Source organism: Brevibacillus laterosporus, from assembly GCF_030489605.1.
Classification (GTDB): domain Bacteria; phylum Bacillota; class Bacilli; order Brevibacillales; family Brevibacillaceae; genus Brevibacillus_B; species Brevibacillus_B laterosporus_E.
Window position 1 is genome coordinate 57672 of the sequence record NZ_JAUKFY010000006.1, and the last position, 57671, is coordinate 115342.

A 57671-nucleotide genomic window follows, 5' to 3' on the forward strand; every position below is an offset into this window, starting at 1 on the left:
GTAGAGAATTGCGCTTCATGCAATCTGCTATAAACTCCTTTTGCTGCTAGCAATTCCTGATGATTTCCTTGCTCTGTAATTCCGTCTTTTGTCACAACCACGATACGATCAGCATTTTTGATCGTTGCTAAACGGTGTGCAATGACAAGTGTCGTTCTTCCTTCAGACAGCTTTTCCAGTGATTTCTGGATCGCTAGCTCTGTCTCTGTATCCAAGGCAGATGTTGCTTCATCCAAAATAAGGATAGGCGGGTTCTTTAAGAACATACGCGCAATGGCTAAACGTTGCTTCTGCCCGCCTGACAGCATGACACCTCTCTCGCCGATAATCGTTTCCAAACCATCCTTTTGGGAGAGAATGAATTCTTCCAATTTAGCATGACGCGCAGCAGCCCATATTTCCTCATCGCTAGCTTGTAGATTTCCATACTTGATATTCTCTCGCAGTGTTCCTGAGAACAAGAAGACATCCTGCTGGACAATCCCAATCTGTTTGCGTAAGGATTCCAGCTTCAAATCACGAATATCCATTCCATCAATTGTAATTTTGCCTGCGGTAACATCATAAAAACGCGGCAATAAACTGCACAGCGTTGTTTTTCCAGCACCGGACGGCCCGACAAAGGCTACTGTTTCACCTGCGCGAATGGTTAAATCGATACCGTTTAGGATATTTTCTTTATTTTGATAACCAAAAGTAACATCGTGATATTCTATGTTTCCTTTTAAATGATCTACAGCAATCGCATTGGCAGAGTCGGCTATATCTGGAGCAGTATCTAAAAGCTCCACATAGCGCTTAAAGCCAGCAATCCCCTTTGGATAGAGTTCGATAACTGCATTGATTTTTTCAATAGGCTTGAACAATATGTTTGTGAGCAATACAAAACCTACAAATTCACCTGCTGTCAAATGCCCCTTAATAACAAACCAAGTTCCGCAAATCAAGACAAATAGCGTCACAAGCCGCATAAGCAGGTAACTGATAGACATATTCATAGCCATGATCTTGTAAGAGAGTAGCTTAGTCAAACGAAAACGACCGTTATTAACAGCAAATTGAGCTTTCTCATACTCTTCATTGCCAAATGCTTGTACCACACGAATGCCGCCAATGTTATTCTCTACTCTCGCATTAAAATCTGCAATATCGGAAAACATTCTTCTAAAAGCAGCAGTCATTTTCTTGTTAAAGAAAACGGTTAGCCAAATTAAAAAAGGAATAACGAGGAATGTAAGCAAGGCTAATTGCCAATTAATATACAACATGACACCAAATGCACCGCAGAGAGTCATGACAGCGATGAACAAATCCTCTGGCCCATGGTGAGCTATCTCTCCAATTTCCATCAAATCATTTGACATACGAGACATTAAATGTCCTGTCTTGTTATTGTCAAAAAAACGGAATGACAGCTTCTGGATATGGTCAAACAGCTTTTTGCGCATATCCGTTTCAATATTAATCCCAAGCATATGTCCCCAGTATGTGACAACAAAATTAAGGGCTGTGTTTAAAACATAAATTCCCAACAAAGCAAAGCAAGCCGCAATAATCAGGGACCAATCTTGCCCGGGAAGCAGTTTATCGACAAATTGATTAACTGCCAAAGGAAATACTAATTCTAACAAACCTGCAATAATGGCACATGTAAAATCCAAAATAAATAACCCTTTATAAGGGCGATAATAAGAAAAAAACCGACGTAACACGAATCTATCACTCTTTTCTCTCTTGTCTACTAATCAAAACATTACGCTAAGTATAAACGATCAAAAACTGAAAGTGAATATCTTTCTCAATTAGAAGTGCAGGTTAAAAAATTTTGCTTTTTTTTGTAAACTTGATTCCTTTTATTACTCTGCTAACACGTTTACGTTACTTCTAACAAAATGTTAGAAAGAAATGGTTGCATTTTCCACAATTTCAGCTTAAATTGTATCCTAGGAAACAAAAAATAACCAGAATGGAGTTGAATCTAATGAAAACATCTGCAAAGGCTCAAATTGATGTAGTTATTGTTGGCGGTGGCCCCGTAGGACTGATGTGTGCGTGCGAATTAGCACAATCTAATATTCATGTAATCGTATTGGAAAGACGTAAAGAGAGAGTTCGTCACTCTCGAGCATTGACCCTGCACCCTAGAACCCTAGAGATCTTTGCAATGCGAGGGATTCTTGATCGATTTATTACTCGCGGATATCCGCTTTCAACTGCTCATTATGCCGGGCTTGAAACACGTCTTGATTTTTCCCGATTGGATACTCCCTTTCCCTACACCTTATTTCTTCCACAAGCCATCACAGAGGAAATTCTCGAACAACGTGCAATAGAGCTTGGAGTAGAAATAAGACGTCAGCATCAACTGACTAATCTGCAACAAACAGCTTCTCAGGTTCATTTATTTATAGAAAACGAAACTGAATCTTATGAATTAACCGCTAATTACGCAATCGGTGCAGACGGCGCACGAAGCCTTGTACGTACATGCTCCGAAATTGAATTCACTGGGAGCCCCTCCACTTTCACCGCGATGCTAGGTGATATTATTCTTACAGAGCCTCCAGCAGAGCGTTTCTTGCAATTTTATAATGAACATGGCTCTTTATTAATGATGTTGATTGCGGACGGCGTGTACCGATTTGCAATGATCGATCCTCTCCGCTACCATATTTCACCTGACGTTCCTGTGACGCTAGAAGAATTGCAGGCATCTATTGAGCGAATTACGAACCGAACAATGCCCATTCAGCATGCAGAATGGCTATCACGGGTAGGTAGTACACACCGTCAGGCCGCCAGTTATCGAAACAAACGAATTTTCTTAGTTGGAGATGCTGCTCATATTCATTTTCCTGCGGGAGGACAAGGACTCAATGTAGGATTGCAGGATGCTGTGAATTTATGTTGGAAGCTAGCAGCCGTCATTCAAGAAAAAGCACCCTTACATTTACTAGATACGTATCATGTAGAACGTCATCAGACTGGGGCAGTTTTTCTAAAAGAAACGCTAGCTCAAGTACATTTACTGAAAGATTTTACTGAAAGCGGACTGGCATTACGAGAGCTAATGTCGCAACTGTTAACCATACCTGATGTTAATCGTAGGTTTGCCGAGCAAATAAGCGGTATTCATGTTGTTTATCCGCCTCTTCCAACTCTCTCAGCAAGCTCATTAGCGGGTCATCGTTGTCCCAATGTAGATGGCTCTCTTCTATCGGGCCAAAGGGAACAATTATTCACAATTATGCAGCAAGGTGATTGGGTTCTTTTGATTTGTGGTATTGATAAGAATGAATCTCTTTTTACACACTTGCAATCAATAATGAAACGATTCCAGTTGGAATGCTTATCTGTTGACCAATTCCCACCGTTTTTACAAAGTCAAGTAGCTGTCCTGATTCGCCCTGATGGTTTTATTGCTTGGAACACTTCTGATGAATCTTCACTCATACCCAATATTGAAAAGACTCTGACTGCCATCATGCTGCCTTAATTTCTGAGTCTGTGACTACCCTTTTTTCATCTGTTGTCCTTTGTTTATGCAAAAAAATTATCGTTTCTCCTCTTGAAACGCATGAATCTTCGTTATAGAGCCTTGTATAAAATAGGAATGGCAGCATTTCAGTGCTTAGGGTATCCCCCTCTAGAAATGCTGCCATTCAACTAACCAGGCTAGTTTTTAGTCCCTATATTCTCTTTCCTTTATTTATTTTCAGTATCAAGTTGTGATGATTCGTATCGTGGAAACACAAGATTTATTAAAATATGTTTTGAATTTCGCACTCTTTTTTTCTAGTAATTCCATTTCTCCCCTTCTGCTACCTGCTCGTAGTGCTAAGGAATTGCTGTTATCGTGTTACGAACTAATCGAGTAGCAGTCACCATATTTTCTAAGGAAGCGATCGTTTCCGTACGTCCTCTTGTTTTTAACCCGCAATCGGGATTAATCCAAAATTGTCTGGGTTCTAGGACCTGCAAAGCATTCTCAATCATTTTTACCATTTCTTCTACTGTTGGAACACGGGGACTGTGAATATCATAGACACCTAGACCAATTCCTTTCAGATAGGAATGATTATGGAAGGCATGGATTAGCTCACCATGGCTGCGCGATGTTTCTATTGAAATAACATCTGCATCCAGTTCACTGATAGAATCGATAAAATCATGAAACTCGCAGTAGCACATATGGGTATGAATTTGGGTTGTGTCTTTTACAGTAGAAGTCGTTAAGCGGAAGGCTTTTACAGCCCATTTTAGATATGCTTCCCATTCCGTTTTCTTTAATGGCAACCCTTCACGCAGTGCTGGTTCATCCACCTGAATCATCGTGATCCCACTAGCTTCTAACGCTTCTACCTCTTTTTGCAAGGCAAGTGCAATCTGATAGGTTACCTGCTGTCTGGAAATATCGTCACGCACAAAAGACCAATTTAAAATAGTGACGGGTCCTGTAATCATTCCCTTGACCGGTTTAGCTGTAAGAGATTGTGCATAAATGCTCTCCTTGACTGTCATCGGCTCAACAAACTCTACATCTCCATAAATAACTGGTGGTTTTACACAACGTGAACCATAAGATTGCACCCATCCGTTTTTTGTAAAAGCGAATCCATCTAGTTTTTCACCAAAAAATTCCACCATATCCGTCCGTTCAAATTCGCCATGAACCAACACATCAAGCCCGACCTTTTCTTGTATGTCAATCCATTCGCGGATTTCTGCTTGCAAAAATTGCTCATATTGCTCTGCCGACCATTCCCCCTTCCGCCATTTATTTCTCGCCTGACGAACTTCTGTTGTTTGTGGAAAGCTACCAATCGTTGTAGTGGGGAGAATAGGTAATTGTAATCGGTCTTGTTGTTGTTTTCGCCGTTGTTCATATTCAGATGCACGGCCGATCTGATCTAATTGCAAGCTGGCTACAGCCTCATGTACATGCGGGCGATTGCGAGCTACAGAGTTCGCTACCCGTTCTAGGACAGTTTGATTCTCGGCAAAAATCTCTTTAACGCTCTCCTCTCCATTCTCCAACCAATCTGTAACATGCTTGATTTCGATTAGCTTTTCATCTGCAAACGCCAATGAATCTTTCACTAGTGGATCAAGCTGTGTCTCTTGACTGAGGCTGATTGGAACATGAAGCAGACTACTAGACGGCTGAATCCAGATACGAGATGCATCGACATGCTCTTTGATTGTAGAGAGGAGATTTGTCTTATGAGTCAGATTTGCCCGCCAAATATTCCTTCCATCAATGATGCCCGCCCCAAGCACTTTGTCCTGAGGGAAACCACTTGTGCTGATCTGCTCAAGGTTACGCCCTGCATCATGGACAAAATCTAATCCAATTCCTGCGACAGGAAGCTTACTTACTTCATTGTAAAATGTAACGGAACCAAAATAGGTTTGCAGCATGATTTGTAGTTGTGGAACTGCCTCATGAAGCTGTTCATAGATGTAGGAGATGGTCTTCATTTCGTCTTCGGGTAAAGATGTTACTAGAATCGGCTCATCCATCTGAACCCATTCCACCCCTTCCTGCGCTAATTCTGTTAGAACCTGCACATAAAGCGGGACGAGCTGCAGGATAATAGCCGGTATCTGTAGCTGATCGAATCCTTTGGATAGCTTAATAAAGGTATAAGGTCCTACTATGACCGGTTTTCCTTTAATCCCTAGCTCCTCTTTCGCCTCTTTATAAGCAAGAAGCGGTTTATTTTCTGTAAGGACAGGTTTGATGTCCTGAAACTCCGGTACAATGTAGTGATAATTGGTATTAAACCATTTGGTCATTTCGCAAGCAACTGCATGCTGATTCCCTCGTGCCATAGCAAAATAGGTGGACAAGGGTACTACCCCGCCAGCATATTCATAGCGTTTTGGAATATAACCAAACATCACGGCCATATCCAGCATGTGATCATACATGGTGAAATCATTGACCGGGATCAGATCAATACCCATCTCCTTTTGTTTTTGCAAATGCTGGAGTCTGCTTTGTTGCATTTGGGCAAGAAATTCCTTCTCTTCAATTGTCCCGGCCCAAAATGCTTCTAATCCCTTTTTCCATTCGCGATTTTCTCCAATGCGTGGATATCCTAAATTGCTGCTTATTCCTCTGTTCATGCTTGTTCGCCCTCCTAAACAGGTTATATTTTCGGTACAAAACACAACTCAAACAAAAAAGCATCTCTTCCCGTTCAAAAGATGGTTAGAGATGCTTGAACAAGCAGTGAATATACATGTACAACTGCCACAGCTATCTAACACCTCCCTATCTCCCGTAGGTCACACAGTGTTGTTGAAATAGGCAGGTCTCCTGACTTAAGAATTCACATCAGCACATACCTTCCCAATCCTTGATGGATCAGTGGCGTTTTTGTACTGACTCCTCTTTTACAGTGGCGGGACCGTGACGGATTTACACCGTGCTTCCCTTTTCATCCTTGACACTCATCGTTCAAAGAACCTATTTCCACATATTCAATTCACCAATGTCACGAAGACATATATACCTAAACCCTTTAACAAGGTATGCTTGCTATCATAATATAAATTCACATAAAATTCCATATTTTTATTCAATTCAGTTTCCTGTTGCCGTTGAAAAGACTTCTGCCACTTCCATGCGAACTGGATTTTGCCCGCTCTTCTCACCACCGCTCGCCCGTCAAATCGGACTTCAAAAGGCGGATTTATTCTCTTTTTTACCTATGTTTTCTGTTCTACTCCCCTTGTCCAACTGATAAGCATATAAGGACATCTACAGGAAAGGAGGCAATCATATGAGTCGAAATCGAAAGGCATATTATCCTTTCATCGGTCCATGTGATCCTTGTCCGCCACAACGGGTTGTAACCTATGAGACACCACCACAGCTCTACTTGGGATTTCAACCCCCGAATTTACCCCAATTTGATCCATACAAAGCTCTTTGCTTAGGAACCCTTTGGCCTGCTCTGTATGCGCCTTATGAAAATCCGTACAAGGGAGGCAAATAAAAGTGAGCGATCATGGTACTTTTACGGATGAACGCCAGCAGCAATATTATGAGCTGCTTCACCAAATTCAGGCAATTGACTTTGTGTTAGTGGAACTAAACCTGTATCTTGATACCCATCCTACTGACATGACTGCTATACGGCAATTCAACGATACGGCACAGCAAAGTATGGCACTAAAGCGCCAATTCGAATCTTCATTCGGACCTCTGATGAATTTTGGCAATAGCTTTTCGCAGTACCCTTGGTCGTGGAACGATGTGCCTTGGCCTTGGCAGGTCTAGAAAGGGGGAATTTTGAATGTGGATTTATGAGAAAAAGTTACAGTATCCCGTTCGCGTAAGCAAATGCGATCCGAAAATGGCAAAGTACTTGATGGAACAATATGGTGGAGCTGATGGGGAATTAGCGGCCGCTCTACGCTATATGAACCAGCGCTATACGGTTCCTGATAAGGTCATTGGTCTTTTAAACGATATTTCCACAGAAGAATTTGCCCATCTCGAAATGATTGCAACAATGGTATATAAGCTAACGAAGGACGCTACTCCTGAACAGCTGGAGGAAGCGGGTCTTGGCGCACATTACGCAAATCATGATAAGGCTTTGTTTTTTCATGATGCTGCCGGTGTTCCTTTCACGGCTACGTATTTTCAAGCAAAGGGTGATCCGATTGCAGACTTGTATGAGGATATTGCTGCTGAAGAAAAGGCTCGGGCTACTTATCAATGGTTGATTAATATGACTGATGATGTCGATTTAATCGATAGCCTTTCTTTCCTTCGTGAACGTGAAGTTGTACATTCTCAACGGTTCCGTGAAGCAGTGGAAATTCTAAAAGCAGATCGGGAACAGAAGAAAATTTTCTAACTACGTAACTAACTAAACTCTACAAGTGAATAGAAAAGGCTAATTGACCAAATTTCTAGTCAGAGATTTGGTCAAATGTTTTTTCTACGCTCTATTTTCCTCTACGCTCATGTCCAGTCTCATGTCAATAAGCTTTTCAAATAGGAATTGCAGAAATATGATTAATTCATACTTTACAGATCGGAATTATAAGAATATAATGAGTCTACATTTTCCAATTTATAAGGAGGATCATCATGAGTAGAGCTTTTATACATTCATTCTTCACATTTCTGTTAGGAGCTTCCTTATTATCCGGTTGCAGCAGTGAGGGAGCAGCCCCATCCATCTCTGATACTTCAGCCGATGGTCAGGCAGATACTCAGGCCCAAACACTACGGGTACAGAATGCAGGAGATGCTGTTATCGCTGCTACAGACAAATCCAGATCGCCTCAATCGGCTAAAAATCGAAAAGACACGGTTGTAGTAGCTTTAACTGAACCAGGCGGAGTTTTCAATCCATATTTTTATCACAATGGTTATGATGGGAACGTTACCTCCGTGATGTTTTCTCCACTTGTTGATATTGATAAGAATGGCAAACCAGTTCCTAAATTGGCAGAAAAGTGGGACATTTCCGATGATCAGCTTACATACACCTTCCATTTACGTAAAAATTTAAAATTTAGCAATGGAGAACCCTTGACTGCTGATGATGTCGCCTTCACTCTCACCGTTTTGCATGATAAAACGTATGACGGAGAAACAGAAATCGCCGAAGCACACATTAAGGGCGGCAAAGCTTATAAAGAAGGAAAAGCAAAAACCATTGAGGGAATTACAGTAATCGACCCACAAACCATCAAGATAACCACTGAGAAAGTAAACGCCCGCTCTCTTCTCCTGCTTGGTGGTCAGGTTTTGTCCAAAGCTTATTATGGAAAAGGTTATGAACCAGGTAAGCTTGACTATCTGCGTACCTTGCATACGAAACCAGTCGGAGCTGGCCCGTACAAATTTGAAAAGTTTATCCCCGGTCAAGAAGTGAGGTTTGTAGCCAATGAGTATTATTACGAGGGAAAACCGGCGATTACCCATTTTATTTATAAAACAACCGATGGAGATACTACGCAGTTCTTCCAAACAGGTGAGACTGATTATAGCTCCTTTCCTGCAAATGCTGATAATCTGGAGCTTTTAAAGAGCCTTGGTTTTGCAAACATCAACATTTATACTTCGACTGCCTACAGCTATCTTTCCTTTAACCATAGCAAGCCTTATTTAAAAGACAAGCGGGTTAGACAGGCGCTAATCTATGGACTTGATCGTCAACAAATTGTGGATGCCGCCTATCAAGGTTATGCACAAGTAGCTAATGTACCCGTATCTCCAGTATCCTGGGCGTATACAGAAGATGTGAACCACTACGCTTATGATGTAAATAAAGCTAAACAGCTACTGGATGAAGCGGGTTGGAAAGAAGGATCGGATGGCATCCGTGAAAAGGACGGAAAAAAACTAGTTCTTCACTACCTGACAACGAAAAGTAAAGTAAGCGACATTCTTATTCCTATCGCTAAGGAAAACTACAAATTAATTGGTGTTCAGCTTGAGGCGGAATTAATGGATTACCCAGCGCTTGTTGCGCGAACTGACAAAGGTGATCACGACCTTGCTTCCTTTTCTACTGCCATGCTAGGTGATCCATCAGATGGTGTTGTTCAGTTTTCTTCTACAGGTGGCGGTAGTTTTACCAATACACATGGTTATTCCAATCCGAAGGTGGATGAACTGCTTGCAAAAAGTGTAGGGACGCTTGATATTGAAAAACGTAAGGAAGCTTACAAGGAGCTTTATCAAGCGTTAAGCGATGATCCCCCTTTCATTTTACTGAATTATCGAAAGATTTTATCAGGTCATAATGCGCGAGTGGAAGGATTTGAACCAAACGGTTATACCGGGATAAGCTCAAGCCTACCTAACCTGAAAATTGTGGAATAAAACACCCATCGAACATGCTCAGTTCTTATGAACTTGATGGGACTGAGCATATTCCTTCATCATTCATCCGTTATATCCAATGAAAGGTTACCCTTCCATCTATGTTTTAGCAGGAGGCGCTTTTGTCAATGAAAACCTACATGTTCAAAAGACTGATGATTATGATCCCGACCTTAATCGGCTCTTCTCTTTTAATCTTTTTTCTCTTTGCGCTGACTCCCGGTGACTATGTTGATACCAACCCTAAGCTAAGTCCAGAGAGAAAAATAGAACTAAAAGCCCTATACGGTTTAGATAAGCCGATTATAGAGCGTTATTTTGTTTGGGCAGGAAATGTATTGCGAGGAGATTTGGGATATTCCCTTCAATATCAGCAGCCTGTAACAACCATCTTAGGTCAATATATCTGGAGTTCCTTCTTAATTGCTATCACCTCCACCACCTTGACCTGGATCATTGCCATCTCAATTGGTGTCTTTTCTGCAAGCCGACAATATTCATGGTTTGATTCACTTGTAACATTCGGTGTTTTTGCGGCCATGGCCTTGCCGGCATTTTTCGTAGGCTTGCTAGCGATTAAAATTTTCGCGGTTGACCTAAAAATACTGCCCCCTGGAGGAATCCTGACGACCGGGAGCAATGCTACAGGTATAGACTATGTTATTGAAGTTATGAAGCACATGATTTTGCCTGTTACAGTGTTAACCATGTTGAGCGTCGGTTCCCTCACTCGCTATTTCCGCACCAATATTTTGGAAGTGATTCGTCAGGACTTTATTCGAACAGCTCGCGCTAAAGGACTGAAGGAAAAAGTAATTACCTATAAGCACGCTCTGCGCAATGCTTTGCTGCCAGCGATTACCCTGCTTGGGTTTGAACTGCCTGCTCTGTTTGGGGGAGCAATTATTACGGAGAAAATATTTAACTGGCCCGGGGTAGGTCAGGTGTATATGCAAGCGTTATCACTCAGGGATTATCCCCTACTTATGGGCTTTACCATGTTTATTGCATTACTTACCGTTGTCAGTAATTTGCTGGCTGATTTGTTATACGGTGTTGTCGACCCACGGGTGAGATTGAAATAGGAGGGGCACACATGAACGCGATTGGTAAAAATAACTTAGAGACTGGCATTAAAACAGCCTCTTATCATCCGAAATCCTCACTATGGGGACAATCCTTTACGAAATTACAAAAGAACAAAATAGCGGTTATCGGCCTCTGTTTTCTTGTTGCCATCTTTCTCTTTTGTTTTCTAGGGCCACTGCTTTCCCCTTATACATTAGGAAAAATTAATGCTGCAATGATCAACAAACCGCCGAGTATGTCCCATTGGCTGGGAACCGATGGTCTGGGTCGTGATATTTTAACTCGTCTGATGCAAGCCGGTCGAATCTCTTTGACCGTGGGGCTGGCTTCCATGGTTCTTTCCGTCTTTCTTGGAACCTTGCTTGGTGTTCTAGCTGGATATTTTCGCGGATGGGCAGACGCAAGTATTATGCGTGCTTCAGATATCCTGATGACCATCCCTGAATTACCGATGCTGTTTATTCTGGCGGCTGTATTATCAGAGTGGAAGGTTCCTTCGAGTTACCGTCTGTATATTGTCATGATTATGCTTAGCTTCGTAGGCTGGGCAGGTTTGGCCCGTCTGGTTCGTAGCCAGATTTTGAGTCTGCGCGAGCAAGAATATATTCAAGCAGCTAAGGTTCTGGGTCTTCGCAATAGTCGAATTTTATTTCGCCATCTGCTTCCCAATATTTTTCCTTTGCTGATTGTTGTAGCAACCTTACGCGTCGGGGGAGCAATCCTGAGCGAATCAACGCTTAGTTATTTTGGACTCGGCGTAGTCCCCCCTACCGCAACCTGGGGTAACATGATTGATTCCGCTAACACCCTCATTGATTTTCAAAAAAGACCATGGCTCTGGATTCCGCCTGGCTTAGCCATTTTTGCAACAGTCATCTCCATTAATCTCTTAGGGGATGGATTGCGGGATGCGTTAGACCCGAAAATGAAAAAGTAGGTGGACGACATATGAATGATTCAAATAAACAGCCTTTTAGCTTACATCCAATTGAACATCGTGAAGAGCTAGGCCCTATTTCTGGAACCGAAAATATACATGTACACACTGAGGAGCCACCAGAGACAGTCTTGGATATCAGACATCTCTCTACCTATTTTTATACGGATGAAGGGATTGTAAAAGCCGTCGATGATGTGAGCTTTCAAATTAATGCGGGGCAAATCGTCTGTATTGTAGGCGAATCTGGATGCGGCAAGAGTGTTACAGCGATGTCTCTTATGGGTCTTATCACAGGGCCTGTGGGTAAAATCGTCAATGGGGAAATCTGGTTTGATCATCGAGATCTTTTGAAGATCAATACAACGGACATGCAACAATTGCGCGGAAATGAATTAGCGATGATTTTTCAGGAACCGATGACTTCTTTAAATCCTGTATTATCTATCGGTGAACAAATCATGGAACCTTTAATCGAGCACCTCCACGTAAACAAAAAAACTGCGTTCGAAAAAGCAATTGAATTAATCTCCCTAGTAGGAATTGCCCGCCCAGAGGAGATTGCTCGTTCTTATCCCCATCAATTAAGCGGCGGAATGCTTCAACGAATCATGATTGCCATTGCTCTTAGCTGCAACCCGCGTTTATTAATTGCTGACGAGCCTACTACGGCACTAGATGTAACAATTCAAGCTCAGATTTTAGACCTATTGCGAAAAATTAAGCACCAATCAAACACTGCTATCCTTTTGATTACACATGATTTAGGTGTCGTTGCAGAAATGGCTGATTATGTCATCGTTATGTACGCAGGCAAAGTGATAGAAGAAGGGCCTGTTATTGATTTGTTTCTCCAGCCAAAGCACCCCTATACACAGGGATTATTACGTTCGAAGCCAATAATGAACCAACGAACCAATCGGCTCTATTCAATACCCGGCCAGGTTCCCAATCCGATTGGGTTAGGTGATTCCTGCTACTTTGCAGAACGCTGTGAGCATCGTAAACCACAATGTCTTATTAAACAGCCCCACCTGTCCCCTGTATCCGATGAACAGAAAGTAGCCTGCTGGTTGTATGAGGAGGAGCAAACATGAGTGAGCTATTACTTGATGTAGGGCATTTAAAAAAATATTTTCCTCTAGGGGACGGTCCCTTTCCGGCTGGCGGGGGGCAGATAAAAGCAGTTGATGACCTCTCCTTTACGATCAGGAAGGGAGAAACCTTCGGACTGGTCGGAGAATCAGGAAGTGGAAAAAGTACGGCAGGACGCACGATCCTGAGAATGATTGAGAAGACATCAGGTGATGTCTTTTATAAAGGCATTGATCTGTCTACACTCTCACCAAAAGAGCTACGAAGGATGCGCCCTTCCATGCAGTTTATTTTTCAGGACCCGTACAGCTCTCTTAATCCTCGTATGCGGATTGGAGATGCCATTGGAGAAGCACTGCTTGATCATGGAATGGCAGCCAAGCGTGATCTACGTGAACGCGTTCAGCAGGTAATGGACCTGTGCGGTCTTGCCCTTTATCATTATGATCGATTTCCGCATGAATTTTCAGGTGGTCAACGACAACGTATCGGTATTGCTAGGGCTATCATTTTACAGCCTGATTTTATCGTTGCAGATGAACCTGTATCAGCACTTGATGTTTCCATTCAGGCCCAAATAATCAATTTATTTCAAGATTTACAAGAAAAACATTCCCTCACCTATCTATTTATTTCACATGATTTAAGCGTGGTAGAACACCTTTGTACCACGATTGGAGTAATGTACTTAGGCTCCTTTATGGAGGTGGCTCCGCGGGATGAATTATTTGCACATCCCCAGCATCCTTATACTCAGGCACTTCTATCTGCTGTGCCTATTCCGGATCCGACAGTTAGACGAGAAAGAATCGTGCTAGAGGGCGAAATTCCAAGTCCAGCTAATCCTCCATCTGGCTGCAAATTTCATACTAGATGCCCATATGCAACGGGATTGTGCTTGGAGCAAGCCCCCTCTTATCGGGAAATCGGGACCAATCATTATGTCGCTTGTCATTTTGTTTAGTGATTCTAAAAAGCCTACATGTTTCCTAGGTTACCGGAGCAAAGAGCAGGCCTGATTTCATCCTCCTTGAAATCAGGCTGCTGACACTAGCTCCGTTCAGGGTATATTGTTCGTTACATGATAAAAATCAAAATTTTCCCATCAGTTAACCATCCTACAATCGGTAAAGAGACTTCCTTTAATCTCAGCATAAATGTGATCACATTCACGCAGCGCCATTTTTAACGGCAGCAAAACCGAGACAATCCCCTCGCCTGCTCAAGTCCCATCTGAGCTGTCATCAAAGCTTCGCGCTTGTCTGTTCGAAGAATCGATTGCACGTGCCTCTTTGGGAGATATATCGAAAAATGAGTAATCTAAGGTATCCACTTGGTCTAAATAAGCTGCCTCTAAACACTCACCTCTTTATTTTGCGCGTGCAATGTTTTTAGGAAAATTATCTTGTTTAAACCTTTAAGTATCGCCAGGTATTTTGAAAAGTAAGCATCATACCTTCTTCTGTTTCTGTAAACTCCATTAATCCAAATTCATCTACATAGAACAGATTATCCTTAAGAGGGATAATAAATCGTCTCGGTATCCTCATCAATTAACACAGGACCTCTGTCATCCACTCGGAATGAAAAGTTGAGAACATTGTCCGTATAATCCCCTTCAATCTTATGCCACAAGGATGAATCAGTTTGATACAAACGTTCGGCCGTTCTTTGGCATGGGGAACTGTTGACCATGATGTACGGAGCAGCTTCCCCGTCTTTAGGAATAAAACCGATATGATCGAGCGGTTCCTGTTCGTCATCGTAGGTGATAAAAAAATGCTCTCTGACGTAAAATAGTTGTCTTTCTTCGCCATTCAAATTCAAATATAGCTCTTTATCAGCCATTCTTACCTGAGCCGCGCCCTTTAAAAAACCGATATACGTTCCTTCATAGTTAGACCATTGAGATTTATCCACGTACGGTTCCTGAAAGCTGACTGCTCCAAATCCTTTTCGGCATCTGCTTAAGCAGCTCAAGCATTTGGTCAAGAATCTCATGTGCCTCAGTCCAGCCATAATCCTGTGAGGAAAGTGTTATGACACCTACTTTTTGTTCCGGTACAAGAAGAATTGCACTGTTGTATGTACTGATTGCCCCGGCGTGCCTTATCATCTGAACTCCCTTGTAAGTATCCCTAAAAAACGTAAGTCCGCTTGCCAACCATATCGCCGCCGTCTGGAAATCCTGCCGTATGGTTCAGTAGCATACGCAATGTTACTTTCCTAGTAGCCTCCGGATCACTAAGGCGGAATTCAGGAACGTAATTTATAATCGGTATATCTAGCTCTACCTTCCCTGCTTCTATAAGCCGCATTATGGCACTTCCTGTAAGCGGCTTACCCAGAGAGCCAATGCGGAAAATTGTATCGCAAGTTACAGGAGGCCCTCCTTCTTCCTTATTAATACTGCCAAATCCCTTGGCGTAAACGATTTCCTCACTCTTGAGAACGGCTATTGAAAACCTGGGATGCGTGTTTCGTCAAACGTTCGCTGAATAATTGCATTAATGCTTTCAATAGCTAGCATTTTGACATCAAACCTCCACATCTATATCGGTCGAATAATAAGCGGAAGCATGCGCTGAACATTTGGTAATAACTCTACTCTTACCATCTGATCAAACATCGTTTACCTGAATCGCTACCACTTCTTTTTGCATTTCAATCCCCACTTTCTTCATTAAATATGTACAAACTTTTTATTAAACAACGCTTTTGAATTCAAAGAGGCAGATTCAAATTAGCTGGCGATACCCTGCTTTGTCCTATTCCCGGCAGTATATAACCAAGCCTTGTAATTGCTACCTGAAATTCCGCTAATTCTAACGTTGCACTTGATAGATAAGTCATTTTTCAAAAAATGTAGCTTTATAAGATAATATCTAATAGCATATTCAATAAACGGAATAATTAACATAAATTTCTATAAATTATGAACAAAAACATAAAAGTCAAATGACAACACTAGGATGTAAAATTTCTTAGGGTTTCCTGCACTATGAAAAAGGAAAAGATGATGGTAGTTGCTTGACCAAGCACAAAATAGAAGAAGCTGGTATGCTCTAGCCATTTTTATTTACTTAATAAACATTATGTAAAGTATTTGTATCACTAGATTGTATCTACACGATTCGTACATATGTAAAACTGAGTCTCTTTCCCTGCTTTCAGTGAAATGGGTGTATCCTTTACAAAACATCCTGGATTTTTTGGGTTCGCCCTACGCTATAAAACCAATTTCGCCATCTCTTACATTCAACTAAAGTCAACTTAATTTGGAGGACTTACATATATAGAGGATGCTCCTATAAGATAAGAGCACCCTTTACGAAATCGGTCGGTCATAATTTTACCTGCTACATTTTATTTATAAAAGCATAGTGCAACTACTCAACAGTATCAGATTCCTTTGTTTGTAAGGTTACTACATCAATTTTTTGATTATCCCAAGAGGTTAAAAACGCTAGTATCTCGTTTCCAAAAGTATAAACATAATTTTCACACGTAGTGGATTCATAACAAGCCTTTTCTTCCATTTGATACTCTGTCCCATACGTTTTGATAACCTCTTCCTTTGTTCTTGGCAACTTGTCTCCCTCAAGATACTCCATATAAAAGGTGCTTTTTATTACCTTCTCGTTTTGCAAAAGCAGAGTATGGGACAATCCCTTCTGACTTCGATATGCCAGTAATTTTGTTTCTCCCTTGACATCCTCTGACTCTGGTACTCCGTATAGCTGCAGCACTTTATTATATGAATCTCCTAATGATACTCCATTATATTGTAATTTGTCCCCCTGTTGAGATGTTTTCGTATTCTGTCCACAGCCTGAAAGAAAAATGACTACTGCCAGCAAATAACACAAATTCTTCAATTTGTAAGCCTCCTTATTTAAGGGCAGTAATATTTCATTACCGGCCATTATTTACAAATTTATCATAATACACCTTTATATTTTTCATATAGTAATCCCAATCCCAATATTCCCCTGGATCCGTATGTGTTTGGTTCGGATACTCGCTATGTCCCTTAATGTGTCTTCTGGTTATGGGGATATCATAAGTTAAGGCTAACTTTGCTGCCAACTTTGCAGATTCTCTGTACATAATATTGGTAAACCATTTTGGATCATCTATATATCCTTCATGTTCAATGCCAATTGTGTAGGGATTTGCACTTCTTGCGTGATAAGCTACATTTCTGTCATCAACCATTTGAGTGATTTCACCATCATCACTCACATAGTAATGAGCAGAAGAAGCACCCTTGCCACCATGTTCTCTTTGTGCCCAATCAATGGAGCCAGCATATGTGCCTTGCATTACGTGAATCACTAGATGCGTAATATCTTTTGCAGATCGTTTTGTAAAATCATAGTTAGATTCGTGGGCTGGAATCCATTTAATATCAAGTTGGGGCAGGGCTTTCCTTTCTTTATATTCTTTTGAATATTCTGATGATGGCTTGATTAAATTTTCACTGGTTAAATCAATTAAGTCATTTTCTATTAAACGAAAAACATCTTCAGCATAATGCGTCCTCACCTGATCAGAATCAGCACCACTATACAACTTTACTGCTTTAACCCAATCTTTATAATCCTTTGAAAGATTCTTGTTCTTTGTAATATCTTGCTGATATTTTGCCAATATGGCGGCTCCGCCTTTAATATTTGATTGAGTTGATGTTTTTAATTCGTCTATACTAATTCCAGTTATTTCTGAAGCCTGTTCAAGTGTTTTTCTTTTTGGATTTGACACTAAATTCATAAATCCATATCCATTCATATTATTAGGCTCTCCGTCGTGATCATCTAGCATCGATTCAATCCAACTTATGGAAATAAGTAATTTAATAGGAACATTGTATTCATCTGCGGCTTCTTTAAACCACTTGACTAATTCCTGTTGGCTTTGTGGAGAAGCATATACTGCCGTTGGATTCGTGATAAATGAAGGTATGTCCGATAATAACGTAGATATTAGGGTACATAAAATAGTGAGATTAATAGCTTGCCTTTTCAAAAACGAAACATCCTTTCTCGTATTCCAAAGAAAAAACCTTCATCTTTTCAACGAGCAGACCTTCATTTTGGAGTTACACAGCCTTGATTTTCTTGTTATAAGTAGCACTATGACTCTTGAATTAGTAAAGCTCTCTGATTTTGACATTTTTACTGTAAGCAGAGTATGGGATGAATAACTTTTGGAATATTGCTAAAATACATGCGAATATTCCCGTTTATAAAGCGAAGATAAATCTATTCGCTCCCCTCAAAAACTAGTCAGGTAGCAATTAGAAACTATAGGAATTCTGATATTTCCCGTATAAATTTACAGTATCTTCCTATCCGAAAAAATGCAATCTTTTTCAATTTTTCGTTAACAATATCGTCGTTTTCTTCTTCAATATCCCACGGCTTTTCATTCAACAGATACAAACTTAGCAATGGGCTTAAACCCTAGTCTATATCAAAAGCTGTTCAGGTGTTAGCTTATGTCCTGATCGCTGTAACCTTTGTTCTTGTAATGATACATTGATTACAGTTATATCTCCTTGAATATCTGTTCTTTCAATGATGGTTTTCACAATTGGACTTTGTATTACGATATGAAACACAGAGTCGAATCCTTCCTCGTCACTGCTTTTCACTATAACTAGTGCTAATAGAATTACTTTTGATTCACTTACTACCCATCCAAAATTCCGTATGAAGGCTCTTCTTATTTAAATATATGCCTTCGTAAATTTTTGCAGCTCTTAGCAAGAGTACATTTGTTCTTTTATTTTTTCCATGAATTTTTTGCCAAGATCCTATATCACTTCACTTCTTTTTTCATCTTTTACATGCTGAATAATTACCGGCAAACATAACTACTTTAGCGAAACTTCTGAAGCTGGTTGTTTAGGGATGTCTAGATCATCGTCATCAAATGTAATATAGATTTTCATAAATAGAAATATTAAATAATGCTGTTACCAACAGTAATTTTTAATATTTCTATTGAATATCATATAAATTAAAGCTTATTTCCATATAGCTCCACAAGGCCGGATGCCGATTGTAACAACGATGGTTCCAACTTTGCTTTCTGCAAATGAAAATTTGTTACTAGGAATCCAGTTACAAACAATTTCCAGTAAAGTACGCTGTTTTTCATCTTACTATTTAGCTTAATCTTCCAAAACTTACTTGTTCATCTGTTAAATGTTACAGGCATGGTTAAAATTTGATACGCGTTAACCAACACTTCTTCTTTACAGGAGTTACTGCCATGGTGAAAATTTTGTTTTGCTAAAGCGTGATAAGAAGATTTTACCTTCTTAACGAATCGAAAGCCGCCTTGTCATTAATTGGCGGCTTTCGTTAAAAGCTTTTCTGTTCACAGAAACCTTGTTTGATCCAAACAAGTTAGTTCGATAATTATTAATTGTGTGCCGGCACAGAACATTTTTTGCTCTTAGGCCGTGCCATCTTTTTTATCGGCGATGAATTGTTTTAATTTTTCGAGAGGAACAGCTCCAACTATTTTGTCGATTGGCTCACCATCTTTAAACAGGATAGTAGTAGGTATGCTCATAATTCCAAAATGATTGGCAGTATTGGTTTCTTCATCTGCATTAACTTTGAGGAGCCTCACTTCGTTGCTGTATTCCCGATCAAACTCTTCAAACACAGAACCAAAAAAGCCGCAGGGTCCGCACCAAGGCGCCCAAAAATTGACTAATGTAAAGCCCTCGCTTTTTAAGTCACTTTTAAAGGTAATATCCATAGAATGGCAAATGGTCATTTGCAGTTTCCTCCCTTTCTTCATTTTTTACAGATGTCCCGAACAACACCTTAAACAACCGATTGGTACAGAAGATAGCCTGCAATGTTTCAATGCTTCGATGTTGGAATGCTTCAAGTCTTTAAGCATTCCAACCGTACGATCTCTGCCATTTGCTTGTACTTCGTATCCATCCGACAATGACAGCGCAGTCCGAAAAAAGGTCATGACTGCACAGGTTTGGTATTAAGATGTAACTATGCCTTGCCTCATTGTTACTTCCTAATTCCGCTAATTTCGTCTGACATTGATGAACCGACGTATATTTCATCACCTCCCTGTGAGCAAATCGCCTAAAATGAAGCGTTTTATACTATGTCTGGTTAGAAATCCGTGGGTAGGAACTATTCACTAACTCTTTCCAAAGTTAATAAGAGATATTAAAGACTAATTATATCTATAAAAAGACCGGTATATCACAACCATTGAATAACAGGCATAAGAATAAGTAGCTAGCTTTCCCGGTAAACGTATAGCTACAGCATCCCGTCTTCGCACCCTTACGTACGGATATGCACGTCTGCTTCGTACAATGTCAAGACCCTCTTATTTTTCTCCCTTTTTGGATCTAAGCACATCGATTACACCTTTCGAATTCTGTCAGCGACAGTGATTCACTCCTGCTAATGGAATATTATAAGTCATTTGCAGACAGTCCCCCATTCCTCTACTCTGATAGACTTTTACACCATCAAATTTAGTTGGCAACAGGGCTATTTATACTTCCCCCCTCTACTTTTTTCTTACTACAAGCTGAATGACATGGGCCAAACCCGTGTGTAATTTCCCTTCCACTCTCTCTTGTTCTCCATAGAAGAAATGAATCACCTCATGACCTTTACACCAAGACAGAACTTCCTGTGGCTCATACAGCATATTTACGTCTGCGGGTCCACCTGTTCCATAATGTATTTGGTCCTTGGAGTACACCTCAAGCATAATGATTCCACCAGGCTTGATAGCGTTTTTCATTTTATGAAAGATCATTTCCTGCGCATCTCTATGAAAATGTCCAAATACCATGATTGCGGCATCATATTCCTCGTTTGGTACGTTATCTGCCATCAGATCTACCTTTTTAGTCTGAACTTCAACAGCATACTTCTGAGCCAGTTTTTTCGTTTTTTGCAGACCACTCTCCGCATAATCAATGGCCGTCACTTCATGATCTCTGCTTGCCAGAAAAACAGCATTCCTACCTTCGCCCTCTGCAAAGGCTATAACCTTTGGACATTCTTCTAATCGAAAAGCTTGTTGATAAATAAACGCGTTCGGTTCTTCTCCATAGATGTATTCCTCTGAACAAAAACGCTCATTCCATGTACTTTCCATACTAAATAGCCTCCTGTGATTACTTTATTTCGTTATATTTTTCGCTGCCAAATACTTGTGTACAGGGTGTCATGTAATGAAATATCGGCGATAAAATAATCGGTATGTAAGCATTGCCACATAAGCATATCATCCTTGCTGATCAGGTAGACTTTCTCCTATGGCCCACTCCCCTCGTTCATTAGCCTTACTACCTCTTCCATATCTAATGGCCGGAAAAGGCTTTTAAGGTCACAGCAACGTTCTGCAACTCATTCATGTGGAACAAATCCCCTGCCAGTAATTGTAAAATTGTAAGGCATGACGCTCATCTTCATTTAACAAGATATTACAGACTCATAATATCTATAATTAAGTTATAAAAACACTTTTCTAAGTAACCAACTGTCCGCCTCCTTTCATTTCAAGTGATTCAGCTTACACCTGCGCTTGCCTTTGAGCTAGGTCTGCCAATTTCATTTTTTTGAGATGCGACTCCATTTTCTGTTCCGCTTCCATCATAACAGCTTGTATCTGGCATTCGTCACCATGGAGAAAATCACATTCAAATAAAGAACTGGTGCCTTCAATAGCGTGGATAATATCCAAAAAGGTAATATCGTCTTTTTTGCGAGATAACCGGTATCCTCCGTTGGCTCCTGAAACTGATTCGATCATCCCTGCTTTCACAAGCCTTGTTAAAATTTTGGAAAGATAAGTTGGTGAGACGCCTTGGGCTTCCGCCAACTGTTGAACACCTACCGGCTTTACCGGAGAATCGGCAACGAGCGCTAGCATAGTGTGCAGAGCATAGTTTGTTGCTTTTGTGAATCTCATGAATGCACCTCAATTACGGATTTATTGTATCCATAATATCCTTGAAATCGATGATGTGTCAAGCTGTACCTTTTCATCAATTTAATTATCCATGCAGCATGTCAGAATTATACCGCCAGGTGGTCTTGCTCAAAATAATCTCAAGAATTCTAGCAGCAGTTAGCCCCACATGTCATAAGAGCTTCATCTACTAAGGGGTATATTAGTTAGAATTTCCTTGTTATTGAGACCTTTAAATACGATAGAGTTGATAGAAGCCCTCCTAGACTTTGGCATTTTTAGAAAAACAAATAAACCCGTCAATTGACGGGTTAAATGCTCATATGTGTGCAGCGCCAAAATAAGTGTAGTGCCCCAGTGTTATATCAGGGGTCTTTAATAGTACCAGCTCCAATCCTAAAAGTGGTAGGAAAAACCATAAAAGCTCACTGCAGATTTTATCTGATTCGTGTGATAACAAGTATATTCCTGCAAGACCAATGTTCCCAAATAGTTAGTAGAGCTCAATCGATAGAAGTGGCCACAATAAGTTTAGGAATACATTGGTATCACTTATTTTAATTTGTTGGAAAAATTTGGAAAGTCGTTCTCGGTAGACGAAGCACAATCTATCGACAACAACTCCCGTGTGGACTACGTCCTTTAAAAATATCTAGCCGAAAGGTGTATCCACCACGTGTTCGTTGAAAATAAAGTTGATGCGTCTACCACTATTTAATTATTGAATCCGATAGCGTAACAACATCGTTTCACCAAAAGATAATCTGCTGAAACTTTACCTTTATAATCCTTGGCTAAGTCCTACTATCTGATCATTAACATTTATATTACTTAATCCCCCGTGGTAACAAACCACGGATGCAATGTCGAGGTCTACATATTTTTTTAAAGAGAGACGAGCTGCATTCATATCCGGTGTGGTCGGAACATGAATTCCTCCTAGAATCCCGTTTACACTGTACATCGAATCCCCGGCAATGAGAGTCTTGCTTTGCCTTAAATAAAGGCTGATGTGACCGGGAGTATGCCCGGGAGTATGGATGACGCGAATCCCGCCGCAAAACGGCAGTTCCTGACCGTCAATCAAGGTATCGTCCACTTTGCCTTTCGGTGGATTCTCAAGGTGCCCGTCTTTTAAAAGCGGTATCTCCCCTTGAATATACGGCTTTTCCAGTTCGTGTGCATAAACTTTAACATTATTGCCACACTCCTGCAAAATCTCAGGAAGACTGCCTATATGATCCACATCCTGGTGCGTCAAAATCACAACTTTTAGTTTGTCGAACGACACTTCTACCTTTTCCATGGCCATGCGTAAATCTTCAAATTGCCCTGGGAATCCTGTGTCTATTAAAACAGCCAGTTCTCGATTCCACAAAAGAATTGGGTGAATAATATTCCCATGAAAATCTAGATGAAGCATTTCTACTCCCTTTGAAATTTCCATAATATTGGGCCTCCGTAAAACAAAATTTTTACGCAAAGCAATACTATCGTGTAGGTTTAGTTGTTGTCAACATCTTCCTATAAATCGCTCAACATAACAGAACGCTTCCCTGCCGCTTAATTGATTGTCTATTGATTGCACTATACTGCCCATTATTGGAAACTAGTGGTTCTTTGTCCGGATGAGCATACCATGTTTGGATTTTCTTATTGTCAACAGTATGTCAACTTATTTCGATAGGCAACCACCAAGCGACTCACTTAAAAGTAAAAAAAGCCCTCATCAAAAAAGAGCTTCTTTTCTTTATGGTTCATCCGCTTTCATAGACATTTACATTCATATATTTGCTCAGCGGTTCATTTTTCAACTTCAACTTACAAAAGCAATGTCCCGCTTATCCCCCTGCCATTACATACAACCTCATAATAAATACAAGCGAATCATCTACAGTACGACTATTTATTTATTCTGACGTTGATCATTTGACAGCCCCCATACCAATGATTTTTACCTTCACCTTGATATTTACTCTCGATTTCTGAAAATGGTCCAGCCAGTTTTCTTTCACCTTTTTCCATTGCGGATAGGTATAAGCTCGCGCGTACATACCAAATCCGGCTGGATCAAGTTTCGCTTTTTGTAGTTTGCTAATCATGGTGGAGAATTTTTGTTCCAGATTTTCTTCGATCATTTTTTCCAATTCCTCTGGTGATTCCATCACATTGAATGGGAATAGACGCTCTGATATAGTTGCAGTGGAATGAACATTCACGTCAAATATAAAGCGGTCTCTTTCATATCGGGCTTGCGTTGTTGTCTTGATGCTTTGGAGATTGACGCTAATTCGTTTCGTGTCCACTTTATCAATGTCTTGTCCTGGAGCATTCGGCAGGTGTAACGTAAAAGGAAATTCTCCCCTTATTTTTTTTCGCAAGATATAAATCAGCTTTCCTTCATCTGAACCAACTAACATTTTGACGCGGGAAGCTTTGTCCAATAACGCCGTACCGGCCAAGACAAGCTCCTCCTCCTTGCGAAGCGCCGTAATGCTTGGTGTAATCCCGTCGTCTTTCAATTGACGATGGAATTCCTGTATGGTGGTTTTGGTCGTCTCATTTCGAAACAAACCTGTCTCCACAAGGTTTGACAAATACAATGGTAAACGGGGCTTGTCTTTAGGCGTATAGCGCATTATTTCGTCAATGGAACCGTCATAATAGACAACACGTGCCGTGGCCGTGCTTTTGGGGTCTCGATAAAACGGATCAAGGAGTATTGACCAATCCTTTTGCTTGGCGAGTTTTTTTCCAATAATTACGATCTGTGTCTTGCCTGCCGTAGTCAAGCCCAAAGCCCGCTTATCGAAGCCCTCGCGCGAATGTCGCAAGGTTGCAGCACGGACCTCAAACTCTTCTTCTTTATCTTTCGCCTCCTTCGAGAAGACCGGACTAGATATCGTGAACACCAAATTCCCGTCATTATCCAGATCAATCCCAATAACCAGCGACAAAGTCATATTCTCAATCGTCGTATAGCTACAGCCGGAGATTGGGGAAAGTACGGACAGCATCATTACGATTATCAAAATCTGGCGCATTATCGACTCGCCTCCTTTGGTGTCCTCTTCTGATACACCTTGATGAATAGATAAAGTAGAACAGGCAGGAGATAAGAAACGATCAGACCGATATAGCTTGCCCACTGATTCCAGCGCAACGAATCAATCCAAGAGGGCGTCAGCCACGAGGCAATCAAGACAGTTCCGATGCAGATTGTGAGTGCATACGGGCCGTGGTTTTTTGTGCCGAATAGACTTGCTCCGCTGACGGAGGCGCCATATATAAATGGAATTAACGAGGTCGAGATAACAAATAAATACAAAGCTAGGAAAACGATGTCAAACCTCTCCAAGAAGCGGAATTCGATGAGCTTCAGCAGGTTCAAAACAGGTTGATTGTAATCCAGAATCTCCTCTGGACTGAAAAAAATAAAGCAGACAAGTGTACTGAACACATAAATAAGCATAGTCAAGGTATTGCCCAGCACGATACCATGGACTGCCAGATCCTTGCGGCGAAGATACGGATAGATGATGAATAAAATTTCAAATCCGAGATAGGCTTTTGTCGTTGTCGGCATCGCTTGCAGGATGGGTTCCCAGCCTTCCTTGATAATGGGAAGGAGGTGAATGAAATAACCCTCACGCAGCGGAATCAGCAATACAGGAGCCATCCATATTGTGAGGAAGAATACAACCTCACAATATCTAGCGATAGCAAGAATATGCTTCCTCGCTGTTACGTAGGCAGGAATAACAATCAGTAGCATAATAAACGGAATCGATGTCATGGTCAAAAACCATGCTCTTGTATACAGCATAGTTGAGATAAATGTAGACCATGCCGAAAATGCGAAATGTAAAGTTACCAACGCAATAAGCAGCTTGCTGATGATTTTTCCAAAGAGACGTTCCAACAATTGAAAAAAAGTATCCTCCGGGTATTGCGCCATTACAGCAACCATAATGACGCTAAATACCAAATTAACCAGCCAAGACAGCACCAGCGCAATCCAACCATCGGTAGAGGCTATCTCCGCAAGCTGACGTGGAAGGGACAAGACGCTAGTTGCCACTTGAATACTGTGAATTAGCAAGGTGTACTGCATAAAACTGATACGGTATTTGCTATGTCCACTCAAGATGAAGTGCCTCCTCCCGGCTTATTATTACCTTGCCGCCGAAGCTGTTTAGGGTGAGATCCAGCTGGACGTGTTCTCATCAACCACAATGGAAAGCGTACGAATGTGTCCTTCAGATCGGTAAAACGGATAGGAGCCAACGGAGTGCCATATGAGACTCCAAGTGAGGTTAGCGATGTCAAATGAGAGACAAGAAGCATGCCACCGCATACAATGCCAATAAAGCCATATAAAAAAGCAATCAGCATCATCGGAAAACGCAGGAAGCGAATCGCAGTCCCCATATCATAATTAGGCATGATGAAGGACGCAATTGCTGTAGAGGCAACGACGATAACCATGATATTGCTGACAATTCCTGCCTGTACGGCTGTCTGCCCGATAATTATACCGCCAACAAGTCCGACGGTCTGCCCGATCGGAGCCGGTAGCCGAATTCCTGCCTCTCGCATCATTTCCAGTGTTACTTCCATAATGAATGCCTCAAGGAGCGGATGGAACGGAACCCTTTCTCTGGATTCTGCGACTGACAGGATTAACTGAATGGGAATAACCTCATAATTAAAAGTAATGAAAGATATGTAGATCGCCGGTAAAAATAGTGCGACAAAAAAAGCAATGAAACGGAGCAAGCGAATGAAGGAAGCATAAATCCACCGCATGCTATAATCATCTACGCTTTGAAAGAATGAAACAAACGACACCGGTCCGACAAGCACACTCGGCGATCGGTCAACAATGACGACATATCGACCTTGCAAAATATGAGAAGCAGCAGAGTCAGCTCGCTCTGTCACCAATAGCTGAGGGAACGGAGAAAATGCACTATCCTCGATCAGCTCGACCAGTTCGCCCGTATTGATAATACAGTCGATATCCAGTCTTTCGATCCGTTGAACAAGCTCCTGTAAAACCTCTGGGGAGGCCACATCCTGTAAATACATAATAGATAGGTTAACCGGGCAACGCGCCCCTGATTTGACCTGCTTAATTTTAAGTTCACGGTTAGGAATATAACGCCGAATCAGGGCGATATTCTGTGAGCCCGTTTCGACGAATCCCTGATGCGAGCCTAGAATAGACGTTTCGATCGACGGATCGGCAATCGATCGCTGCGGCCATCCGCTTGTATCAAGGATGTAAGCGTCCGAAGAGCCAGAAAGAAACAGCACACTCTTGCCATCAAGGAGCAGCTTTTCAATTTGTTCCATATCGGACTCTGTTTTGATTTTACCCACGCTAATAGGAAGGGAGCCCTCCGTCATTGAAAGCGATTCCATAAGCGGACGAAGGACATCATTATTGATTGAGTTCATATCGATTAAGCCTTCAAAATAGACGAGCATCGTTTCGTCTGCGTGCGGCGACTCGATACTCCTGTAGACCAGATCAGGCGCGTCAGAGAAAATGGACTTCAGCCGTTGAATATTATCTGACAGCTGTTCACTTACTTTACCGTACTGTTCTGGCATTCTGTTCACCCTCACGATTGTTCATATGAGTGAAGTCTGCCTCACCGGTTTCCATTTTATTCTTTATAAATAGGAATCGCCTCGTTTGAGGTCAAACACTCCACTGCTGATCTAGTAGGGCAACGAAAAAAATACAAGACCTTTCAGAAGAAAATACAAGACCCTATCAAATTCAAGAAGAGCATACAAATCAATTGATCACCGCTTTATCAAAAGGAAACGCTCAAGAAATTACGGATATTTTAGCTGAAGATGTAACCTAACTTGCAGATGGAGGGGGCAAGGCTGTTATTGCTATTAATGAAATCGTGAGTAAGGACCGTATCGTAACCTTATTGCATGCGATCGCTACCAAGTTTTTTGCTGGTAAGACAGCACACGTCGTACATGGCAATAATAAAAAAGCATTCTGATTGAATAGAAGCCAATAGGGATATTTCGTTTTGTTTAGCATCCAACTACCCATAAGGTTCTCCAGTTGTTATATGTGGTGCATCCTGACAACCCCCAAAAGATCGATCTATCTCTACTCACTCTTCTTCTCTTCACATCAATTAAAAAATAACAAAAAAAGAGCCTGATCTATCCTTTTTGAGGTATCAATCGGCTCTTCTCTTCCCTTATGTCTTTTGGTCCATATCCTTTTCATGCTTCTCTCTCATTCTACTAAAAATAGATGCCAATACAGACCCTGAAATATTATGCCAAACACTAAAAATAGCACTTGGTACTGCTGCTAAAGGAGAAAAATGTGCGGTTGCAATTGCGACTCCCAGACCAGAGTTCTGCATACCTACCTCCATAGCTACAGCCTTTTGTTTGGCTAAGTCCATTCCACAAAGACGAGCAAACAGGAAGCCCAGCAGAAAACCAAGTACGTTATGAAGGACGACAACAGCGAAAATCATCAATCCCGCTGAAGCTAGTTTCTCCTGATTCCCAGCTACTACACCGCAGATAATCATCACTATGGCAACTACCGACACCAGCGGTAAGGCTTTGACGCTTGCGGCTGCCTGTCTTGCAAAATACTTTTTCACCAAGAGTCCTAGAGCTAACGGAATGATAACCACCTGAATAATGGAATAAAATAAGGACCAAATATTTATATCGACCCATTTACTTGCAAGCAGCAAAATTAAAAACGGCGTAACAACAGGTGCAAGTAGCGTTGATGCAGAAGCGATCGCTACAGCAAGAGCTACGTCTCCTTTTGATAAAAATACCATCACATTAGAAGCAGTACCGCTTGGACAGCACCCTACCAAAATAACACCAACTGCAATTTCTGGCGGCAAATCTAAGAAATAAGCTAAGATAAATGCCAATAGCGGCATCACAAGATAATGCCCAATAACACCTAACGCCACATCTTTTGGACGGCGAAATACCTCCTTAAAATCAGACGCTGAAATAGTTAAACCCATACCGAACATCACGATGCCAAGCAATGGAATTATAGATGCCCCAATCCATGTGAAATGCTTAGGAAATATATAAGCAATGACAGAAAATAACAGGACCCACACGGTAAATGTCTTGCCTGCAAAAGAACTGACTCTCTCCACAAATCCCATCATAAAGCCTCCCTGTGATTTCTTTATCTATATTTGCTGCATGAGTGCATATATTTCTCGCATAGGTCTAAGAATATTTTGCTTAATGCTAGTTTCAAGTTTTTCCTTATCCCCAGTTTGTAACGCAAGAATTATGTCCTCATGTTCATGAATGGAAGCTTGACTCATCTCACACGGTTGCTTTAAAAATACATATTTAAAACGACGAATATGATTTTGCAAGGATACATGAAACTTGCTCAAATACGGATTATCTGCAACATCTGTTATTAGATTATGGAATTGCTCGTCATACTCCATCGCTTGGAAAGGCTGTTCTCTGGCAATCGCTTCTGCAAATTTTGCGTTCCATTCTTGCAATTGCTCGATATGCTGAGGCAAGATGTGCACAGAAGCAAATTCGGCTGCCAGGGCATGTAATGTTGCAAGTGTAGGATAAACTTTTAGGATATCTTCCTTCTCAAGATTAGTCACTCTAGTCTCTTTCCCTGGTTTCATATCGACCAATCCCTGTACCTCAAGTAATTGAAGAGCTTCTCTTACAGGTGTTCTGCTCACGTTTAATGCTTCCGCCAGTTGAATGTCTACCAATTTTTCACCTGGCTCTAGTGTTCCATCTATGATCCATCTTTGAATGTGAGAGAAGGCACGGTCTTTGGCTGACACTCGAATAGGTGCTACATAATTACTAGGAATTGGCATGTCTTCCCTCCTTATTCAATATGTAATATATCGCATACAGCTTGCACATTCAACCGAATTTTCAATCTATTTACACTTCCAAATTATACAAAAGGACCGTAGCTGGGCTTTATTCCAACTACGGTCCTCTTCGTTAGCTTGCGGTTTACAAACTGCACAATTTCGGTTGTCGCTTGCATGCAAGGCTTGTTAGCCGCTATCAGCATCAGATACCTTACTAGAATGAGGTATCCTTTACACGCTGATTCAAGAAATCAAAGTCTTGATCATGGAGCGGCTCCACTTTCCCTTTTTGATAACCGCTTCCTTTTGTGGAAAAGAAGTCATGCGTACTCGTTTCTGTACGAATCCCATTTAATACAACAGGGTGAACTTCTTCTTCATCAAAAATCGGTTCGAGCCCTAGGTTCATTAGAGCTTTATTCGCATTATATCGAATATACTTTTTCACTTCATGTGTTAAACCAATGGAATCATACAGGGTTTCCGTATATTCTAATTCATTTTTGTAGAGAGCTTGGAGAAGTTCATCCACAAACAACGTTGCTTGCTCCTGTTCAGCTTCTGTTAATCTAGCAAAAACCTCTTGGGCTAGCAAGCCGACAAATACACCATGCACACTTTCATCACGGATGATCAGCTTGATAATTTCTCCGCTGGCTACCATTTTCCCTTGACCTGCTAAAAACAATGGATAGAAGAATCCGGAATAAAACAGGAAGCTCTCCAAGAATACGGAAGCTACCATCGCTTTATATAGGCTCATATCGTCGCCATCTTTGATATCTCTGTAGATCCCATCAATAACTGCTGTTTTATACTGCAGATGTTTATCTTCTTTTACCCACTGGAAAATTTCATGAATCCGCTCAGAGCTTGCTACTGTTGTAAAAATCGTGCTATAGCTCTTCGCGTGAATCTCTTCCATCGCTGCCTGGAAAATCAGGATTGCTTTCTTTTGCTTTTCTTTAACATGCTGGGCGATCATGGGCATGCCGACATTTCCCTGTTCTGTATCAAGCAAAGTTAGCCCGCCTAATACCTTCATGTACGTATCCCGTTCATTGTCCGTTAAATTCGTCCATGACTTTAAGTCCTTTGAAATTGGAATTTCTGTATCTAGCCAGAACTGAGATGTATTTTGCGTCCATAGCATCTCGGTATACTGGGTTTCCGGTTCATTCCAGTTGACTGCTTCAAATTTAGACATTGCGATGCTCCTCTCTTATACGCTGCAACTAACGCATTCCTCAATGGTTTTTTTCTTTGTACGGGTATAATACAGTGTCTTTAAGCCCTTTTTCTGAGCGTAGATATAATACATAGCCAAATCCCGTGTGGTTGCGTCATCTTTTACATACAGAATGGTAGAAATCGCCTGGTCTATATGCACCTGGACTTCTGCTACTAGATCAATCACATTAAACATGTTCATGTCATATGCTTCTTTGTAGTAGAAGAAATTGTCATCATCTAAGAACGGCATCGGATAAATCGTTTTGGAATCACCATATTCGCGTTCCTCGATACGTTGTGTAATTGGTGCAATAGATGCCGTAGAGGACTGTAGATAAGAAATAGAGCCCGTTGGAGCAATCGCCAAACGATAGGCATGGTAAAGTCCGTGGGTTTGTACCTCATCCTGCAAGCGAGACCAATCTTCCTTCGTAGGAATATGATGACCTTCGAACAATTGCTGAACCTTTTCGGTTTTTGGCGAGTAATCGTGCTGCTGATAACGTTCGAAATAACTGCCGGATGCATATTCACTGCGCTCGAAATCTTGGAAAGTAATTCCTCGCTCTTTTGCAATTAGCATAGAACGTTCTATTGAATAAAAATTCAAGATCATAAAGAATGTACGTGCGAAATCTATCGCTTCTTTTGACTCATAAGGAATCTTATTTTTAGCCAGGAATCCGTGTAGATTCATAGCTCCCAAGCCAACAGAATGAAGCTCTCGGTTTGCCTTTGCCACAGAAGGAACGATCGAAATATTTGTGCGGTCACTCACCTCTGTCAAAGCATCCATGGCTAGATGAATCGTGTCTCTCATTCTCTTATTCGCCATTACATTTACAATGTTAAGCGAGCCTAGGTTACAAGAGATATCGCGGTTAATAACATCCTCCACCCCATAATCATTAATGGTGGAAACTTCGCTAAGCTGAGCGATTTCACTGCACAGATTAGAAAATTTAACTCGGCCAATCTCTTTTAATGCGTGATATTCATTAACATTATCAACATACATAATATATGGGTAACCAGATTCCATCTGGATCTGAGCTAATTTCATGATCAGATCACGCGCGCAGATTTTTTTCTTGCGAACACGCGGGTTATCGACCAGCTCGTCATACATGCTGGAGATGTCCATATCGTCCAAGTGCTGCCCGTACTCTTTGAACACAGTATGAGGATAGAATAGGTACATGTCTTTATCTTTTTCTACTAGCTCAAAGAATTTATTAGGTGTAACAACGCCAAGTGATAGGGTTTTAATTCTGATTTTCTCATCACTGTTGATTTTTTTGGTATCTAAGAATTCTTGAATGTCAGCATGGAAAATATTGAGATAAACAACCCCACTGCCATCGCGTTGACCAAGCTGATTTGCATAGGAGAATGCATCCTCAAACAGCTTCATTACAGGCAGAACACCGCTAGCTTTACCATCTAATCCTTTGATCTGCTCGCCAGCCGCACGGATTTTGCTCAGGTTCAAGCTTACACCGCCGCCAATTTTGCTTAATTGCAAGGCTGAATTAATAGAGAACCCAATCGAATTCATTGAATCATCCACTTCAAGCAAGAAACAGCTAACCAGCTCTCCGCGGCGTTTTTTCCCTGCATTCAAGAAGGTAGGAGTAGCAGGCTGGTATTCTTGTGAGATTAACAAGTCTGCATATTGCAGCGCTTTTTCGTTATCCCCTTTTGCTAGGAACAAGGCAACTACAGCAATTCGATCCTCGTAACGTTCAAGGAATTTGCTTCCATCGTTCGTTTTCATTGCATAATTATTATAAAACTTGAATGCACTCATGAAGGAGGGAAAGCGGAATTTTTTATCATATACATAGCGATAGACCCGTTCGACATCGGCAAATTCATAGCCTTCAAACACTTCAGCTTCATAGTAGTCATTTTCAATTAAGTAGTTAATCTTCTCACGTAAGTTATGGAAAAAGACCGTATTCTGATTTACGTAATCAACGAAATAGCTCTTCGCTGCTTCTAAATCTTTATGAAACTGAAATTTCCCGTCTTTCTTCACCATAATTTCGTTGTTCAACGTGATCCATTGTGGTAGTTGCGTGGACAAAGTGAAATACCTCCTGCTTAAAAGTTTCTACATCTCGTTTGGTACCGCTCAATTCAAATTTCATGACTAATGGTACATTGTATTGTTCGGCTATCTGGTCAGCTGCAAGTCCGTAGCGAGTCCCCCAGTTCATGTTCCCGCTAGCTGCAACTCCCTTCATCCATTGAGAGTGTTGCGTTAGAAATTGTCGTGTCGTTTCAGGAACTTGTCCAAATCCCGTTGTATATGTAATCAGAATGAAAGGTTCGTTTATGACGATATCATCGGAAATTTGTATACAGCGAAAATCTAGTTTTTGGACGAAGCGTTTCACATTTCCTGTTTTGGAATCATATACGATCAGCATCGATACACCCCCCTTTCATGTATAAAGGACATAAGATGGTAGCAAGCTGACTGCTGATAAATGCCACTTTTTGCCAACATAAAAAGCTCATCCCTTCAAGGGTGAGCTTTAAAACGGCACAACAAAGAAAAAATAGCAAAGCAAAAAGCCGCTACTATTTAATCCCCGTACCGTTTCAACTTCCCACTCCCCGAAGATGCGAAACTAAGAGAATGGGCAGGTCTACTGACTTGTGTTTCACTTTACTTTGAGCCCTTCCCATATAAGTCGCCTGAGACGTGCTTATACAGTGGTTTTGCTCATTTCATCCACACTTACAGTTGCGGGGACAGCTCTGGAATTTCACCAGATTCCCTATTAAGTCGCAAAATGACACCTAATTCTCGGCGGTAAAGTAACTTTTTATCAGTATGTAGTATATAACATGCATTTGAGACACTAAATGTAGTCTTGTCACCTAGCATACAATGTTTCTATCAAAAGAGCAAGATACAAAATGCCTACGAGTTAAAAATAAAACTCGACTCCTAAATAGACAGAAAACACCAACCGGATTTCATGCAAAAATGCCTCTTTTATATGTTTTTCCAGCTTATAACTACACTCCTATTCTTGTAAAACAGAGCATCAGCTCAGACTGTTACAGCTTACCTAGTAACATACTATTACCGGGAAACTCATAACAGACATCAACAAACAGTTGTAGAGTCAAATACAATTATACTTATATAGCTTGTTTCATAAGAACGAATGTTCTATACTTGAAGTAAGCTTTCTGCATCCCTTACGGCTATATCATTGTACCAGTATAAAGTCATTTTGATAACATGTTTATATGTATTTATTTTACTAGACGAAGTTGAGCAAAGGATGGTGGTCATTCTCATGTCTGTTACAAAACAACGGGATTCCTTGCAACTCCTTGAGAAAATCCCTTCTTTTCCTTGGTTTGTTGAAAAATATGTGGATCACAAAAGATCAAAGCGCGCTTCGGTCTCCACTTTACTCGGTTATTTACGTGATTTTGAATTCTTTTTTCGGTGGCTAATGGCAGAGGGCCTGTCTACCGCTCAGGAAATGAACGAAATTACACTCGATGAACTAGAGGGACTGCGCAAAGAAACAGTCGAAGCCTATCTTCTCTACTTACAGGACTCTCACTTATTTGAGCGTTCGCTTCTATTAACAAAACCCACTAAAAGTGCCAAAAAAGAATACAGTGATTTGACAATATCTCGGAAGCTTTCTAGCTTAAAATCCCTGTTTTACTATTTATCTGCACTCTCAGAGGATGAACATGGCGAATCTTACTTGAAGCGAAACGTGATGGCAAAAATTGAGTTACACGTAGAGGAGATTACACCGCTTGCTCGTGCAAACGCTATCCGCTCTAAGATTTTAATAGATGATCAAATCCAAAAGTTCGTCGATTTTGTATATCATGGCTACTTAAAGTTTTGTGATACCAAGAAAAAGCTACATTTTCACTATCGAAATCGGGATCGAGATGTAGCCATTATCGCACTAATCCTTTCTGGCGGATTTCGTGTCTCTGAAATTGTTAATTTGAACCTTCAAAATGTGGTTTTGGAAAAAAATCAGGTCCTAATGATTCGAAAAGGAAAAAAGGAGGATGCTCCATTTTTCAGTGATTGGGGTAAAGAATATCTACTTCGCTATCTGAATACACGTCAAAAGTATCAGCCGCCTGCTCATGAGGACGCTTTATTTCTCACGGTATCACCTACGAACCCAATCGGACACCGCATCGATCTCCGTTCCGTTCAAAAATTAGTAAAAAAATATGGCAGTGCATTCGGAATGCCAGACATTTCTGTACATAAATTACGTCATAGCTTTGCTACCCAATTTTTGCGATTAAACCCTGATCCTCATCAGCTTCAGGCTCAATTAGGACATTCAAAAATAGATACGACAATGCAATACGCCCATGTACTCGACGATGCGTTGAGTCAAGCAGTCAATCGAACAACCAGTAAATTGTAAAGAAACGCCCTTCGCTACGCGGAATGCCTGCAACGTCAAAGCTACACCCCATCTTATTCGTTAGATGCCCCCCAGTTATGCTAGGACGTACAAAAAAACAGGCAGCATCCTTCTCTTAGAAAGATAGCTGCCTGCTCCTATTTACTTACTATGCTGGGTCCAATCTATTCGTCCCCATGCATGGCGTACCACGTTTCATAGAGCTGTTTGATCTCTTTCTCTTGTGCTTCTAGTTGATTCTGATAGTGAACAAGCTGTACATAGTCATCCTTGGCTTGCTCTATTTCTTGCTGCCACTCCTTACATTGCTCCTCTTTTCGAGCAATCTCCGCTTCCAATTGCTGAAGCTTAAATACATTCACTTTAGGGACTTTCGCTTTATGGAGAGAATTTCCTTGTACCAGTTTCTCGTTCTCTGTTTGCTTTGTTTGAAGTACAAAATCTGCCGTTTCAGCCTGGTCACAATGTCCCTTTTGTTGCCGATCAGTATGATTCTGCGCTTTTTTTTGCATCCCTTTTGCAATCCTGTCTTTTTGCTTGTTCGGGCCTATTGTATCATTGTTAGCAAATTGGTGCTTTCTGCGCTTTTCTCTCGCTTCCTCATAGGTTCCTTCATAATGGATTAGACGCTGATTATCAATCCAGCAGACCCCGTTTACCATTTTTTGCAAGAAATATCGATCATGAGATACGACGAATAGTGAACCTTGATAATGAAGCAGGGCTTCCTCTAATGTTTCTCTCGCTTCAATATCTAAGTGGTTTGTAGGCTCATCTAGAATAAATAGATTGATGTCTTGATGCATTAACTGAGCCAGCCTTAGGCGCATCCGCTCTCCGCCACTGAGCTGGCCAACTTTTTTAAAAACTTGCTCTCCATAAAACAAAAAACCTGCAAGGATATGCCGTGCTTGTGCTTCTGTTACAATGGCGATCTCTCGAAACGCATCAATCACACGCCGATTGGGATCTCCTTCTAAAGTCTGTTGTGATAAATAACCGATCTTTACTTGGCTTCCAAGTGCTATCGTGCCTGCATCCGGTTCCAGCTCCCCTAAAATCATTTTAAGGAGCGTAGATTTTCCGCTGCCATTGGAACCAAGCAAAGCTTTCCGCTGACCATATCGCATGGTAAAATTCGCTTCTTGCAATAGACACACATTCCCAAAGGATTTCGTTACATCATTCATTCTTATTACGTCTTGACCGCTTCTATCTGTCCTGCGAAAAAACAAACCCATTTTGTCAGCTACAAGACGCGGACGTTCGATTTTTTCCATACGTTCCAAAGCCTTCTCCATGCTTTTGGCTCGGCGATGAAAGGAAGCGTTGGGAGGATTCGCTTGGTTTCCCCATTCTCTTAATCGCTTAATTGCTTCTTTCATTTTCTTGATTTTCTTTTGCTGTTCTTGATAATCCGCGAATTGCCGAAGGAGACGATCCTCCCTTTCCTGTACATACTGGCTATAATTCCCTTGATATGTTTGCAACTCTCCGCTATCCACTTCCCATATGCGTGTGGCCACTGCATCCAAGAAATAACGATCATGAGAAATGAGTAAAATAGTGCCAGGATATTCTCGTAGGAATTGCTCTAACCATTCCATTGATTCTACATCCAAATGGTTCGTAGGTTCATCGAGAAGGAGAACATCACTTTTTTCGCATAAAATTTTTGCCAAGCCAATCTTGGTTTTTTCTCCCCCACTAAGTAAAGTAAAAGGAGTCTCAAGTAACGACGAAGACAATCGCAGACCATCTACTACCTTCTGAATCCTCGCTTCCACCATATAACCGTCTAATTGTTCAAAGGCATCCTGCAATTGTTGATAACGAAATAATAATTTTTCCTGTTCCTCAGTTGATAATTTTTGATATTCACCGATATTGGACATAAGCTCTTGGCACGCTTGCATAGATAACTCTATTTCCTGCACCTTGGCAAAGGCACTATCAATGACATGACGCCCCGTCCACTCCATCGGATACACAGGTTGTTGGGGTAAATAGGCAAATGTAGCATCCTTCGCTCGAAAAACAGTTCCTGAATCCGGAGAATCCAAGCCCAGTAGCAAGTTGCAGAGTGTGCTTTTTCCAGCACCATTCGGGCCAACAATTCCAATTCTTGATAAATCGTTTACTTCACAAGAAATATCGGTTAATACCATATTGGATCCAAATGATTTTGAAAGAGAGTTAGCAGCAAGAACGATCATGATCTCATTTCCTCCTTGGAAATCAGTCCCTCGCATGCGTTACACAAGCGATAACACCCCCCATGAATCACTTCATGCCATTCGGGCCCCTGCACATTTTATGAAAACACAAAAAGCCACAGGCACCTACCACCTGTAGCATTGATTTTCCTCTTACTAAATCCAATCAGGATTATGAAAAAGTGAAAGAGAGGTTATGAATGCATGGTACGCGTTAAAGGAAACTGTTCGGTTTTGTTGGTAGATTGAAAAATGGACAGACTTCTCCCGTTGTTAACGAAATCATGTGTCTGACTGGACATCTCTACCACAAACCACGCTTGAACAGCTCCTGACATGTACCTGCACCTCCTTTTCTAAACTTTTCCATAGTATAACGAACGTTTTATCACTTGTAAAGTAGATTTTCGGCTGCCGGCTGCTGCTCGATATCATGCTTTCATTGATTTATAGCGCCCGCTGTTTTGTTCTGCTAATCTTTGCAGAATTCTCCTTTTCTTGTAGAGCATTTGCCCCGTCATTGCTATGTCCGCAATCTGTGAACGATTCGTAATTGCACCAAAAAACATACCTACGATCGGGATTAGCTGAAATAGCTTCTTCCACGCCATATTATCCATGTATGTCAAGCTCACCTCACGCCAGCCTTGTAGCTGAGCAATGATTTCTTGATGCTTTTCTCCCTCATCATAGGCGGATAGCTCTGCTAAAATAGCCTTTTTGCCAACAACATCTGCCGAGGTAAATTGCAAACATTTGATGATAAAAATACGCTCCATCTTATCATGCGGGTCATAGCCATACGTAAGTGCCATCTCCTGCAGTACTTTTAAGGAGAGTCCTATGATAACTGGTATATCTATCGCAAGTGTAAACATACCGCCAAAGCCTGTGGTAGCCCCTTGAACCATCGCCGCATTCGTACGTGATTCCGTTAATTGAAGAGCTACCTGATCCATCTCCTGTAACGATCTCATTCGCACTTGTTCAAGTGTATGGGGCGGGTTATTAAAACGGCTCCAAACATCTTGATTTCTGATTAGATATTGCCCCCCTGTCTGAATATAGACACCCAATTCGTTTACCAAATCGCCTACCTTTTCTTTTAAAGTCTTTGGAACAGCTCGATCTAACCATACAAACGGAAGGCGGCCTATTTTCTCCCAGAACCATAAATCTTTCTGCTCTTGTTCCCATATCTCAATGCTACGGTACTGCTGTTGCAATTCCTCTACGCTTTCCATGTATTATGCCCCTTTCACCGCTGCGCATCTTGTCTCCCATTCACGATTAGGTAGCTAATCGACAAACTGCTTCATACAGATACTCTACGCCAATACTAATATCTGAAGCATGGGACCACTCGTCAGGGTGATGACTAATCCCATCCTTACACCGAACAAATAGCATCCCCATTTGCGTTATCTCAGACAAAATCATCGCATCGTGACCTGCACCACTATTCATCAGCGGTAATTCATTCTGTCTTCTCAGGCCGATCTGACGAAACATCTGTACAAGTTCAGTCGCGGCATCAGCCTTTTTGATCGCCAGCGTATCCCCCAGCTGATACGTTAGCCCGCGTCGCAAGGATATTTCCGAGAGGAGAGCATCTATATCAGTTAAGATTTGCAACAATCGTGTTTCATCTATATCTCTAATATCAACTGTAAATGAAACAGAACCAGGAATAACATTGCAAGCACCAGGTTCTACCTCAAATGTACCCACAGTCCCCACCGTAGGCTTGCTACGATCAGCGCCACATATCTTTTCTATTCCTAAAATGGCTTCGGCCGCAGCCATGATCGGATCGTTTCGCATGCTCATCGGTACTGTACCTGCATGACCTGACTTCCCTATTAATTTGATAGTCAATAATTTCACACCCATGATGCTGGTAACAATTCCAATCGGCTCGTTCACTGCTTGTAAATATGGACCTTGTTCGATATGTAGCTCTAAATATGCCTTGATCTCCCCAGAACTCCGTATATCCGATGCATCTTTTAGAGGAGGAAAGCCACACTGCTGGAGAGCCTCTATTCTGGTGACATCCTGATTGTCGCGTCTCATCATATCCTTTGGGGTAAGCTTACCACACATCCCTCTACTCCCAAAAAAACCATCTGAAAAACGAACTCCTTCTTCATCGCAAAAAGCAACTACTTCAATCGGGTGTTCATGCTGGACATTATTTTCATGTAAAGCCTGAACAACCTCTATTCCCCCAATTACTCCAACTGTACCATCGAATCTGCCACCGTTAGGCACCGAATCGATATGAGAACCAAGCATTACGACAGGCGCATGTGGATTATTTCCTTCTTTCCTGCCAATTACATTCCCGAAGCAATCCTTGCGAACACGCATTCCAGCTTCTTTCATCCAGCCGGCAATCAAACGTTGCGCCGCCGTATCCTCATCCGTCAATGCTAATCTAGTAACTCCCTGTTCCGGCGTCCTACCAATTTCGCCCAATTGTCGCAACCTACTGTCAATTCTTTGCTCTTTTATTTGTACGTGTAAGTCCGTAGCCTGTTTCTGTTTTTTATAACTATCCATAACACCAAATCTCCTCTATCTAGATGAAATAGCATGCAGTAGTTAGTAATCTATTATTTCATGGAATTGATTTTTTTACTATCCAGAAAAGACAAAAAGCCGATTGCCTTATAGCACAGGAAATCGGCTTCCGCACTGATCTACTATTTTTTCAACAACTCGTTTAACTCTGCAGACTCTGGATATTCAATGGGAGCTGTTCCATAATTTTTACCGTCCTCTGAATAAAACATGAGATTTTTATTATCTCCATCCACGATGAAGAGGATGCTCTTTGCATTGATCTCTTGTTTGTTCTCTGTACCTACAAAAGCAGGCATGCTATGTTTGGTTGCTTGTTCACATTTAAATTCGACAGCAAGACCTTCCTTGACAGTCTTGGCGGCAGCTTCATTACTTTCATCAAACCGCACGGCATATCCTGGGTTTGCTGTCCGTTTATTTGTCAGTGTAAAAATTGTGTTAAATTCTTCATCCGCTGGCTTTACCACCTGTGTAGAGCCTTGCTTGTAAATAATCATCTCTTGGGGAGCAGATAGAACTTGTACGACTTGTTCATCTGAAAGCTTATAAGCCGCTGGTTTTTGTGTTTCCGATTTAGCTTGCTCTTGCTTTTGCTCTTGTGCCGCTTGTGCTGGGGCATCTGCCGTTTTCTGATTATTCCACATGCAGATGCTAATGCGGCTACTAGGAGTATCCCTGGAGCCCATGCTGTCTTATTCCTGATCTTTTTCCCCTTTTTCTAGTTGCTTTATTTCACAAGGAGTATGACGAGAGGTATCCTGCAAAAGGTTACATTCCCATTAGGAGTTCCTCTTTGTTCTCATGACAGCTTTACAGACCAGGTTAAGGAGTCACACCTGCAAAAGCATTTTACTGGTAATCTCGTCCCTTCCCGGAATCCCCCAAATCAATTAACTCCTCAGGATAAGGCTCAAAAAAGCGTTGCTGTAACAAATATTCTTGTTCATATCGAAATACCCACGATTTTAAAAGACTGGTCATACTACTCAGCGGCAATTTTCGTTCTCGATACCGACGCAATAAATGCTTAAAGTGATCCTTTTCCTTTGTAGAAAGCCTTTTACTAAAATACCCCATAATATGTTCACAAACATTAATATTGGAGGTATATCGAGCTGCACGCTTAAACATGTTAGGTAAAAGCGCAGCATACTCGTCCCAGACCTGTTGCTTCTCTTTTTTCTCATGATTTGCAACAATCTTGCCTAATTCCTTTGTAAGCTTTTGATTATATGCCATAAATAAATATTTATTTTCAGAATGAAATTGAATAAGATTTCGGATAGTAGGTTCCAAGCTTAAATGACGAAAATACGCTAGTGTGAACAGTTTTGTAAAGAAATGTTCGCGAATCGTAAAGTTCTTTAGCCTGCCCTCTTCCTCTATCGCGACGTGAGGAAAATACGCGTTTACCTTCGCGCCAAAGAACCCAGGAGCGCTTTCTACAACAGGTGCTTTTTCCCACCCGCTGTATACTTTGACATCTTTTACACCGCAGCTTGGAGAGCGACTTTTCAGAATAAAGCCATCCACTTCTCCTGCATTTTGTAAAAAAGTATCGGCAAAACGATTCATCTGCTGACTAAGATCTGCTCGTGTTGATGGCTGAACGAGGCGATGCTGCTCGCCTTCCTTAATAATTCGAATGGTTTCACGGGGGATGCCCAAGCCAATCTCTATTTCGGGACATACAGGAATAAAGGTTACAAAGGGAGCCAAGCTTCGAACGGTTTGATCTGAAAGCACATCTCCATTGTACCGGCACTCTGCAAACTCTAAACATTTGCTTACAACAACAATAGGCTTGGTTGTTATCTCCACACTTGCCCCTCCACCTGTTGGAAATCTTTTTTATTTTATCCGTTTACTTCTACACTATACGAACAGATCTTTCTTACAAAAGTGTAAGCTGATTGTAAGTCAGAAGCATTTTGTTATATTCATAAACCGAGTAGACTTGTACTCAATACTACTAGAAAAGCTTAGGAGGTATTTTGGTGTCTATCAACAAATTTGTAATCATGCTAGCAGCCATCGCAGCTGGTATACTCCTTCTTCTATTTGCCTTGAGAGGTCAATCGGTTATGCTGGATCGCCTCAATCCTATTATTCCAGTCAAGCCTTACTATACAATAGTGCAAACGGACGGTAAAAAACTAAACGATAAACAGTGGGAATATCAATTGGTAGGGTATGATGAGGAAGGTCAGCAGAATACTTTTATTATGATCGCTTCTAAAAACCTGCGTAAAGGTGCATATTTAGAGGTTTATGCGAAGGGGTTAAATGGAAAAGGCTGGACGGAGGTAACTCCGGCAGGTATTCCTGAAAAAGCACAGATAAAATTGAGTTCCCCTGAAGAATCCTGAGCCTATCGTTCACAAAATGTAGAGAACACTTAGGAGAATTTGCTCTTTTTATAATTTTGATCTCTATGCTAATTATATAAAAATAGGCTGCTTCCTGCCGGGTTCTTCCAAGCGCGAAACAGCCTATTTCGTCATATTCACAGTTCTTTTATTGATTACATTCGATCTCTGAGACTGCCGTATAACGGGCGATCATAACATACATAACAAAGTAGTGGTAACACACAAATAGCAATCATCACGTACAGCATAAAGACTGGTGAAAAGCTTTCGTACAAAAGCCCCCCGATGAATGGACCAATCATCCGCCCGGCAGTCGCAGCACCACTCACAGCCCCTTGGAACAATCCCTCTTTACCGGAAATCGAAAGCTCTGCCGCCGCGGCTGGAACTGCTGGCCATAAGAGCATTTCTCCTAAAGTCACGATTATCATTCCGCACACAAAATGACTATACGCCTGATCAAATGCTAATACACCCATTCCACAAACAAAGATAAACAATCCGCCGATCATTTGAGAACGAAGATTAGATAAATAATGGCGTGTGACGTAAGCGCACAATGGCTGAGCTAAAATGATCAATGCTCCGTTAATCGTCCACAATAGACTATATTGAGATAATGAGTATCCTAATTTTGTCATGTAAGAAGATAGGTTGGTTGACCATTGCACATAAGGAATCCAGGTTATCGCAAAGCCCAGGCACAGAATTAATAAGGATAGACCTGAGGTCGTTTTCCAAATAGAGGTTTCATCCTTGGAAGCCTTATAGGCAGCTTTCTCTGTCTTTCTTTGCAGATTTCTAGCAGCAGTCTCTGCCGCAATTTTCTTTAAATCCAGGCCAAAGCCAATTACGGCTAAAAAGATTAAATTAGTTGCACCATTTACCAGAAAAACAAACATAAACGATACACTTGCAACCACTCCACCCAGCGCAGAGCCAACCGCTACACCTAAATTTTGCGACAAGTATAACAAGTTAAACGCGCGTCGTCCCCCTTCAGGCCAAATACTTCCGGCCATTGCATTGAGGACCGGGAACACCATGCTATTGCTAAAGCCAAGTACTCCCATCATACAAACGTAAAATGGCCATACGCGAAAAAAAGCTAGTGAGGTAACACAGGCAGCCGAGATAAGCACCCCTGCAAAGATGGTTTTTATGCCGCCTATCTTGTCATGCAGAATGCCACCTGCCATACTTCCGATAATTCCCATGCCGGCATGGAGCATCAGGACGAGTCCAGCTACCGTAGCTGGTTTACCCAATACTTGAGTGATATAAATATTATTTAACGGCCAAATAAAAGACATCCCCGTTACATTAATAATGGCCCCGATCGCCAGAATCCACAAGGTTCGAGGATAGGTGGATAACATTTTGGATAACACGCTCGTACTCCCCTCTCAAGCTGTCACAATCTACCGAAACAAGTTAATGAATACAACCAAATAAAATAACAGAAGACCTCATCTTGGTCAATTCATTTTCATCATTTACTTCGATTGATTTTTGCTCCACCCTTCGACAAAAGGCGATCTGTAGCTGACAGATCTTCAATTGTTGCTGCACCTATACCAAACATCGCTGCACGGCACTCAAACTCTACTCGCTCCATAAATGCTACAACCATCTCAGCTGATGTTGTAGCCGCTTCAAGTAACGCACGACCAAATCCAACCAAATCTGCTCCCAAAGCAATCGCTTTCGCCGCTTCAACTCCGTTATGAACTCCTCCACTTCCGATTAAAGGGAAGAAAGGAAGCTCTTCTCGAATGGTTTGTAAAGAAACAGATGTTGGAATCCCCCAATCTCGAAATGCTTCTGCGGCCATTTGCTTCATTGGTTCATTAGATCGATGCTTTTCCACCTCAATCCAAGATGTTCCCCCTGCTCCTGCTACATCAATAAAGGAAACTCCAGCATCCACAAGGCGTTTAGCTGTTTGTGAATCTATCCCAAAACCTACTTCTTTTACTCCGATAGGAATTTGACTTGCCTTACAAACCTGCTCAATTTTGGGCAAAAGATGCCTAAAATCCTGATCACCTTCAGGTTGAAAAATTTCCTGCATACTATTTACGTGTAATACCAGCGCATCGGCTTCAACAAGCTCTACACAGCGAAGACATTCTTTTACAGTGTAGCCATAATTCAGTTGAACAGCCCCTAGATTTGCGATAATTGGAATAGACGGAGCATGTTCTCTGACTTTAAAAGTTCGAGCAAGCTCTTCGCTTTCCAATGCCGCACGTACGGAACCAAGCCCCATAGCCCAGCCTCTAGCCTCCGCCGCCATCGCAAGTTTGGTATTTATTTGCTGGGCATTCTTCGTACCGCCTGTCATGGAGCTTACAAGGAAAGGGGTTCCCATATGTTTTCCTAAGAAAGTCGTATGTAACGAAACATCAGCAAAATGAATCTCTGGAAGAGCCGCATGTAAAAAATGATATTGTTCTAAACCTGTGGTCAGTCGATTCGATACCTCTTTATGTAAACAAATCTCAATATGCTCTGATTTACGTTTTTCAATCTCTGACTGATGCGTCACTACAATCACCTTCCTGCATGTCATTCTATGTCTAATCTTGCGTTGCCATACTCCATTCTACTACTCTAATTCTATCTTGTAAAAAATAAGCTTCCTGTCAGAAAAAACTTTTTACTTTGTTTCCTAACTTTTCAACGTAGTGAGACTTGTACATCTTTCTTCATTTCTGAATAAAAAGGCCTCTGGAAGGTTTAGGCTAAAAAGCATAGAGTTTCGAAATGAAGCTTGGAGGTGTTTTGCAATGTACTATTCTCGCAAGCAAGAAGAGCCGGTAGAAGATGTAGAAACCTCAATCTGGGCTTGTACCAAAGATGATTGCATCTGTTGGATGAGAGAAAATTTATCCTTTGACGAAATACCGGTTTGTCCAATCTGCAGCTCCTCTATGGTTAAGGATTCTAAAATGCTCCCCCCTATTGCTTAAGCTTTGTTCATGGGAAGCGTGTCTCTTCAAAGAAAGACACGCTTCCTTTTCTCTATGATTTCATCAACAGGAAGCTTATGGTATAATTTTTCTTGATATGTATAGTATATCTTGAAGATATAGAACCACGGAGGATTGCATGCTAACTTTTGAACAAAAAAAAGCGATTATTGAATCGTTCCCAGAACTAACAAAAAAAGAAGTCTCGTTAGGACGCTTAAACTATCATTTTGAGGGAAGTCTACGTGATAAAAGGATTGTGGTAAATCACCTTCACCCAAATGGAAATGGCTTTGTCTATGCGGGTCACCTGCCGAAAAAAAAGACTGATCCAAAAGGCATGGTCAATATCCGCGATTATTCCGAGGAGCAATTGCGCAGTTTGATCGCTGACTCCATCGCGTACCTATCAACAGAACAGCTAGTAAACGACAACACCTTGGATTCAGTTGATCCTATTGAAGAGATTTGGGTAAACCAGAAAGGTGATACGCTACGACTGGTACAGGAGGATGAATTGTTTAACATATATACGGGAAACAATCTGGAGGATTCCTATAACTCCTACAAAGGCGCAGTAACGTATTTGCAAAGTGAAGACTTTACACGCCAAGAATAAGAGGGAAGACCCTAAAATGAAGGACCTTTCCTTACATTCAATGTCTCGATCAGATCCGATTTTTTAATAGCAAAAAGGCTTTCCACAGCAGATTATCTGGAAAGCCTTTTTGCTTTTTACTGTCTTAGTATTTCATTCCATGCATAGCTATGGACATAAAAACCTGTTTACCTGTAAATGCTCGTTGGACTGCTTCTTTTCGTAAGTACTGACTCAGCATTTGTATCAATGGTGGTGCAAATGATCATGCTGAGCTTGATTTTCCTGCTGCCCCTTTTCTTTTTCCAAGGCCTGCAGCTCCTCTTTTGACAAGCTGCCCACAAGGACACGCAAGGTAGGAAGCAAATCTACTCCATGTGCTTTGACATAAGCTTGTACGTAATATACGCCGTCCTCTTGAAAGATTACCTTACTTTCATAGACGCCATTCGAACCCACTTGATGATCTACCTTTCCTTCTATATCATTATGGTCAGTTTTTACACCCTTTAACACCGCTTTATATTGCTTACTCTCTTGCTCCTGATTCGCCTTCCAGATTTTTAAATGTACATCTTCTGCATCGGATATGGGCTGGTTATTTTGTGTCAGCTTCACTTGTAACGCACTTATTTGCTTCGGTTTCACATTTTCAGGAATGGCAACATCTACATTTATGTTCGCTGGCTTGAGTGTGTTTTCCGCTTGGGTAATCGTTGAAGCAGAACATGCAGGTAATAAAAAGAAGACACTACAAATGGTGCAGATGTTAATCATGTTGCGCACGCTTAATCTCTCCTCTCTGCTTGCTGTCAGCTATTCGGAATGTAGATTCTTTGCTACTGCCTTAACCCGAGGGAAAATAAAACGATCAAACAAAAATACTACAACCAGTGAAATTCCTACTAGTGGCATGCAAAGTCCCGTCATGACCATCAGGAAAAATATCATTTTTGTTACTTTTGCTTGTTTAGGTTTCGAGGGTGCCCCCCATTTCCCTTCAGGCTTACGTTTCCACCACATGATAAAGGAACTAACCACAATTCCGATCAATCCTAAGCAGCCCACTAAACCAATGAATTGATTTGCCCGGCCAAATAATCGTCCTTCATGTAATGCAATGCCTAACGTAATTCCTTTGGCCAACAAACCATAGTCACTATAGCGAACCTCGCTTAAAACCATGCCCGTATATTGATCAATATGCAGGGTTGCTTCCTGTCCTGGTTTGGAATGTGCTGTTGTTAACGTGTATACACCCTTTTCACCTTGAGGTAATGAAATAGTGTATGGTTTTGTTATATTCTGTTGCTCGGCCACCCACGCAACATCCTCTAGTGACAACGGGATATATTGATTGTGCAGGGATTGCGGTACTGGCAAATTTTCTGTAGCCCAAGGAACATCCTTCGCTACGTCCTTTGTTTTCACCGCAGATTCAGGCTTCTCTCCAAAGCTGAATGCATAAGAAGGATAACCAGTCTTCGTAGAGGTAGCAAGCTGATTAATCCCTTCCCCCATTACACCTGACCAGGGAAGTCCAGTAATAATGAGCATGAGAACCAAAATCGACAACCAAAAGGCTGGAACAGCATGCAAATCTCGCCAAAACAGCCTCCCCTTTTTATGAATACGCGGTAGAATTGTCCCCCATATCGAAGCTCTATTTCTCGGCCACCACAGATACAAGCCTGTTACCAATAAGATTACAGCCCAGCAGGCCGCTAACTCCACTATCCGATTGGCAATCGTTCCACCGGCAATTAGCTCACTATGCAGCTTTTTGATTATTTCCATAAACTTTTCATCAGCTTGAAGCGTCCCTTGTATCTCTCCTCGATAAGGATCAATAAAAATACCGGTCATCTGATTATTTCCCATGGTCATTACTTCGGTTGTCCTTGCAGGATCATCATACAGTGTTAAAGAGGTGATAAGCTGATCAGGATATTGCTCTTTAATGATTGCCGCTTGCTTGGAAACAGATAACGTCTGCTTCCCCACTTCTTGCACCTGATACATATGCTGGTATAAATAGGCTTCTATTTGTGGTTTAAATAAATAGATGGCCCCGCTACATGCTAAAATAAGTAAAAAAGGAGAAAAAAGAAGCCCTGCATAAAAATGCCATCTCCACACCATTTGATAAAGACCCGTAGATTTATGCTTTTTAGTTCTAAGAGTCTCCTGTGATACTGATTGTTCTAACGTGCTATGGTTCATGATCGTTGCTCCTTTAGGTTTCCTTGTGACAACAAGCACTTCCAGTCATGGCAGTCTGGATTGCTAGTATGGCACCTTCAAAATCATAAATCACTCCACCAAACCCACACTGAAATTGCTTCGCCTGATGAACGGATTCAAAAGGAAGAGCCTGAGGTTGGCAACAATGTAGATTGATGTCTGCATGCAACAAAAAGCAAGCCATTTTAGCACTTATAGTAGTGTCAGTTAAAAAATCACGGCAAATGATTTGCACCACATCTTCTCTACAATTCTGGTATCGTAATAAAGCACAATGGGCACAGCACGTTTGCTCTACCTGTTGGTTGGACTTTATCAGCTGCACGGATAACCTACTATGAAATGCCTTATGGCAATAAGAACAACGGTTATAAAGCATCTGTTGCTGTTTAATCAATCTAATTCCTTTGGAGGTCCTGCTGATTTTCCGTTGGGCTATTAATGGCTTAATATCTCGATAGATCGTCATTTCAGAAACTTCCAATCGTTTGCTGATTTCTGAAATTCGTAAGCATTCCTCTTCTTCTAGCCACAGCAAAATTTGTTGTTTTCTCTCAATCGGCAACATGATATCCCACCATTCGATAGTAATAGGGATTGCTTTCATATCCTATTTGATTTGAACAGTGTCGACAAGCAATATTTGATATAAAATGTGAAAAAATGTTGAAAAGTAACAGAAATTATCACTGCTTTTTGTGTGTACTTCATCTATTTATTACGTTTCATATTCCATCGCCCCCCATATGATAGCTTTACCAGAAACAAAGGACAGTCTGGTCTCGAATCTATTACCCAAGTTGGACATAAAAACTCTGCATAGATAAAAGCACCAGTCCTCCCCGCGTTCACATGTAGGATTTCTGGCGCTCTATTTTTCATATTCACTTTGATGTTTCTAAAATCATTGTTACTGGACTTGTCTCACTTACGTTACTAGTTTATTGTAAATAGCTGGACTTTAGCTACCTACTTATAGGAATGGTTTGGATGTTAAATCGTTTTATTCGTTGTAAGAAAACTGCAAATAAAACCTTGAGGATACAAAATTACGTACTGAGGATAGTATCCACCAAACGACTGCTCTTTGTGTTTTTGCAAAATCATGGTAATCATTCAATATTGGGCTTATAAAGTTCATTCACTGCTGCTTAAGCTAAAAAAGTCCGTCTACACACCGAAAAGGTTTAAAAACGGACTTTTTTGTACGCTATGAAATCAAATTTTCATAAGAGATACAACATAAGTTTTGATATACATGATTTATTCCCGATGCTTCAATATACTTTTATTACGGGAATAACTAAAATAAATAGTGAAACCTACTGCTGACCAAGAAAGATAATAAATCCATATTTTTGCTGATAAATTAAAAGCTAAAAATAAGCAAAAAATGATTGCCAGTATTGGAAGAATAGGGACAAGCGGCATTTTGAAATTGCGCTTTAAATTTGGCTGTGTTTTTCTTAATACAATAACTGACAGTGCTACGAGCGCAAAGTTTAAAATGGCGGACATATTCGCGATATCGGCTAATTCTTTTAAATCAATTAACCCCGCCACTATAGCCCCTAATAAACAAATGATCCATGTAGAAAACGTCGGAACGTGCGTTTTACTATTAACTGTCGAGAATAATTTAGGTAATAATCCATCACGACTCATTGAAAGCAGAATACGTGGCACTGCAAACATGTAAGCAAATAAAACAGCTATAATTCCAATTACTGCGCCAACAGATAAAATAACTGCCGCCCAACCTTGTCCTACACTCTCAAGTGCATAAGCCAAAGCGTCTCCAACATTTAATTCTTTATAGGATACCATTCCCGTTAAAATAGTTCCTAAAATAACATAAATAGTAGTACAAGCTAGTAAAGACCCTAAAATACCCCGGGGCAAGTTTCTCTGAGGGTCTTTCACTTCCTCAGCAGATGTTGAAATGGCATCAAAACCAGTGAATGCGAAAAATACTGAGGCTGCCCCAGCAAATACACCACTTATTCCAAATGGCATAAAAGGTTGCCAATTTTCAGGTTCGATGAAAAATGCACCAATAATAATAAACAATAGAACAATAGAAATTTTGATAGCCACTGTAATATTATTGACTTTTTTACTTTCTGTTAGACCTCTTGTTAATAAATAAGACATACATATTACGATAAAGACTGCAGGTAAATTGATAATCCCTCCCTGGCTAGGAATCGTGACTAGACTATTCGGAAGATGAATTCCAACCAGTGATAATGCACTATTAAAATAAGCTGACCATCCCCCGGCGACAGACGCTATCGAAACTGTATATCCTCCTACAATTGACCATCCTACCAAGAAAGCTACTATCTCTCCTAATGCTACATAGGTATAGGCATAGGCACTTCCTGAACTTGGAATAGCTGATGAAAACTCCGCATAACACAAAGCTACTAAACCACATACAATTGCAGAGAGAATAAAAGAAAGAGATATAGCGGGACCTGAGTTTCTTGCAGCTACTAACCCTGTAATAACTAAGACACCTGTTCCAATTGTTGCTCCCATTCCCATTAATATTAAATCAAAGGCGCCAAGTGACCTTTTTAATTTTTTTGGTTGGTTTGAATCTGAAATCTCCTTAATCTCTTTTTTCCTGAATAAATAGCTCATCATTTTGTCTCTCTTTCTTTTAATAGGTACGATTTGAGTAATGGTGTTGAAATGAACTTCATTTTGAAGTCTATCTGTAAAGATCCCCCATCTACATTTCTGGCAAAAAAACTGAATATTGTATTAAGTTTTTTAACTTATGTTAACAATAATACTAGTTTTTAATTATATATTATATATTATTTTTTGGGCTGTAGCAAAAATAACATTAGGCCAATAAATATAAGAAGTATATCTGTACCTTGCTGTAACAGGATAATCTCTCTTACTAATAAAATAATCAGATATGAATCTTATAATTATTTCTGCTAAAATAGGCTACTTTTAGACTTGCTTTACGTGTTCGTCGATAAGTACCATGAGTTGGTATAGTTGGTAAAATCATTTTTGTGTATAATAATTTCATTTTAATAAAATTTTATAAACATTAGTAAAGATAATAAACTTTTTTAGTTGAGACCGAGAAATGAAAAACACCTATTTTCCTCCTTTTTAAGAAAATAGGTGTTTTGTTATTGTGTCAATCCAATAATCTCACTATACACCAGACTTCATAATTGTTTTTACCAAGTACTCATTGAATTGCCTATATTCAGATTCCGAAATACTTCTTGGAAAACTCATGATAACAAGTTCATGGGGTAAATTCTGTTTTCGATACGCAGGATGTTTATGTTGGTAATGATTTTCCATAAAGACAAGCCGCATATAAAAGTTCTTGCGTCTAATAGAAATAGACTCTACCGGTGGATCAAATTCTAAAATGACAAGACTGTGTAAATCACAAAACTTTTGTAAACAACGAGAACCTACATTATTTCCTCGTATATCAGGATCAATCTCGAAATGTTTAATATAAGTATATCCACTCGTTTCCCAATAAAAGATAATGCTAACAAATGCATCTTTTTCTAAAATAACATCACAATGATATTCCGATTATTTAAAGCTACTATTTGATCTTCAAATAATCTTTGTTCATGCTCGGGAAAGCTAGCTTTATATAGATCAAAAGCTTTGTTAAATAAAATGTCATCTGTGCTAGTTAAACGATAAAAATCCATAATTCGTTACTCTTCTCTTTCTTGATGTTTACTTGCCTTTATAGTTGTATGTATTTTATATGAATATTACTAGATCTACAATGCTAATTGGCTATGTGTAAGAAGACTGCCTCGCAATATTCCCTATTTTTTCATCTAATATTTACAAACCAGCTTCTTACTTCATTATGGTCCAGTAGAACATATGGAACTCTTGCTGATTGGGTTAATATATAATTTTTTTGGGTAAAATCAGGGTAATTTTATGGATCACAATTATTCTTTAGGATTAAGCCTTTATGAATGGACTATACACGAGGAGTTAGACTGGTCAGATTAATAAGAATTAACCTGGAATAGTAAAACTAAAAAAGCTGATAACCAGCCACATAACGTACCAGAATATCAGCTTCAAAATTTTTCAAAAATGATGTAGTTTGTTTCTTGTTAGTACTAGGCTTACTCTACAACATAAGAATATACATTGTATTCTAAAGGATCAACAATAGTAGGAGTATTAACTGTTAGCTCATATGTTACACCAGGTTCCAAATAAACGGTAAATGAGTTAATATTTTTATCCGTAAAAGTTACCCCACGTGGAGACCAGAGGTGCAGCCTTACATTCTGAGGCGCACCTAGTTGAAAAGTTACTTTTTGTCTTTTATCAACAGTAAATTTATAGACATCTGTAATATCCCACCAGCCTCCATCACTGGAATAATAGTCTCCTAATCTTCCGATAATTTGGCCCCCAACGCTATAAGGATTAGCTGTTTCAGGCCTATTATTTGGTTCATAGTCGCGATAAACAAAAGACGATGCTGTAATTGACTTATTTGTTGGACTAGAAACTATCTGCCCATCTGCTAATGCAGTAGTGGATACGGCTAAACAAAGACCTAAAGTTAATAAACCCGCAGAAAATTTTTTCATGAAGAAAGCCTCCTTCTATTAAGAATTAAAAATACAACTATAATATACCATATATTTACATGTAATAAAATGTAAAATAAGATATAATTGCCCAATTGGTATAAAATATTAAACACAGAAACATATCAGAGTTCTTATTATCAAAAAAATCAGCATATAGTTCAGATTGATTTCATTCAAATTGTCCAGTAACGCAAAATAGTTACAAGAAAACATTTGAAAAAAAGAAAAAGGGTCGAAGTTAATCTTTAGAGGTTAAGAATGTCTGCTCCCAGAAAGCAGATTACCAGTCTCCTTGCAAAAAAAAACGACTCCCTTCATCGAGAGCAATGTTTGCAATAAAATCTTTATTCCAAGATGATTCTTACAGATTGCTTCTTCCTTTCAGTCATAAAGCCGTCATACAAAACGATTTGACGCTTAGATTGCTGCAATTCCCCCTGTGGAATTCTCTTCTCTTGGTACTCATTCCATAGTCCGTTTACCCATTCATCGCTATATGTAAACACTACACTAACAAAAATTAGTCCAAAATCATCAGAAATATATGCTGCCAAATCATCTTGTGAGCTTATCTTAAGCACCTGTAAAAAGATGTTTTTACGTAGCTCTTCATTCGTTGATACATATAAGGAAGAGACGCTTTTATTTTTCTTGAGGGTAGACAGTTCCGTGTAAATCCGCATCCATTCCTTTGAGAAGACAGGGTTATCACGTTTATATAGGAGATTCTCAATATTGGCTTCATCCAATTTTTCTAAAACAGGCGCCGCATAAATATGAAAAAAGTCCAATAGTTTTTTTTGAACCGTATCGAAATTGCTCATAGCTTTTTTTCCCCTAACTTACTTTTTCACCTATTCCTGTTTCAGATGCGGGGATACATGAGCCACTCTTTTATCTTTCATACGCCCTCCGTCACATCTTATAAAGAATACTGCCTAGACTTCTCTTTTCTCATCAGGATAATAGATAATGCGAACATAATCCGAATCCTTTGAATCCATATCCCCTAGAAACATTCGCTGATGCTCGGGTACAAGCTCATATTTTTCCTGAAGTCTGGCTCGATTAAACTCGGATGGATCTTCCAAATACTCATAATAGGCCTGTCTGCATAGTTCTAAAGATGTTTTTTCTCCTTTAAGCTTTTTAAGCAAATCCTGCAATTCATCATACTTATCATTGATTTCGTTTGCATACTGAACTAATGAGAATGTTACCTCGCCTAAATGATCAAGTACGATAGCAGTAGGTTCTTCAAATGAAGTGAATAAGACTTTATCGTCCCACAGTTCTTTAACACTCTCGATAGTATATTCATATGTAAAAAATGAATTGTAACAAACCACAGCATCATCCTTATAAACAACAATTTGCACCAGATAATTCTTCCCCTCATGCTTCATAAAGGCTGTGATTCCTTGGCCCGCTACAGTGTCATATCCAATCTCATGAGTGACACGGAAGTCTTCGGATTTTGGAGAATGCAGAACCCCTCTAGCATTCCATAGCTCCTTTTCTTCCTCAGAAATACGATAGATATTACGGAGTGAGGGATTTAGTTGTTTAACGGTGTCATGGATCAAATTCATATATTGACCTTGATCAAAATTCCACTGTGCATCCGCTACCTCATACGAACCCAATCCAAATATAGAGATCGCTTTACCTTGAGGGACACTAGGGACCAGCCAATTCCTATCGAGTTTATCAACCAATCCATCTAAATCGACTAGCTCCCAGCAATTAACCATCCCATCCTCATAAACGTCTACATAAATAAAAAAATAACTCCCTCCATTGCAAATAAAGCCAGGTATCTTCTTTCCTTCTATTGTTTTCGTTCTGCGAATTTTTTGCATATGGATCTCCTTTGTCATTTGTTAATCTACTAGACTACCGAAATTGCTCTCGTACTCTCATAAGTGCAAAGCCTAATATTTCTCTCCTCTCCAATGCTGTGGACGTTCAGCATCAGGATGATCTTGTGATAGTCCAATTCCCCATACTTTGTCATAAGGACTAGCTTCCATTAGAATTCGATTACCAGTCTGGAGTAAATAGGATTTTAACGGAAGATGCTGACTGAATTTCAGTAGATTCGCTTGTTGAACAATTTCTAGCTTATGTACATTCCACACTTCCTCGTCAAAAGCCCGAACCCTGCGTCCCAGTGCTTTTGCTTGATTTGGATGCTTCTGCTGCAAAATCTGATCACGCATCGCAGTATCGCCAAACAATTCCGCTTTTTTCGCCATCATATAATGCTCTGCAGTAGGGTATGTAATGCCATCCTCTACAAAAGGAGCTGGATACCACTGGCTGAAGCAGGATTTATCTACAATTCCCTCTCTCTTCGGGGTATTCCCCCAGAAAAACAAATATTTCAATTGTTTTTTATGCGATTCTCTGATCAATGTCTGTACATCTTGTATTAGTTCCATCTATTCAACCTCTTTCAAATAATGTTAACAGTCATGTACATAAAATGACTACTCTATGCTCTATCTAATTAATTCTGCTTCACCATTGTTCGTACAAATTCTATGTAACAAGCTGCTGAAATTACGTATGAGGTATATTATCATCCCATTCTGCTTGATTATTTCCGCCGACAAGCCAATTAAGTACATAATGTCTTTCTAAAACGACCCCCGCGTCTAATCCTGCCGGAGCATTTCGCTGGTTAATGCGGGCATCCACGCATGCCCAGTCATAACGCATAATCAGATCTGCTGCATCTAGTAATTCTTTTTGAGACCTCGGTTCACAATGTTGTATCAAATCGTCTAAGCTATGATATTGAATGAGTAATTCCGAAATTCGCGGGACATTACACGTGCTATCTGGGTATGTTAATTCATCTATCAATCCAAGCGCCCATAGTAATACCTCGCAGCACTCATACTTCCACACAAACTGAATACATTCAAGCTCATCACATTCTGCTTTTTCCACATATGATCTTTCCTTTGATGTCAGCCAATCTCTAACCCGATACACCTCGTCCACCCTCTCAAAATAAGACAAGGCTTCTTCCCGACTTCCCTCTGGAGACAATCGTACTTCCGAATATAGCGCTACGGCGAACAGGGCACTAACTCTTTTAGCAATAGATGCAAGGTCTCTAATGACTGCATCCTCTTGCGCCAACGCTACTCTCAAATGAGGGATATAAGGAATATTTCTTGCTTCTAATATAGCAATGGAGCGATTCATTCGAATGCGATCTGCCTCTGATTCCTCCCCCTTACCACGGTCCAGCAGGTCAGAATTCGCTATTGGAATGAGTTGCTCCAGCTCACTTTCTCCCTCCAATGAGAATACAAGCTTTCCTTCACTGTTAAATATATCCATACTTGGATACAATAAATAAGCATTAATCTCACTTGCAACAGCATAAATAGCATCAATCAAAAAATGGGTCCGATTCGCATCATTGGTAAGCTCAAATCGAATTCCAACGATGCAGGTAAAGCACAAAATCTGTTGAATAACGCTTTGCTGCAGATCAAGTCGTTCGGTTTTTATCTGGGAATAGTAAGCAGCCATCCCGTTCATTTGCCGTTCGATTTCTTTCTGATTCGCAATATAATCAATGCGATTTATGTTCATTAAAGTATCATCTTGCAAGGTAATCGTTAACCGCCCACCATCTACTTGATGTGATTTGCTACCTTGCCCAAAATGACTGATAATTGAATTGAAAACTCGATCGGGGTTACCTATCCCTGTATATAGCGTAATAACTGTTTCTTCCATGTGTTCGCTCCTTTACTGATAAAAGCCGCTAGATAGTGTCAAAAACTGTACCGCACCTATAATTTCAATAATGCCAGCCTTCCATGGACGCATCGCTTTTCCAGCATAGACAAAAGCTCGCACAGTTGAATAGACATAAGCAATTGTCATCCAGGGAAAGCCTATCAGCCACGGAACAATTAGTAACAGTCCATGATAAATATGAGCATATACGATCCAACGTTTATTGTCTCGTTCCCGAAAAACTGACTTTACAAAAAATGCACTACCCATAAAATGCAAACAACTGAACAATACAATAGCAGCCATCGTTAAATCAAACTCTCCACCTGCCAGAAGATAAGAAGCAGCACCTCCAATGGAAAAAATAAGAATGGCACATAAATCGTTAACGATCGCCCTCTCTCTTTTACGTTTTGCATGCCATATATTTATCAAAAGAAGAATCAGTAGCGGCAGTCCAAAAGAAAAAAGTAACGGATTGCTTACAAGCGGTGGTATTAAGCAAATAAGGGCAAGTAAACCGTACAATAATCCCCATTTCACCAAGTGCTCAGTTCCTGTGCTTCGTTTCATATATTGAAGAAACGGATAAGATGACAAATAGAGAAATAGCCAAGCTAGAAATAAGAGGATATGCATCCATTGAGGTTTTCCAGCCAGCATTCCGAAAAGAAACGGGACGCTGACCATTGCCCATCCTCCGTGTTCATGAGGTATTACAATACTACTTTTTTTCACAGAAT

The 57671-nt window shown here is 40.6% G+C and carries 49 protein-coding genes, 1 pseudogene and 2 riboswitches (1 of these 52 only partly in view); of the genes and pseudogenes, 13 read left to right on the forward strand and 37 right to left on the reverse strand.

Features of this window, described 5'->3' with window-relative positions; genetic code table 11:
* A protein-coding gene (locus QZ995_RS08860) for an ABC transporter ATP-binding protein (protein WP_301805692.1) crosses the window boundary here: on the reverse strand, positions 1 to 1712 show its 5' portion. 13 nt of this gene lie to the left of the window's left edge; the window shows 1712 of its 1725 coding nt (coding positions 1-1712); the start codon lies at positions 1710 to 1712; its stop codon lies beyond the left edge, outside the window.
* Positions 1713 to 1981: 269 nt separating this feature from the next.
* Between QZ995_RS08860 and QZ995_RS08865 the strand changes: the two genes are divergently transcribed.
* Positions 1982 to 3496: an FAD-dependent monooxygenase gene (locus QZ995_RS08865; protein ID WP_301805695.1), complete on the forward strand. Its 1515-nt coding sequence runs from the start codon at positions 1982 to 1984 to the stop codon at positions 3494 to 3496.
* A gap of 341 nt (positions 3497 to 3837) precedes the next feature.
* Here the strand turns inward: QZ995_RS08865 and metE are convergent, their stop codons facing one another.
* A complete protein-coding gene (gene metE, locus QZ995_RS08870) occupies positions 3838 to 6132 on the reverse strand; it encodes a 5-methyltetrahydropteroyltriglutamate--homocysteine S-methyltransferase (protein WP_301805698.1) in 2295 nt (764 codons plus the stop codon).
* Positions 6133 to 6298: 166 nt separating this feature from the next.
* Positions 6299 to 6494: riboswitch (cobalamin riboswitch) on the reverse strand.
* Positions 6495 to 6791: 297 nt separating this feature from the next.
* On the opposite strand from metE, the gene QZ995_RS08875 reads away from it, so the two are divergent.
* From QZ995_RS08875 to QZ995_RS08910, 8 genes are all read left to right on the forward strand, one after another.
* The gene (locus QZ995_RS08875) at positions 6792 to 7007 is read left to right on the forward strand and encodes a spore coat associated protein CotJA (RefSeq protein ID WP_018672863.1); all 216 of its coding nucleotides are present in this window, start codon (positions 6792 to 6794) and stop codon (positions 7005 to 7007) included.
* Between the two features lie 2 nt (positions 7008 to 7009).
* Positions 7010 to 7291: a spore coat protein CotJB gene (locus QZ995_RS08880; RefSeq protein ID WP_301805709.1), complete on the forward strand. Its 282-nt coding sequence runs from the start codon at positions 7010 to 7012 to the stop codon at positions 7289 to 7291.
* Positions 7292 to 7307: 16 nt separating this feature from the next.
* A complete protein-coding gene (locus tag QZ995_RS08885) occupies positions 7308 to 7877 on the forward strand; it encodes a manganese catalase family protein (RefSeq protein ID WP_031415059.1) in 570 nt (189 codons plus the stop codon).
* A 236-nt stretch (positions 7878 to 8113) separates the two neighbouring features.
* Positions 8114 to 9859 carry an ABC transporter substrate-binding protein gene (locus QZ995_RS08890; RefSeq protein ID WP_301805716.1) on the forward strand — a complete coding sequence of 582 codons (1746 nt, stop codon included), beginning with the start codon at positions 8114 to 8116 and terminating at the stop codon, positions 9857 to 9859.
* 128 nt (positions 9860 to 9987) lie between these two features.
* Entirely contained in the window at positions 9988 to 10944 is a 957-nt protein-coding gene (locus QZ995_RS08895) for an ABC transporter permease (RefSeq protein WP_301805718.1), read from the forward strand.
* 11 nt (positions 10945 to 10955) lie between these two features.
* On the forward strand, positions 10956 to 11885 hold the full coding sequence (gene opp4C, locus QZ995_RS08900; RefSeq protein WP_301805720.1) for an oligopeptide ABC transporter permease: 930 nt from the start codon (positions 10956 to 10958) through the stop codon (positions 11883 to 11885).
* Positions 11886 to 11896: 11 nt separating this feature from the next.
* Entirely contained in the window at positions 11897 to 12982 is a 1086-nt protein-coding gene (locus QZ995_RS08905; RefSeq protein WP_301805723.1) for an ABC transporter ATP-binding protein, read from the forward strand.
* Positions 12979 to 13944: an ABC transporter ATP-binding protein gene (locus tag QZ995_RS08910; protein ID WP_301805726.1), complete on the forward strand. Its 966-nt coding sequence runs from the start codon at positions 12979 to 12981 to the stop codon at positions 13942 to 13944. The genes QZ995_RS08905 and QZ995_RS08910 overlap by 4 nt, the downstream gene beginning before the upstream one ends.
* Before the next feature lie 551 nt (positions 13945 to 14495).
* Here QZ995_RS08910 and QZ995_RS08915 read toward each other — a convergent pair.
* From QZ995_RS08915 to nrdI, 17 genes are all read right to left on the reverse strand, one after another.
* Positions 14496 to 14900 (reverse strand): hypothetical protein, encoded by a 405-nt coding sequence (locus QZ995_RS08915; protein WP_301805730.1) that lies wholly within the window; start codon positions 14898 to 14900, stop codon positions 14496 to 14498.
* Positions 14893 to 15096: a hypothetical protein gene (locus tag QZ995_RS08920; protein WP_301805731.1), complete on the reverse strand. Its 204-nt coding sequence runs from the start codon at positions 15094 to 15096 to the stop codon at positions 14893 to 14895. Before QZ995_RS08920 ends, QZ995_RS08915 begins: the two co-directional genes overlap by 8 nt.
* 22 nt (positions 15097 to 15118) lie before the next feature.
* Positions 15119 to 15439 (reverse strand): serine hydrolase domain-containing protein, encoded by a 321-nt coding sequence (locus tag QZ995_RS08925; RefSeq protein WP_366919689.1) that lies wholly within the window; start codon positions 15437 to 15439, stop codon positions 15119 to 15121.
* A 930-nt stretch (positions 15440 to 16369) separates the two neighbouring features.
* Positions 16370 to 16858: a hypothetical protein gene (locus QZ995_RS08930; protein WP_301805734.1), complete on the reverse strand. Its 489-nt coding sequence runs from the start codon at positions 16856 to 16858 to the stop codon at positions 16370 to 16372.
* Positions 16859 to 16895: 37 nt separating this feature from the next.
* Complete coding sequence (locus QZ995_RS08935; protein ID WP_301805737.1) at positions 16896 to 18008, reverse strand: N-acetylmuramoyl-L-alanine amidase; 1113 nt, start codon at positions 18006 to 18008, stop codon at positions 16896 to 16898.
* A gap of 1437 nt (positions 18009 to 19445) precedes the next feature.
* The gene (trxA, locus tag QZ995_RS08940) at positions 19446 to 19775 is read right to left on the reverse strand and encodes a thioredoxin (RefSeq protein WP_301805739.1); all 330 of its coding nucleotides are present in this window, start codon (positions 19773 to 19775) and stop codon (positions 19446 to 19448) included.
* Between the two features lie 771 nt (positions 19776 to 20546).
* Complete coding sequence (locus QZ995_RS08945; protein ID WP_301805742.1) at positions 20547 to 21146, reverse strand: class I SAM-dependent methyltransferase; 600 nt, start codon at positions 21144 to 21146, stop codon at positions 20547 to 20549.
* Positions 21147 to 21563: 417 nt separating this feature from the next.
* The gene (locus QZ995_RS08950) at positions 21564 to 21962 is read right to left on the reverse strand and encodes an Rrf2 family transcriptional regulator (protein WP_301805745.1); all 399 of its coding nucleotides are present in this window, start codon (positions 21960 to 21962) and stop codon (positions 21564 to 21566) included.
* A 781-nt stretch (positions 21963 to 22743) separates the two neighbouring features.
* On the reverse strand, positions 22744 to 23409 hold the full coding sequence (locus tag QZ995_RS08955) for an MBL fold metallo-hydrolase (RefSeq protein ID WP_301805749.1): 666 nt from the start codon (positions 23407 to 23409) through the stop codon (positions 22744 to 22746).
* Between the two features lie 478 nt (positions 23410 to 23887).
* A complete protein-coding gene (locus QZ995_RS08960; RefSeq protein WP_301805751.1) occupies positions 23888 to 25006 on the reverse strand; it encodes a Ger(x)C family spore germination protein in 1119 nt (372 codons plus the stop codon).
* Positions 25006 to 26109, reverse strand: a complete 1104-nt coding sequence (locus tag QZ995_RS08965; RefSeq protein ID WP_301805752.1) for a GerAB/ArcD/ProY family transporter — start codon at positions 26107 to 26109, stop codon at positions 25006 to 25008. The genes QZ995_RS08960 and QZ995_RS08965 overlap by 1 nt, the downstream gene beginning before the upstream one ends.
* Complete coding sequence (locus tag QZ995_RS08970) at positions 26106 to 27581, reverse strand: spore germination protein (protein ID WP_301805755.1); 1476 nt, start codon at positions 27579 to 27581, stop codon at positions 26106 to 26108. Before QZ995_RS08970 ends, QZ995_RS08965 begins: the two co-directional genes overlap by 4 nt.
* 620 nt (positions 27582 to 28201) lie before the next feature.
* Entirely contained in the window at positions 28202 to 29158 is a 957-nt protein-coding gene (locus QZ995_RS08975) for a bile acid:sodium symporter family protein (protein WP_301805959.1), read from the reverse strand.
* Between the two features lie 27 nt (positions 29159 to 29185).
* Positions 29186 to 29860, reverse strand: coding sequence for a GntR family transcriptional regulator (locus QZ995_RS08980; protein ID WP_301805758.1), 675 nt, complete (start codon positions 29858 to 29860; stop codon positions 29186 to 29188).
* A gap of 217 nt (positions 29861 to 30077) precedes the next feature.
* Positions 30078 to 31070 carry a class 1b ribonucleoside-diphosphate reductase subunit beta gene (nrdF, locus tag QZ995_RS08985; RefSeq protein ID WP_301805759.1) on the reverse strand — a complete coding sequence of 331 codons (993 nt, stop codon included), beginning with the start codon at positions 31068 to 31070 and terminating at the stop codon, positions 30078 to 30080.
* A gap of 15 nt (positions 31071 to 31085) precedes the next feature.
* Entirely contained in the window at positions 31086 to 33140 is a 2055-nt protein-coding gene (nrdE, locus tag QZ995_RS08990) for a class 1b ribonucleoside-diphosphate reductase subunit alpha (protein WP_301805961.1), read from the reverse strand.
* Positions 33106 to 33531 carry a class Ib ribonucleoside-diphosphate reductase assembly flavoprotein NrdI gene (nrdI, locus tag QZ995_RS08995; RefSeq protein ID WP_031415099.1) on the reverse strand — a complete coding sequence of 142 codons (426 nt, stop codon included), beginning with the start codon at positions 33529 to 33531 and terminating at the stop codon, positions 33106 to 33108. Before nrdI ends, nrdE begins: the two co-directional genes overlap by 35 nt.
* Positions 33532 to 33729: 198 nt before the next feature.
* Positions 33730 to 33926, reverse strand: a riboswitch (cobalamin riboswitch).
* 490 nt (positions 33927 to 34416) lie between these two features.
* Between nrdI and xerS the strand changes: the two genes are divergently transcribed.
* Positions 34417 to 35538 carry a tyrosine recombinase XerS gene (xerS, locus tag QZ995_RS09000; protein WP_301805767.1) on the forward strand — a complete coding sequence of 374 codons (1122 nt, stop codon included), beginning with the start codon at positions 34417 to 34419 and terminating at the stop codon, positions 35536 to 35538.
* A gap of 164 nt (positions 35539 to 35702) precedes the next feature.
* Here xerS and abc-f read toward each other — a convergent pair whose 3' ends face one another.
* The 6 genes from abc-f to QZ995_RS09030 form a co-directional block, all read right to left on the reverse strand.
* Positions 35703 to 37754, reverse strand: a complete 2052-nt coding sequence (gene abc-f / locus QZ995_RS09005) for a ribosomal protection-like ABC-F family protein (RefSeq protein WP_301805770.1) — start codon at positions 37752 to 37754, stop codon at positions 35703 to 35705.
* A gap of 194 nt (positions 37755 to 37948) precedes the next feature.
* Positions 37949 to 38092, reverse strand: coding sequence for a hypothetical protein (locus QZ995_RS09010; RefSeq protein ID WP_301805772.1), 144 nt, complete (start codon positions 38090 to 38092; stop codon positions 37949 to 37951).
* Between the two features lie 93 nt (positions 38093 to 38185).
* Positions 38186 to 38998 carry an EcsC family protein gene (locus tag QZ995_RS09015; RefSeq protein WP_301805775.1) on the reverse strand — a complete coding sequence of 271 codons (813 nt, stop codon included), beginning with the start codon at positions 38996 to 38998 and terminating at the stop codon, positions 38186 to 38188.
* Positions 38999 to 39044: 46 nt separating this feature from the next.
* Positions 39045 to 40319, reverse strand: coding sequence for a Zn-dependent hydrolase (locus QZ995_RS09020; RefSeq protein WP_301805777.1), 1275 nt, complete (start codon positions 40317 to 40319; stop codon positions 39045 to 39047).
* 143 nt (positions 40320 to 40462) lie between these two features.
* The gene (locus QZ995_RS09025) at positions 40463 to 41029 is read right to left on the reverse strand and encodes a hypothetical protein (protein WP_301805779.1); all 567 of its coding nucleotides are present in this window, start codon (positions 41027 to 41029) and stop codon (positions 40463 to 40465) included.
* 163 nt (positions 41030 to 41192) lie between these two features.
* Entirely contained in the window at positions 41193 to 42164 is a 972-nt protein-coding gene (locus tag QZ995_RS09030) for a YbgA family protein (RefSeq protein ID WP_301805781.1), read from the reverse strand.
* 176 nt (positions 42165 to 42340) lie between these two features.
* Here QZ995_RS09030 and QZ995_RS09035 point away from each other — a divergent pair, with 176 nt between their 5' ends.
* Complete coding sequence (locus tag QZ995_RS09035; RefSeq protein WP_301805783.1) at positions 42341 to 42712, forward strand: YxeA family protein; 372 nt, start codon at positions 42341 to 42343, stop codon at positions 42710 to 42712.
* A 155-nt stretch (positions 42713 to 42867) separates the two neighbouring features.
* Here the strand turns inward: QZ995_RS09035 and QZ995_RS09040 are convergent, their stop codons facing one another.
* Positions 42868 to 44106, reverse strand: a complete 1239-nt coding sequence (locus QZ995_RS09040; RefSeq protein ID WP_301805784.1) for an MDR family MFS transporter — start codon at positions 44104 to 44106, stop codon at positions 42868 to 42870.
* 101 nt (positions 44107 to 44207) lie between these two features.
* Positions 44208 to 45266 carry a type 2 isopentenyl-diphosphate Delta-isomerase gene (fni, locus tag QZ995_RS09045; protein WP_301805785.1) on the reverse strand — a complete coding sequence of 353 codons (1059 nt, stop codon included), beginning with the start codon at positions 45264 to 45266 and terminating at the stop codon, positions 44208 to 44210.
* 241 nt (positions 45267 to 45507) lie between these two features.
* Here fni and QZ995_RS09050 point away from each other — a divergent pair, with 241 nt between their 5' ends.
* Both QZ995_RS09050 and QZ995_RS09055 read left to right on the forward strand, forming a co-directional pair.
* Positions 45508 to 45690 (forward strand): cold-shock protein, encoded by a 183-nt coding sequence (locus QZ995_RS09050; RefSeq protein WP_003337697.1) that lies wholly within the window; start codon positions 45508 to 45510, stop codon positions 45688 to 45690.
* A gap of 139 nt (positions 45691 to 45829) precedes the next feature.
* On the forward strand, positions 45830 to 46309 hold the full coding sequence (locus QZ995_RS09055) for a hypothetical protein (protein WP_301805798.1): 480 nt from the start codon (positions 45830 to 45832) through the stop codon (positions 46307 to 46309).
* Positions 46310 to 46534: 225 nt separating this feature from the next.
* Here the strand turns inward: QZ995_RS09055 and QZ995_RS09060 are convergent, their stop codons facing one another.
* The 10 genes and pseudogenes from QZ995_RS09060 to QZ995_RS09105 all read right to left on the reverse strand — a co-directional run bounded on the left by QZ995_RS09060 (position 46535) and on the right by QZ995_RS09105 (position 57666).
* Positions 46535 to 47065 (reverse strand): hypothetical protein, encoded by a 531-nt coding sequence (locus QZ995_RS09060; RefSeq protein ID WP_301805964.1) that lies wholly within the window; start codon positions 47063 to 47065, stop codon positions 46535 to 46537.
* 39 nt (positions 47066 to 47104) lie between these two features.
* A complete protein-coding gene (locus QZ995_RS09065) occupies positions 47105 to 48511 on the reverse strand; it encodes a PepSY-associated TM helix domain-containing protein (RefSeq protein ID WP_301805799.1) in 1407 nt (468 codons plus the stop codon).
* A 13-nt stretch (positions 48512 to 48524) separates the two neighbouring features.
* Positions 48525 to 49100 carry a DeoR family transcriptional regulator gene (locus tag QZ995_RS09070; RefSeq protein ID WP_301805804.1) on the reverse strand — a complete coding sequence of 192 codons (576 nt, stop codon included), beginning with the start codon at positions 49098 to 49100 and terminating at the stop codon, positions 48525 to 48527.
* Positions 49101 to 49795: 695 nt separating this feature from the next.
* Positions 49796 to 51181: an APC family permease gene (locus QZ995_RS09075; RefSeq protein ID WP_301805965.1), complete on the reverse strand. Its 1386-nt coding sequence runs from the start codon at positions 51179 to 51181 to the stop codon at positions 49796 to 49798.
* Positions 51182 to 52683: 1502 nt separating this feature from the next.
* Positions 52684 to 53160 carry a hypothetical protein gene (locus QZ995_RS09080; RefSeq protein WP_301805806.1) on the reverse strand — a complete coding sequence of 159 codons (477 nt, stop codon included), beginning with the start codon at positions 53158 to 53160 and terminating at the stop codon, positions 52684 to 52686.
* A 347-nt stretch (positions 53161 to 53507) separates the two neighbouring features.
* Positions 53508 to 53987 carry a hypothetical protein gene (locus tag QZ995_RS09085; RefSeq protein ID WP_301805807.1) on the reverse strand — a complete coding sequence of 160 codons (480 nt, stop codon included), beginning with the start codon at positions 53985 to 53987 and terminating at the stop codon, positions 53508 to 53510.
* Positions 53988 to 54101: 114 nt separating this feature from the next.
* Positions 54102 to 55025, reverse strand: coding sequence for a DUF7638 domain-containing protein (locus tag QZ995_RS09090; protein ID WP_301805809.1), 924 nt, complete (start codon positions 55023 to 55025; stop codon positions 54102 to 54104).
* A gap of 34 nt (positions 55026 to 55059) precedes the next feature.
* Positions 55060 to 55607, reverse strand: a pseudogene (locus tag QZ995_RS09095) (NADAR family protein).
* A gap of 121 nt (positions 55608 to 55728) precedes the next feature.
* On the reverse strand, positions 55729 to 56925 hold the full coding sequence (locus tag QZ995_RS09100; RefSeq protein WP_301805812.1) for a DUF4272 domain-containing protein: 1197 nt from the start codon (positions 56923 to 56925) through the stop codon (positions 55729 to 55731).
* A gap of 12 nt (positions 56926 to 56937) precedes the next feature.
* The gene (locus QZ995_RS09105) at positions 56938 to 57666 is read right to left on the reverse strand and encodes a YwiC-like family protein (RefSeq protein ID WP_301805815.1); all 729 of its coding nucleotides are present in this window, start codon (positions 57664 to 57666) and stop codon (positions 56938 to 56940) included.
* Positions 57667 to 57671: the final 5 nt, after the last annotated feature.

Bases quoted from the DNA above. Each gene is read 5' to 3' on its own strand.
- QZ995_RS08865 (WP_301805695.1), top strand. From the start codon at position 1,982: ATGAAAACATCTGCAAAGGCTCAAATTGATGTAGTTATTGTTGGCGGT.
- metE (WP_301805698.1), bottom strand. From the start codon at position 6,132: ATGAACAGAGGAATAAGCAGCAATTTAGGATATCCACGCATTGGAGAA.
- QZ995_RS08875 (WP_018672863.1), top strand. From the start codon at position 6,792: ATGAGTCGAAATCGAAAGGCATATTATCCTTTCATCGGTCCATGTGAT.
- QZ995_RS08885 (WP_031415059.1), top strand. From the start codon at position 7,308: ATGTGGATTTATGAGAAAAAGTTACAGTATCCCGTTCGCGTAAGCAAA.
- QZ995_RS08890 (WP_301805716.1), top strand. From the start codon at position 8,114: ATGAGTAGAGCTTTTATACATTCATTCTTCACATTTCTGTTAGGAGCT.
- QZ995_RS08895 (WP_301805718.1), top strand. From the start codon at position 9,988: ATGAAAACCTACATGTTCAAAAGACTGATGATTATGATCCCGACCTTA.
- opp4C (WP_301805720.1), top strand. From the start codon at position 10,956: ATGAACGCGATTGGTAAAAATAACTTAGAGACTGGCATTAAAACAGCC.
- QZ995_RS08905 (WP_301805723.1), top strand. From the start codon at position 11,897: ATGAATGATTCAAATAAACAGCCTTTTAGCTTACATCCAATTGAACAT.
- QZ995_RS08910 (WP_301805726.1), top strand. From the start codon at position 12,979: ATGAGTGAGCTATTACTTGATGTAGGGCATTTAAAAAAATATTTTCCT.
- QZ995_RS08920 (WP_301805731.1), bottom strand. From the start codon at position 15,096: ATGATAAGGCACGCCGGGGCAATCAGTACATACAACAGTGCAATTCTT.
- trxA (WP_301805739.1), bottom strand. From the start codon at position 19,775: ATGACCATTTGCCATTCTATGGATATTACCTTTAAAAGTGACTTAAAA.
- QZ995_RS08945 (WP_301805742.1), bottom strand. From the start codon at position 21,146: ATGGAAAGTACATGGAATGAGCGTTTTTGTTCAGAGGAATACATCTAT.
- QZ995_RS08950 (WP_301805745.1), bottom strand. From the start codon at position 21,962: ATGAGATTCACAAAAGCAACAAACTATGCTCTGCACACTATGCTAGCG.
- QZ995_RS08955 (WP_301805749.1), bottom strand. From the start codon at position 23,409: ATGGAAATTTCAAAGGGAGTAGAAATGCTTCATCTAGATTTTCATGGG.
- QZ995_RS08960 (WP_301805751.1), bottom strand. From the start codon at position 25,006: ATGCGCCAGATTTTGATAATCGTAATGATGCTGTCCGTACTTTCCCCA.
- QZ995_RS08970 (WP_301805755.1), bottom strand. From the start codon at position 27,581: ATGCCAGAACAGTACGGTAAAGTAAGTGAACAGCTGTCAGATAATATT.
- QZ995_RS08975 (WP_301805959.1), bottom strand. From the start codon at position 29,158: ATGGGATTTGTGGAGAGAGTCAGTTCTTTTGCAGGCAAGACATTTACC.
- QZ995_RS08980 (WP_301805758.1), bottom strand. From the start codon at position 29,860: ATGCCAATTCCTAGTAATTATGTAGCACCTATTCGAGTGTCAGCCAAA.
- nrdF (WP_301805759.1), bottom strand. From the start codon at position 31,070: ATGTCTAAATTTGAAGCAGTCAACTGGAATGAACCGGAAACCCAGTAT.
- nrdE (WP_301805961.1), bottom strand. From the start codon at position 33,140: ATGGTGAAGAAAGACGGGAAATTTCAGTTTCATAAAGATTTAGAAGCA.
- nrdI (WP_031415099.1), bottom strand. From the start codon at position 33,531: ATGCTGATCGTATATGATTCCAAAACAGGAAATGTGAAACGCTTCGTC.
- xerS (WP_301805767.1), top strand. From the start codon at position 34,417: ATGTCTGTTACAAAACAACGGGATTCCTTGCAACTCCTTGAGAAAATC.
- abc-f (WP_301805770.1), bottom strand. From the start codon at position 37,754: ATGATCGTTCTTGCTGCTAACTCTCTTTCAAAATCATTTGGATCCAAT.
- QZ995_RS09010 (WP_301805772.1), bottom strand. From the start codon at position 38,092: ATGTCAGGAGCTGTTCAAGCGTGGTTTGTGGTAGAGATGTCCAGTCAG.
- QZ995_RS09015 (WP_301805775.1), bottom strand. From the start codon at position 38,998: ATGGAAAGCGTAGAGGAATTGCAACAGCAGTACCGTAGCATTGAGATA.
- QZ995_RS09020 (WP_301805777.1), bottom strand. From the start codon at position 40,319: ATGGATAGTTATAAAAAACAGAAACAGGCTACGGACTTACACGTACAA.
- QZ995_RS09025 (WP_301805779.1), bottom strand. From the start codon at position 41,029: ATGGGCTCCAGGGATACTCCTAGTAGCCGCATTAGCATCTGCATGTGG.
- QZ995_RS09050 (WP_003337697.1), top strand. From the start codon at position 45,508: ATGTACTATTCTCGCAAGCAAGAAGAGCCGGTAGAAGATGTAGAAACC.
- QZ995_RS09055 (WP_301805798.1), top strand. From the start codon at position 45,830: ATGCTAACTTTTGAACAAAAAAAAGCGATTATTGAATCGTTCCCAGAA.
- QZ995_RS09060 (WP_301805964.1), bottom strand. From the start codon at position 47,065: ATGATTAACATCTGCACCATTTGTAGTGTCTTCTTTTTATTACCTGCA.
- QZ995_RS09065 (WP_301805799.1), bottom strand. From the start codon at position 48,511: ATGAACCATAGCACGTTAGAACAATCAGTATCACAGGAGACTCTTAGA.
- QZ995_RS09070 (WP_301805804.1), bottom strand. From the start codon at position 49,100: ATGTTGCCGATTGAGAGAAAACAACAAATTTTGCTGTGGCTAGAAGAA.
- QZ995_RS09075 (WP_301805965.1), bottom strand. From the start codon at position 51,181: ATGAGCTATTTATTCAGGAAAAAAGAGATTAAGGAGATTTCAGATTCA.
- QZ995_RS09080 (WP_301805806.1), bottom strand. From the start codon at position 53,160: ATGAAAAAATTTTCTGCGGGTTTATTAACTTTAGGTCTTTGTTTAGCC.
- QZ995_RS09085 (WP_301805807.1), bottom strand. From the start codon at position 53,987: ATGAGCAATTTCGATACGGTTCAAAAAAAACTATTGGACTTTTTTCAT.
- QZ995_RS09090 (WP_301805809.1), bottom strand. From the start codon at position 55,025: ATGCAAAAAATTCGCAGAACGAAAACAATAGAAGGAAAGAAGATACCT.
- QZ995_RS09100 (WP_301805812.1), bottom strand. From the start codon at position 56,925: ATGGAAGAAACAGTTATTACGCTATATACAGGGATAGGTAACCCCGAT.